The organism is Janthinobacterium psychrotolerans (genome assembly GCF_001677885.1).
GTDB lineage: Bacteria > Pseudomonadota > Gammaproteobacteria > Burkholderiales > Burkholderiaceae_D > Janthinobacterium > Janthinobacterium psychrotolerans.
The window spans coordinates 115,047-172,103 of record NZ_LOCQ01000059.1 but is presented as its reverse complement, the minus strand read 5'-3'; the positions used below and the strand labels follow the sequence as shown (position 1 = coordinate 172,103).

49 protein-coding genes and 3 tRNA genes (2 of these 52 running past the window's edge) are annotated in these 57,057 nt (G+C 62.9%); 27 read left to right on the top strand and 25 right to left on the bottom strand.

All coding sequences use genetic code 11. The annotated features are described in order from the left end of the window. Both ASR47_RS19255 and ASR47_RS19250 read right to left on the bottom strand, forming a co-directional pair. Positions 1-685 carry the 5' portion of a hypothetical protein gene (locus tag ASR47_RS19255; protein WP_065309401.1) on the bottom strand. The gene continues 47 nt to the left of window position 1, outside the view, so 685 of the gene's 732 nt are visible here — the first part of the coding sequence; the start codon lies at positions 683-685; its stop codon lies beyond the left edge, outside the window. Continuing rightward, positions 685-948: a hypothetical protein gene (locus ASR47_RS19250; RefSeq protein ID WP_065309400.1), complete on the bottom strand. Its 264-nt coding sequence runs from the start codon at positions 946-948 to the stop codon at positions 685-687. Before ASR47_RS19250 ends, ASR47_RS19255 begins: the two co-directional genes overlap by 1 nt. A 149-nt stretch (positions 949-1,097) precedes the next feature. Here ASR47_RS19250 and ASR47_RS19245 point away from each other — a divergent pair, with 149 nt between their 5' ends. Then, positions 1,098-1,526 (top strand): YidB family protein, encoded by a 429-nt coding sequence (locus ASR47_RS19245; protein ID WP_065309399.1) that lies wholly within the window; start codon positions 1,098-1,100, stop codon positions 1,524-1,526. 10 nt (positions 1,527-1,536) lie between these two features. Here ASR47_RS19245 and ASR47_RS19240 read toward each other — a convergent pair whose 3' ends face one another. Then, positions 1,537-2,625: a LacI family DNA-binding transcriptional regulator gene (locus ASR47_RS19240; RefSeq protein WP_082989060.1), complete on the bottom strand. Its 1,089-nt coding sequence runs from the start codon at positions 2,623-2,625 to the stop codon at positions 1,537-1,539. A 172-nt stretch (positions 2,626-2,797) separates the two neighbouring features. Beyond that, complete coding sequence (locus tag ASR47_RS19235; protein WP_065309398.1) at positions 2,798-4,816, bottom strand: Ig-like domain-containing protein; 2,019 nt, start codon at positions 4,814-4,816, stop codon at positions 2,798-2,800. A 179-nt stretch (positions 4,817-4,995) separates the two neighbouring features. Here ASR47_RS19235 and ASR47_RS19230 point away from each other — a divergent pair, with 179 nt between their 5' ends. The 3 genes from ASR47_RS19230 to ASR47_RS28215 all read left to right on the top strand — a co-directional run bounded on the left by ASR47_RS19230 (position 4,996) and on the right by ASR47_RS28215 (position 8,562). Continuing rightward, positions 4,996-6,246, top strand: coding sequence for an Hsp70 family protein (locus tag ASR47_RS19230; RefSeq protein ID WP_065309397.1), 1,251 nt, complete (start codon positions 4,996-4,998; stop codon positions 6,244-6,246). A gap of 116 nt (positions 6,247-6,362) precedes the next feature. After that, positions 6,363-6,992 carry a 3'-5' exonuclease gene (locus ASR47_RS19225; protein ID WP_171898994.1) on the top strand — a complete coding sequence of 210 codons (630 nt, stop codon included), beginning with the start codon at positions 6,363-6,365 and terminating at the stop codon, positions 6,990-6,992. 187 nt (positions 6,993-7,179) lie between these two features. Then, complete coding sequence (locus tag ASR47_RS28215; protein WP_065309396.1) at positions 7,180-8,562, top strand: tetratricopeptide repeat protein; 1,383 nt, start codon at positions 7,180-7,182, stop codon at positions 8,560-8,562. On the opposite strand, the gene ASR47_RS19215 is transcribed toward ASR47_RS28215, so the two are convergent. After that, complete coding sequence (locus tag ASR47_RS19215; RefSeq protein ID WP_245714411.1) at positions 8,559-10,412, bottom strand: GGDEF domain-containing protein; 1,854 nt, start codon at positions 10,410-10,412, stop codon at positions 8,559-8,561. The genes ASR47_RS28215 and ASR47_RS19215 overlap by 4 nt on opposite strands. A 261-nt stretch (positions 10,413-10,673) precedes the next feature. Between ASR47_RS19215 and ASR47_RS19210 the strand changes: the two genes are divergently transcribed. Further along, a complete protein-coding gene (locus ASR47_RS19210; RefSeq protein WP_065309395.1) occupies positions 10,674-12,860 on the top strand; it encodes a prolyl oligopeptidase family serine peptidase in 2,187 nt (728 codons plus the stop codon). A gap of 152 nt (positions 12,861-13,012) precedes the next feature. Here ASR47_RS19210 and ASR47_RS19205 read toward each other — a convergent pair whose 3' ends face one another. The 6 genes from ASR47_RS19205 to ASR47_RS19180 all read right to left on the bottom strand — a co-directional run bounded on the left by ASR47_RS19205 (position 13,013) and on the right by ASR47_RS19180 (position 18,760). Then, positions 13,013-13,882, bottom strand: a complete 870-nt coding sequence (locus ASR47_RS19205) for an STM4011 family radical SAM protein (RefSeq protein WP_217270593.1) — start codon at positions 13,880-13,882, stop codon at positions 13,013-13,015. Then, positions 13,876-15,255: an STM4012 family radical SAM protein gene (locus ASR47_RS19200; RefSeq protein ID WP_217270592.1), complete on the bottom strand. Its 1,380-nt coding sequence runs from the start codon at positions 15,253-15,255 to the stop codon at positions 13,876-13,878. The genes ASR47_RS19205 and ASR47_RS19200 overlap by 7 nt, the downstream gene beginning before the upstream one ends. Continuing rightward, positions 15,252-16,091, bottom strand: a complete 840-nt coding sequence (locus tag ASR47_RS19195) for an STM4013/SEN3800 family hydrolase (RefSeq protein WP_245714410.1) — start codon at positions 16,089-16,091, stop codon at positions 15,252-15,254. Before ASR47_RS19195 ends, ASR47_RS19200 begins: the two co-directional genes overlap by 4 nt. Next, positions 16,084-17,160 (bottom strand): STM4014 family protein, encoded by a 1,077-nt coding sequence (locus tag ASR47_RS19190; RefSeq protein ID WP_245714422.1) that lies wholly within the window; start codon positions 17,158-17,160, stop codon positions 16,084-16,086. Before ASR47_RS19190 ends, ASR47_RS19195 begins: the two co-directional genes overlap by 8 nt. Before the next feature lie 6 nt (positions 17,161-17,166). After that, positions 17,167-18,093: an STM4015 family protein gene (locus tag ASR47_RS19185; protein ID WP_065309392.1), complete on the bottom strand. Its 927-nt coding sequence runs from the start codon at positions 18,091-18,093 to the stop codon at positions 17,167-17,169. 91 nt (positions 18,094-18,184) lie between these two features. Then, on the bottom strand, positions 18,185-18,760 hold the full coding sequence (locus ASR47_RS19180; RefSeq protein ID WP_065309391.1) for a helix-turn-helix domain-containing protein: 576 nt from the start codon (positions 18,758-18,760) through the stop codon (positions 18,185-18,187). Positions 18,761-18,972: 212 nt separating this feature from the next. Here ASR47_RS19180 and kbl point away from each other — a divergent pair, with 212 nt between their 5' ends. From kbl to ASR47_RS19165, 3 genes are read left to right on the top strand one after another with little or no spacing between them, the layout of a single operon-like run. Then, positions 18,973-20,205, top strand: coding sequence for a glycine C-acetyltransferase (gene kbl / locus ASR47_RS19175; RefSeq protein ID WP_065309390.1), 1,233 nt, complete (start codon positions 18,973-18,975; stop codon positions 20,203-20,205). A gap of 20 nt (positions 20,206-20,225) precedes the next feature. Next, positions 20,226-21,191 (top strand): NAD-dependent epimerase/dehydratase family protein, encoded by a 966-nt coding sequence (locus ASR47_RS19170; protein ID WP_065309389.1) that lies wholly within the window; start codon positions 20,226-20,228, stop codon positions 21,189-21,191. Between the two features lie 58 nt (positions 21,192-21,249). Further along, complete coding sequence (locus tag ASR47_RS19165; protein WP_065309388.1) at positions 21,250-22,638, top strand: L-serine ammonia-lyase; 1,389 nt, start codon at positions 21,250-21,252, stop codon at positions 22,636-22,638. Positions 22,639-22,644: 6 nt separating this feature from the next. Here ASR47_RS19165 and ASR47_RS19160 read toward each other — a convergent pair whose 3' ends face one another. From ASR47_RS19160 to ASR47_RS19150, 3 genes are all read right to left on the bottom strand, one after another. Then, positions 22,645-23,385, bottom strand: coding sequence for an AAA family ATPase (locus ASR47_RS19160; RefSeq protein ID WP_065309387.1), 741 nt, complete (start codon positions 23,383-23,385; stop codon positions 22,645-22,647). Between the two features lie 94 nt (positions 23,386-23,479). Continuing rightward, on the bottom strand, positions 23,480-24,958 hold the full coding sequence (locus ASR47_RS19155; protein ID WP_065309386.1) for a hypothetical protein: 1,479 nt from the start codon (positions 24,956-24,958) through the stop codon (positions 23,480-23,482). Positions 24,959-25,016: 58 nt separating this feature from the next. Further along, on the bottom strand, positions 25,017-25,433 hold the full coding sequence (locus ASR47_RS19150; protein ID WP_065309385.1) for a hypothetical protein: 417 nt from the start codon (positions 25,431-25,433) through the stop codon (positions 25,017-25,019). A 218-nt stretch (positions 25,434-25,651) separates the two neighbouring features. Between ASR47_RS19150 and thrC the strand changes: the two genes are divergently transcribed. Genes thrC through moaD form a run of 3 tightly spaced genes read left to right on the top strand, consistent with a single transcriptional unit; the run spans position 25,652 to position 28,634 of the window. After that, the gene (gene thrC, locus ASR47_RS19145) at positions 25,652-27,142 is read left to right on the top strand and encodes a threonine synthase (protein WP_065309384.1); all 1,491 of its coding nucleotides are present in this window, start codon (positions 25,652-25,654) and stop codon (positions 27,140-27,142) included. Then, positions 27,142-28,365, top strand: a complete 1,224-nt coding sequence (locus tag ASR47_RS19140) for a molybdopterin molybdotransferase MoeA (protein ID WP_065309383.1) — start codon at positions 27,142-27,144, stop codon at positions 28,363-28,365. The genes thrC and ASR47_RS19140 overlap by 1 nt, the downstream gene beginning before the upstream one ends. An 11-nt stretch (positions 28,366-28,376) precedes the next feature. Next, a complete protein-coding gene (gene moaD, locus ASR47_RS19135) occupies positions 28,377-28,634 on the top strand; it encodes a molybdopterin converting factor subunit 1 (RefSeq protein ID WP_065309382.1) in 258 nt (85 codons plus the stop codon). Between the two features lie 42 nt (positions 28,635-28,676). Here moaD and ASR47_RS19130 read toward each other — a convergent pair whose 3' ends face one another. Beyond that, positions 28,677-28,895: a hypothetical protein gene (locus tag ASR47_RS19130; RefSeq protein WP_065309381.1), complete on the bottom strand. Its 219-nt coding sequence runs from the start codon at positions 28,893-28,895 to the stop codon at positions 28,677-28,679. Between the two features lie 131 nt (positions 28,896-29,026). Between ASR47_RS19130 and ASR47_RS19125 the strand changes: the two genes are divergently transcribed. Then, complete coding sequence (locus tag ASR47_RS19125) at positions 29,027-30,271, top strand: TIGR03862 family flavoprotein (protein ID WP_065309573.1); 1,245 nt, start codon at positions 29,027-29,029, stop codon at positions 30,269-30,271. Between the two features lie 4 nt (positions 30,272-30,275). Here ASR47_RS19125 and ASR47_RS19120 read toward each other — a convergent pair whose 3' ends face one another. The 6 genes from ASR47_RS19120 to hpnC all read right to left on the bottom strand — a co-directional run bounded on the left by ASR47_RS19120 (position 30,276) and on the right by hpnC (position 35,340). Further along, positions 30,276-31,082 (bottom strand): head GIN domain-containing protein, encoded by an 807-nt coding sequence (locus ASR47_RS19120; protein ID WP_065309380.1) that lies wholly within the window; start codon positions 31,080-31,082, stop codon positions 30,276-30,278. 11 nt (positions 31,083-31,093) lie between these two features. Then, the gene (locus tag ASR47_RS19115; RefSeq protein WP_065309379.1) at positions 31,094-31,882 is read right to left on the bottom strand and encodes a DUF1700 domain-containing protein; all 789 of its coding nucleotides are present in this window, start codon (positions 31,880-31,882) and stop codon (positions 31,094-31,096) included. A 42-nt stretch (positions 31,883-31,924) separates the two neighbouring features. Beyond that, positions 31,925-32,086: a hypothetical protein gene (locus ASR47_RS27525; RefSeq protein WP_171898993.1), complete on the bottom strand. Its 162-nt coding sequence runs from the start codon at positions 32,084-32,086 to the stop codon at positions 31,925-31,927. A gap of 144 nt (positions 32,087-32,230) precedes the next feature. Beyond that, entirely contained in the window at positions 32,231-33,595 is a 1,365-nt protein-coding gene (gene hpnE, locus ASR47_RS19110; RefSeq protein WP_065309378.1) for a hydroxysqualene dehydroxylase HpnE, read from the bottom strand. Further along, positions 33,588-34,421: a presqualene diphosphate synthase HpnD gene (gene hpnD, locus ASR47_RS19105; RefSeq protein ID WP_065309377.1), complete on the bottom strand. Its 834-nt coding sequence runs from the start codon at positions 34,419-34,421 to the stop codon at positions 33,588-33,590. Before hpnD ends, hpnE begins: the two co-directional genes overlap by 8 nt. Before the next feature lie 46 nt (positions 34,422-34,467). Next, positions 34,468-35,340 carry a squalene synthase HpnC gene (hpnC, locus tag ASR47_RS19100; RefSeq protein WP_065309376.1) on the bottom strand — a complete coding sequence of 291 codons (873 nt, stop codon included), beginning with the start codon at positions 35,338-35,340 and terminating at the stop codon, positions 34,468-34,470. A 295-nt stretch (positions 35,341-35,635) separates the two neighbouring features. On the opposite strand from hpnC, the gene ASR47_RS19095 reads away from it, so the two are divergent. The 11 genes from ASR47_RS19095 to ASR47_RS19045 all read left to right on the top strand — a co-directional run bounded on the left by ASR47_RS19095 (position 35,636) and on the right by ASR47_RS19045 (position 50,039). Then, entirely contained in the window at positions 35,636-36,796 is a 1,161-nt protein-coding gene (locus ASR47_RS19095; protein ID WP_065309375.1) for an efflux RND transporter periplasmic adaptor subunit, read from the top strand. Beyond that, a complete protein-coding gene (locus ASR47_RS19090) occupies positions 36,793-39,882 on the top strand; it encodes an efflux RND transporter permease subunit (RefSeq protein WP_065309374.1) in 3,090 nt (1,029 codons plus the stop codon). Before ASR47_RS19095 ends, ASR47_RS19090 begins: the two co-directional genes overlap by 4 nt. Before the next feature lie 161 nt (positions 39,883-40,043). Continuing rightward, positions 40,044-40,126: transfer RNA gene (locus ASR47_RS19085), tRNA-Leu, on the top strand. Positions 40,127-40,802: 676 nt separating this feature from the next. After that, positions 40,803-42,143 (top strand): trigger factor, encoded by a 1,341-nt coding sequence (gene tig, locus ASR47_RS19080; RefSeq protein ID WP_065309572.1) that lies wholly within the window; start codon positions 40,803-40,805, stop codon positions 42,141-42,143. An 85-nt stretch (positions 42,144-42,228) separates the two neighbouring features. After that, positions 42,229-42,846 carry an ATP-dependent Clp endopeptidase proteolytic subunit ClpP gene (gene clpP, locus ASR47_RS19075; protein ID WP_425402746.1) on the top strand — a complete coding sequence of 206 codons (618 nt, stop codon included), beginning with the start codon at positions 42,229-42,231 and terminating at the stop codon, positions 42,844-42,846. Between the two features lie 203 nt (positions 42,847-43,049). Then, positions 43,050-44,318: an ATP-dependent Clp protease ATP-binding subunit ClpX gene (gene clpX / locus ASR47_RS19070; RefSeq protein WP_065309372.1), complete on the top strand. Its 1,269-nt coding sequence runs from the start codon at positions 43,050-43,052 to the stop codon at positions 44,316-44,318. Between the two features lie 280 nt (positions 44,319-44,598). Continuing rightward, positions 44,599-47,010 (top strand): endopeptidase La, encoded by a 2,412-nt coding sequence (gene lon, locus ASR47_RS19065; protein WP_065309371.1) that lies wholly within the window; start codon positions 44,599-44,601, stop codon positions 47,008-47,010. A gap of 202 nt (positions 47,011-47,212) precedes the next feature. Next, positions 47,213-47,485: an HU family DNA-binding protein gene (locus ASR47_RS19060; protein WP_065309571.1), complete on the top strand. Its 273-nt coding sequence runs from the start codon at positions 47,213-47,215 to the stop codon at positions 47,483-47,485. 114 nt (positions 47,486-47,599) lie between these two features. Beyond that, positions 47,600-47,676, top strand: a tRNA-Asp gene (locus ASR47_RS19055). A 17-nt stretch (positions 47,677-47,693) separates the two neighbouring features. Continuing rightward, positions 47,694-47,770 (top strand) — tRNA-Asp (locus tag ASR47_RS19050). Between the two features lie 346 nt (positions 47,771-48,116). Continuing rightward, complete coding sequence (locus ASR47_RS19045; protein WP_171898992.1) at positions 48,117-50,039, top strand: SurA N-terminal domain-containing protein; 1,923 nt, start codon at positions 48,117-48,119, stop codon at positions 50,037-50,039. 158 nt (positions 50,040-50,197) lie between these two features. On the opposite strand, the gene ASR47_RS19040 is transcribed toward ASR47_RS19045, so the two are convergent. Next, positions 50,198-50,773 (bottom strand): arylesterase, encoded by a 576-nt coding sequence (locus tag ASR47_RS19040; protein ID WP_245714409.1) that lies wholly within the window; start codon positions 50,771-50,773, stop codon positions 50,198-50,200. 220 nt (positions 50,774-50,993) lie between these two features. Between ASR47_RS19040 and ASR47_RS19035 the strand changes: the two genes are divergently transcribed. Then, positions 50,994-51,641, top strand: a complete 648-nt coding sequence (locus ASR47_RS19035; protein ID WP_171899005.1) for an ABC transporter ATP-binding protein — start codon at positions 50,994-50,996, stop codon at positions 51,639-51,641. Positions 51,642-51,643: 2 nt separating this feature from the next. On the opposite strand, the gene ASR47_RS19030 is transcribed toward ASR47_RS19035, so the two are convergent. Then, positions 51,644-53,185, bottom strand: a complete 1,542-nt coding sequence (locus ASR47_RS19030) for a bifunctional ADP-dependent NAD(P)H-hydrate dehydratase/NAD(P)H-hydrate epimerase (RefSeq protein ID WP_065309369.1) — start codon at positions 53,183-53,185, stop codon at positions 51,644-51,646. Here ASR47_RS19030 and ASR47_RS27520 point away from each other — a divergent pair. After that, a complete protein-coding gene (locus ASR47_RS27520; protein ID WP_171898987.1) occupies positions 53,184-53,351 on the top strand; it encodes a hypothetical protein in 168 nt (55 codons plus the stop codon). The two genes, ASR47_RS19030 and ASR47_RS27520, sit on opposite strands and share 2 nt — an antisense overlap. Positions 53,352-53,669: 318 nt before the next feature. On the opposite strand, the gene ASR47_RS19020 is transcribed toward ASR47_RS27520, so the two are convergent. After that, positions 53,670-53,975, bottom strand: coding sequence for a hypothetical protein (locus ASR47_RS19020; protein ID WP_150127874.1), 306 nt, complete (start codon positions 53,973-53,975; stop codon positions 53,670-53,672). Between the two features lie 49 nt (positions 53,976-54,024). Continuing rightward, positions 54,025-54,939 carry an AraC family transcriptional regulator gene (locus ASR47_RS19015; RefSeq protein WP_065309366.1) on the bottom strand — a complete coding sequence of 305 codons (915 nt, stop codon included), beginning with the start codon at positions 54,937-54,939 and terminating at the stop codon, positions 54,025-54,027. Between the two features lie 177 nt (positions 54,940-55,116). Here ASR47_RS19015 and ASR47_RS19010 point away from each other — a divergent pair, with 177 nt between their 5' ends. Beyond that, positions 55,117-56,169, top strand: a complete 1,053-nt coding sequence (locus ASR47_RS19010) for an NAD(P)-dependent alcohol dehydrogenase (protein ID WP_065309365.1) — start codon at positions 55,117-55,119, stop codon at positions 56,167-56,169. 170 nt (positions 56,170-56,339) lie between these two features. Beyond that, a protein-coding gene (locus ASR47_RS19005; protein ID WP_082989041.1) for an HD-GYP domain-containing protein crosses the window boundary here: on the top strand, positions 56,340-57,057 show its 5' portion. 584 nt of this gene lie beyond the right edge of the window; only the first 718 of its 1,302 coding nucleotides appear in the window; it begins with the start codon at positions 56,340-56,342; the stop codon falls past the right edge of the window.

The window sequence follows — 57,057 nt, the reverse complement described above, 5'->3', positions numbered from 1 at the left end:
GCAGACGCTGCAAGGGATTCGAGACCATCGCTTGAACGCTGTGCGTGCCGTCGTGGCCGCAGTTGCCGCAGTAGTGGCGCCGGTGCGGCTCGGCCGCGAAGTCGCCCAGGTCCAGGTGCGGATGGCCGCAGCGGCTGCAGTCGCTGCAACCGAGTGGTGCACCATCGCGCAGCGCCTGCACATAGGCCAGCGCGGCCGGCGGCGTGATATTGATCTGCAAGACGGACGGGTGAAACAGGCCGGGCAGCGCGCGGCAATCGATGGCCAGCGCCATCGCCGTGCGTACCAGCAAGGCGCCGCCATCGTCGGACCTGGCCCGCAAGCGCAGCAGGCCGTCCTCGCCCATGCAGAGGCTGCTGGCGTGATGGCGGGCCGGGTCGAACACTTCCGGGTACAACAGATAGCCCATGCCGCTCTGGTGCAGCTTGCACTGCCGCCGGCCCGACGCTTCCAGTTGCGCCAGGTCGGCATTGACCCCCCAGTAGCACTGATGGGTGCGGCACCACTGGCGCGGCGCGCCATTGCGAAATTTGCCGGCCTCGACCAGTTCACATTCCACCGTGGCATTGATGCCCGCAGCGGCCTTGAAGTGGCCGGTAATGCCGGGCGTGGTGACGGCGATATGGCCAACCGTCGCTTGCAGCGGCCAGCTGATGCCGGGCAGGGTCAAGCGCGGCATCGCCATCAGCGGCCCTCCTGCGGCGGCAAGCAGCGATCCCGGGTTTCCTTGATGCGGGCCAGGCCGCCCGACAGGCTGGCCTTCATGCCGCGGCGCAGTTGGACCTCGCGCGCATGCCGGTTGGCGGACGGGCCCGAGGCGCAGCTGAAGATGGCCTGGTGCTGGCGGCCAAAGGCGCCGTTGATGCCATCGCCGGGATAGCCGAACACGCGTTCCACGCCCCATTCATGCAGGCGCTGCAAGAGAAAGTCGGCAACGGTCGCGGCCATGGCATATTCTCCAATCAAGTCATGCTGAAAGAGCCATCATAATATTTTCTCAAGTGGCATGGCGCACGTGCGCGAGGAACGGCGCCGCAGGACACAGTACAATCATGCAGGGCAGGGGCGTTCCCTGCCGGACGATACAGGAGAACATCATGGGACTGTTTGATCAACTGGCGGGACAGGCCATCGATATGCTGGGAAACAATAAAGAAGCGGCGGGCGCGGCGGCGGGCCAGTCAGGCTTGCTGGCCAGCGTGATGGAGCTGATCAACCAGCATGGCGGCTTGCAGGGCCTGCTGCAGAAATTCCAGGAAAGCGGCTTGCAGGACCAGGTGGCCAGCTGGATCGGCACGGGCGCGAATGCGTCGGTGTCGGGCGAGCAGGTACAGGGCGCGCTGGGCGCCGACACCATCACCCGGGTCGCCGCCAAACTGGGCCTGCCGGCCGATGCCGCTTCAGGCGGCCTGGCGGCGCTGCTGCCGCAGCTGATCGATCACCTGACACCGAACGGCCAAGTGCCTGAAGGCAACGACCTGATGGCGCAGGGGTTGAATTTATTGAAGGGCAAGTTTTTCGGCTGACCCGCAGGATTCAGGCCGCGCGCAAACCCTGGCGCTGGCCCGGGTAGCCGGGCTCGCTTGTCAGGCGCGCCGTGCTGCCCTCGATCAGGCAGGACATATAGCGCCGGCTTTCGGCCTTGCCCTGTCGCCGTTCCAGCATGGCAACGGCGTCAGCCGCCATTTTTTGTATCGGCTGGCGCAGGGTGGTGACGTCGTAGCTGAGCCAGCCCGAAGCCTCCAGCGCGTCGAAGCCCGCCACCGACATGCTCAGCGGCACTTGTATGCCCAACTGGTGGCGCGCCGTGTCCAGGCAGCCGATGGCCATGATGTCGTTGCCGCAGATAACCGCGTCCGGTACCCGCCCCAGGCGGTCGATAATCTTGCGCAAGCCCTGGCCACCGCTGGCATAGTCATAGTTGCCGCTGACCACCACCGGCGCCGGCAGGCCCAGTTCCAGCAGCCGTTCGACCATGCCGGACTTGCGTTCCTGCGCCGTGGCCGAGTCGCCGGGGCCGTCGATCATGGCGAACTGGCGGTGGCCGGCCTCGGCCAGGCGCGACACCAGCAGGCGCGCCGCGTCGGCCTGGTCGCACAGCACGGCGTGCACGTCATGGCCGCGCGGGCAGCGGTTGTAGAGCACCAGCGGCACTTTGCGGCGGGTAAATTCGGCCAGTTGCTCGTCGGACAGCCAGGCCGCGACGATGGCGCCATCGACCTGATATTGCCAGACATCGCACAGCACCTTGCCGACATCGGCCTCGCGCTCCAGCGTAAACAGCAGCAAGCGCTTGCCCTGGCGCGCGATCTGCTCGCTCAGGCCGGACAGCACTTGCGGATAATACAGATTGGCCAGGCTGGAGACGATCACGGCCACCAGGTTGGAGCGGCGCGTCGACAGGCTGCGCGCGGCCGCGTTCGGAATATAGTCGAGCGCGCTGGCCGCCCGCATCACCTTGCCCTGGGTGGCGGGCGACACGCTGGCGCCCGGCTTGAAGCTGCGCGACACGGCTGATTGCGACACGCCGGCCAGCAGCGCCACGTCGTAGGAGGTGACACGGCGCGCGGCGCCATCCCCGGCGCTGTTCAGGGTCCGGCTTTCAACGATCGTCTTTTTTCGCATGGTATTCTGGCTCGCCACCTGTCCCGGGGTCGTCTTGCGGTACTGGTCGCTTTTATTGCTCGTCGGCCAGGTCGGACGGTGAGCATAGCGTAAAAGATTGCTTAATGGCAAGACTGTTTCTTATGAATGTGGCAAATATGATGCTGCTGGCAAGGACGCCGTGCCGTGGCGTTCATTGCGCGCTATCGCAGCTGCCCGTGCCATAGGGGCTGGTTTGGCCCGGTGGCGGCACGCGGCGCACGCTGAAATCCGTGGACAGGGTCGGTAGCGTGATTTCCATGGTCGACGCCGCTTCCGTGCCGGCGACACTGCCGCGCACGCTCAACGCCAGTTGCAGCCATGCGCCATAATTGCGCGGATAGCTGATGGTGACGGTAGCCAGGCCCAGTGCATCGGTCTGGCCGCTGGCGCTGACCGTCAGCGCGATGCCGGGGTCCAGCACGCCATTGCCATTCAGGTCGTAGGCCAATTCAAAGATGCCGTTGCGCAGCACGTCTTCATTGGCGCAACTGTAGCGGGGCAAGGCCAGGCGCCAGGCGCCCGTGTCGGGAAAATCGGGCTTGTCCGCCTCCCACACAAAATAGCCCTTGCCGTAGCGGCTGGGCCAGCCGGCCGCCGTGATGGCCACGCCCGCGACGGCATTGCCGGCGCTGTCGGAAACAAAGACGGCAATGTCCTTCTGCAAGACGCTGGAGGAATATTCGCGCACGTTGTTGCCGGTGCCAAACTTGATCGACAAGGCTTTTTTTGCCACCGTCAGGCGCACTTGCGCGGTGGCGGCGGCCTGGCTGGCACCGTCGATGCTGGCCTGGATCAGCACGCCGTCGCGCCCGCTGTCGGCCGGACCGGCCACGTAGACGGCTTGCGCCAGACCGCCGGCATCGGTCAGCACGCGCCCCGTTTGCCGCAGGTAGCCGCCGCTGGCGTCGCTGAGGATGGTAAACAGCACCGGCGCATGCTTGACCAGATTGTTGGCGGCGCCATCGCGCACCACGGCGCTGATGGTGGCGATACTGTCGGTGGCACCAAAGGCGTTCGGACCCAGCACGGCCGGACCGGCTTGCACACTGAGCTTGCTGGCCGAGCTCAGTGGGGCAATGAATTCCAGCCGCGTCTGCGCCGTGGGGCCGCCGGCAACCGCCGCCGTGATGGTGGCCATGCCCGCGTAGGCCGAGCGCACATAGCTGGTCGGCAAGCTGCCATTGGTAAAGATCAGGCTGGACGGCAGGACCGCGGCGCAGGCGCTGTCCGCATGTAAAGTACCGCGCGAGGTGGACAGGCTGGCGCTGCCGGTGCGCGCCACGCCACCGGACTCGTAGCGCACATCGATGGGCTGGCAGGCCATCGCCGGCACTTCCTGCGGCAGTTCCGCGCCACTGGCGTCCAGGCCGACGGCGGGACTGAGGCGCAGTTCGCCGCCGGCCACCGTGTAGGCATGCGAGACCGAGGCGCCGAGCGCGCTGGCCGACACCGCATTGTTGCCCGGCGCGCCAGCGGCCAGGCGCAGCAGCAGCTGGCCTTGCGCATTGCTCACCGTCGCCGCGCCATCCCTGACTGTGAGGCCGGTGGCGCCATTGCCGCTGTAGCGGATGGCCGCGCCGCTGACGGGCTGGCGCGCCGAGTCGCGCACGGTCACTACCAGATCCGCCTGCTGTCCGGTGGCCAGCAAGGACGGGCCGGCCAGTTGTACCGTGGTGCCGGTCACCGCCACCGCGCCGCTGCCAGCCTGGCTGCCGACCCTGGCCGTGACCTTGATGCTGCGATTATGCTTGTCGCCACCGGTGCCGAGCACGGCGCGCGCCTGGCCGTTCCTGTCGGTCACCGCATCGACGCTGGCCAGCAGGCCGGAGTCGGCGGCAAAGCTGATCTTTGCGTTTGGCAAGGCCAGGTTGGCGGCGTCTTTCACCAGCGCGGTCACCCCTACTTCGCTGCCGGCCACGCCACTCGAAGGCAACTCGGTGCTGGAAAACAGCAGCCGCACGGAGCTGGCCAGGCTGGCCGGATCGGGCGGGGTGAGCGGCGTGGTCACTGGAGGGACGACCGGGGCGGGCAGGGTGCCGCCGCAGCCGCCGGTACTTTGCAGGGTGCAGCCGCCGGTGGGCTGTGGATCGGCGGAGCCACCCCCGCAGGCGTTCAGCAGGATCGCGATAAACAATGGCAAGGTATGGCGGCGCAGTCGGCTCGGGATCACGGCGGTCTCCAGGAACGGTATAGTTGCTTTGCATTAATTTCCTAAGAGTAGCTTTTAGCCATCGTCAGCCTTTGATGCAGAGCAAGCTTGTCGCGCAAGCCGGCAGCCGTGCTTATTTTTCTGGTGCAAGAGATCGCTTTCTGGTAGCATGACGCCCCTTTATTCAGGGAAGGGTCGACATGGCCAATGCTTGCGGCGTCGATTTCGGTACGTCAAATTCCACGGTAGGCTGGGCGCGTCCAGGGCAGAGCACCATGCTCAGCCTGGAAGATGGCAAGCCTACCCTGCCGTCGGTGGTGTTCTTCAATGCGGAAGACGAGGAGGTGAGCTTTGGCCGCGCCGCCCTGGCCGGCTACCTGGCCGGCTACGAAGGCCGTTTGATGCGCTCGCTCAAAAGCCTGCTCGGCACCAGCCTGATCGACGGCCAGACGGAAGTGGGCGGCCGCGCCATTCCATTCCGCTTGCTGTTGTCGCAATTTATTGGCGAAGTGAAAAAGCGCGCCGAGCAGTCGGCGGGCCGCGAATTCAGCTCGGCCGTGTTTGGCCGTCCCGTGTTCTTTATCGATGACAACGCCCAGGCCGACCAGTTGGCGCAGGACACCCTGGCCGAAGTGGCACGCTCGGTCGGTTTCAAGGACGTGGCTTTCCAGTTCGAACCGATCGCCGCGGCGTTTGACTACGAGTCGCAGATCGACCGCGAAGAACTGGTGCTGATCGCCGACATCGGCGGCGGCACCTCTGACTTTTCGCTGGTGCGCCTGTCGCCCGAGCGCGCCAGGAAGACCGAGCGCCGCGAAGATATCCTGGCCACCGGCGGGGTGCATATCGGCGGCACCGACTTCGATAAATACCTGAGCCTGTCGTCCGTCATGCCGCTGCTCGGCTATGGCAGCCGCCTGAACAACAACAGCGAAGTGCCATCCAGCTATTATTTCAACCTGGCCACCTGGCACACCATCAACCTGGCCTATACCAAGAAGATCTGGGTGCAGCTGGCCGATGTGTGCCGCGATGCGCGCGAGCAAGATAAGGTCAAACGCCTGCAAAAGCTGATCGACGAGCGCGCCGGCCACTGGCTGGCGATGAAGGTGGAAGAAGGCAAGATCGCGCTGTCCGACGCGCAGGAAGTGCGGCTCGAACTGGACCGTTTGTCGCCGGCGCAAAACCTGCTGCTCCAGCGCGCCCAGTTCGACGAGGCCATCGGCCACCTGTGCGGCAGCGTGGAGGAGACCGTGCTGCGTTTGCTGCGCGACGCCGGCGTGGCGCCGGAAGCGGTCGACACCGTGTTCTTTACGGGCGGCTCGAGCGGCGTGCGCCTGCTGCGCGAAAAAATCGCGGCCCTGGTGCCGTCGGCGCGCAAGGTGGAAGGCGATCTGTTCGGCAGCATTGGGGCCGGTCTGGCGCTCGACGCAGTGCGCAAATTCGGTTAAAAATGCCCATGGCAGCGTTGCCGCGTCTTGCCGTACTATCGTACTGTCTGCAACGCGGCGCCTTGCCCTGAGCATTTTATTGATGTACCCACCGCCGCCCCCGAGAAAGCCCGCCCATGCATGTGTTTGAGCAACCGATCGTCATGATCGACTTTGAAACCACCGGTTTGTCGCCCGAGATGGGCGACCGCATCACGGAGGTGGCGGCGCTGCGCATCGAAGGCGGGCGGATCACCGACCGTTATGTCAGCCTGATCAACTGCAATGCGCGCATTCCGTCGTTTATCACGGGATTGACGGGGATTACCCAGGCGATGGTCGACAAGGCGCCGCCGGTGGCCGAAGTGGTGCCGCAGTTGCTGGACTTTATCGGCAACGACGCCTTGTCGGCCCATAACGCCAGCTTCGATGAAAAATTCCTGCGCGCCGAAAGCGCCCGGCTGGACCTGGCGCCGGCGCACCGCGCGCTGGTGTGCTCGTTGAAACTGTCGCGCCGCGTGTTTCCCGGCTTGTCCAGCTACAAGCTCGGTTTGCTGTCCGGCCAGCTGGGCATCGCCTTCAAGAGCGCGGCCCACCGCGCCGAGTCCGATGCGGAAGTGGCCGCCCAGGTGCTGATCCATATCGGCCGCCATTTGCGCAGCAATTATGGCATCGACGGCGTCGACGCCGACCTGCTGGTGTCGCTGAACAAGCTGGCCGCCGCCAAGGTGCCGCAGTACCTGCAGAAACATCCGGGACGGCGTTGAGCCCGGGATGACCCTCGCCCGTTCTTAAGGCGAACTGGTCAAGTAGATGTAATTTTATTATTACCTTTGAGTTCGCTCAAGCCTGCCCGGTCCCCTGAATTTACAATGCACTCCATCAGCGATGTTGCCGTTGCGGACTGCCGTGCCTGGCCGTCTCGTGTCATCGCAAGGCGAGCGAGGGGACGACATGGACAAGCACCATACGGCAAGAGACAGTCACCAGGCCTATATCTGGTTTCGCACGGCGGCCGAACAAGGCAATGCTTACGCACAATTCAACCTGGGACTGATGTATAAAAAAGGCGAGGGCGTCAGGCACGACGACGCGCGCGCCTTTGTCTGGCTGCGTCTGGCCGCGCTGCAGGGGCTGGCGTTTGCGCAAAACCACCTGGGCGCCATGTATTACCACGGCCGCGGCGTGGCGCAGAGCGACGAGGAAGCGGCGCAGTGGTTTTTGCGCGCCGCTTCCCAGGGCGACGCCTCGGCGCAGCAGAACCTGGGCCAGATGTACCGCAAGGGGCGCGGCGTGCTGCAAAGCGACGAGCTGGCGCTGGCCTGGTTCTACCGCGCCTCCGAACAGGGCGTGGCCAGCGCCCAGTCGCTGCTGGGCGAAGCCTACGCCCGCGGCCTGGGGGCAAAAAAGAACGATGCGCTGGCGCTGGCCTGGTTTCGCAAGGCCGCGCTGCAGGGTGACCCGCAGGCCCAGCTGAACCTGGGCCTGGCCTACCAGCGCGGCCAGGGCGTGATGCAAAGCGATACCCAGGCCGTGGCCTGGTTCCGCCAGGCCGCCGCGCAAGGTCTGGCGGTGGCGCAGCGCCAGCTCGGCGTGGCCTACGGGCAAGGCGTCGGCGTGGCGCTGGACCAGTTGCGCGCCTACGCCTGGCTGCTGCGCGCCGCCGAGCAGGACGACGCCGACGCCCAGTTCAGCCTGGGCCTGATGCTGGCGCGCGGCCAGGGCGTGGACCAGGACGAGGCGCGCGCCGTGGCCTGGTACCGCCGCGCCGCGCGCCAGGGCCATTGCTCGGCGCAGTACAACCTGGGCGGCATGCTGGCCGGCGGGCGCGGCGTGGCGCGCAATGTGCGCGAGGCCGTCGAGTGGTATGGCAAGGCGGCCGAGCAGGGCGCGGCCAACGCGCAGTTCAACCTGGGCGTGCTGTACGCCAACGGCCAGGGCGTGCCGCACGATCCGGCGCGTGCCGTGCGCTGGTACCGCAAGGCGGCCGACCAGGGCGACGCCAGCGCGCAGAACAACCTGGGCGTGATGTACGCGAACGGCCATGGCGTGCCGCAGGACGACGACATGGCCGTGCACTGGTATGCGCGTGCGGCCGAGCAGGGCCATGCGCTGGCCCAGTACAACCTGGGCGGCATGTACAACAGCGGGCGCGGCGTGCCGAAGGACCCGGTGCGCTCCTATATGTGGGTGGCGCTGGCGGCCGAGAGCGGCGACAGCACGGCCGGCGGCGCCGTTGCCGGCTATGCGCGCAAGCTGTCGACCGACGACCTGGGCCGTGCCCACGCGCTGACCCTGCAATGGAAGCGTGCTCGCGCGCCTGCGCCTGACTGTTAAGCGCAGTCCGCGCAGTTTGCCACCGCCTGGCGCCGGTCCAGGAACAGGCTGTTGCCGTGGATTTTCTTCGCCTGCCGCTTCGCTTCGGCCGCCTGCGTGGCGATCTGGTGGTGGGTGTAATACTGGTGCGCCGACACCTTGATCACGCCCAGCGACAGGCTGATCAAGGAATAAAACACTTTTTTCCCTTGCCGGTCTTCGCTGATGTAGCCGCCGCGTTCGCAGTCGTCCACGCTGTAGAAGGCCAGGATGGCGGCCGCGAAGTCGTCCAGTATGGCCTGGCAGCGCGTTTCCCAGTCTTCGCTCTGGAACAGGATCATGAAATCGTCGCCGCCGATATGGCCGATAAAGTCGCGGTTCGGATCGCAATGGCCGCTGAGGATTTCACCGGTCAGCTGTATCACGTCGTCGCCCTTGCGGTAGCCATAGACGTCGTTGAACGGCTTGAAATGGTCGAGGTCGCAATAGCAGACCCAGAAACGGCTGCCACTGTGCAGCAGGCGGTCGATATGCTCGTTGATCGGCACATTGCCTGGCAACTGCGTGAGCGGATTGGCGTAGCGCGCCGCGTTGATCTGCATCTGCGTGATTTCGCGCATCAGGTCGTGGCCCGTGCCCATGCCCATGTAGCGGCCGTGCTCGGTGATAATGAAACCGTTGTACAGGTGATGCGCGTCCGATTGCGCCATGGTATAGCTCAGTTCCTGCAGGCTGGTTTCATGGTCGGCGATCAGAGGCTTGGCGTCCATGAACACGCTGCACGATTTCTTGCCGTACAGTTCGCGCTGGTAGGGACGGGCAAAGTGGTCGATCATGTCGAAGCGGCTGATCAGACCCAGCGGCACGCCATTGTCCACCACGGGAATGATCATGAGCTTGGGTTCCTTCATGAAAATCTCGTAGACCTCGTTGTTGTTTTTCGCTGGCGAGATCGACGACACGCGGTGCAGCAGCTTGCGGATGCTGGCGCCATTCTTTTCCAGGCTGCTGCGCTGCGGATACACGGCCACGCCATGGCGTCCCAGCGCCTGCACCACTTCGGCCGGCAGTGCGCGCGCCGGCATCGCGTTGGGCCGGCCCAGGTGATAGCCCTGGCCGAATGCCACGCCAAGATCGCGCAAGACCAGCAATTCCGTCTGCGCCTCGATGCCCTCGGCGATCACCAGGGTGCCCGACTTTTCCGCAATCTCCTGGATCGAGCGCACGAACTGCAGTTTCACCGGGTCGTTATTGATACCCTGGATAAAATGCATGTCGATCTTGACGTATTCGGGCCGCAATTCCGACCATAATCGCAGGCTGGAAAACCCTTCGCCCAGGTCGTCGATGGCGATCTGGAAGCCCATGTTACGGTAGTGCAGCACTGCTTCGCGCATCAGCTCGTAATCATAGGTGGGCTGGTTTTCCGTCAGCTCGATGATCACCCGTTCCGGGTTGATGCCGATCTGCGCGATGTATTCCAGAGTTTCGCCATGGCGCGCATTGCGCAGCAGCAGGCACTCCGGGCTGACATTGAGGAACAGCTTGCCCGGCAGATTCAGTTCCGCAAAGCGCTCCAGCACCACTTGCCGGCACAGATGCTCCACTTCCAGGGTCAGGCCGCAGGCGCGCGCCACCTTGAACAGATTCATCGGCGCATGCAGCGGGCTGTCCGACGGTCCCCGGATCAGGCCTTCGTAGCCGATGATGTCGCCGCTGGCCATCTGGATGATGGGCTGGAACAGGGCCGTGAGCTTGCGTCCGGCGAGAATGTCGTGCAATACATCGTCGGCGTCGACTGTCACCGGGAAAGGTGCCGGCGGTTTCAGATAGGCCACATTCGCAGGAAACGCTGGGTCCGGAATGGACATGGCGGAAGGCAGGGCGAATGTGTGCATGGCGGAAGGTGGTGCGTGGAGAGTGGCATGGCCACCGGACGGGCCATGATCATGTTGTCTATAGTAAATATGTTTTATGACGGCTTGATGAAATACCCAAATAAAAGATGGAGAATGGCCAGGATAACTGTGCATTAAAAGTGGCGATACGCGCTATGATTTACGTTGGCGAAAGTCAACATGGGCAGCCACGCAGCTTCCCTTCTTAGACATCCAACAATGAGACATCCATCCATGCAATTACGTAGTGCAACCCTCGTATTCAGTCTGCTGGCCGCCTTCGGTGGCAATGCCCTGGCGCAAACCGCTGCGCAGCAAGCCTGCCCGGCTGGCAACAGCCCTGCCGTGACCTATCCGGTGACCAAGAAAGTCGACCAGCAGGACAGCTATTTCGGCACGACCATCGCCGACCCCTACCGCTGGCTGGAAGACGCCAACAGCGCCGAGACGCATGACTGGGTGGTGGAGCAGAACAAGCTGACGCAATCGTTCCTGGGCACCATCCCGGAACGCGAGGCGATCAAGCAGCGTTTGACCAAACTGTGGAACTACGAGCGTTTCAGCACGCCGACCAAGCAGGGCGGCCGCTATTTCTACACGCGCAACGATGGCCTGCAAAACCAGGCGGTGCTGTACACGGTCAAGAAACTGACGGACGAGCCACGCCTGCTGCTCGACCCGAACACCCTGTCCGCCGACGGCACGGTGGCGCTGGCCGGCACCTCGATCAGCCCGAATGGCAAGTTCCTGGCCTATGCGACGGCCGCTTCCGGTTCCGACTGGAATGAGTGGAAAGTGCGCGACATCGACACCGGCAAGGACCTGAGCGATGAAATCAAATGGGCCAAGTTCTCGGGCGCATCGTGGACCAAGGATAATGCCGGCTTCTTCTACAGCCGCTACGACGCACCCAAGGAAGCGACCAAGCTGGCCGATATCAATTATTTCCAGAAGCTGTACTTCCACAAGCTGGGCACGCCGCAAAGCGCCGACGTGCTGGTGTTCGACCGTCCTGACCAGAAGGAATGGGCGTTTGGCGGCAGCAAGGTCAGCGATGACGGCAACTACCTGATTATCACCGCGACACAAGGCACGGAACGCAAGAACCGCATCTTCTACAAGGACTTGCGCCAGAAAAATGCCAAGGTCGTCGGCCTGCTGGAAGAGTTCGACGCTTCGTATTCGTTTATCGACAATGTCGGCCCCGTGTTCTACTTCGCCACCGACAACAAGGCGCCAAAGTCGCGCGTGATCGCCATCGATATCCGCCAGCCGTTGCCTGCCGACTGGAAGGAGATTGTGCCGCAAAGCGAGCAGACCCTGGTGTCGGCCAATATCCTCAACAACCAGCTGGTGCTCGATTACCTGAAGGATGCGCAGACGCAAATCACCATCACCGACCTGAACGGCAAGCTGGTGCGCCAAGTGGCGTTGCCGGGCATCGGTTCGGCCGGCGGCTTCAGTGGCAAGCGCCATGACACGGAAACGTTTTACTCCTACACCAGCTTCACCACGCCGGCGACCATCTACCGCTACGACATGAAGACCGGCAAGAGCACGGTGTACCGCCAGCCGAAAGTCGATTTTGACCCGAACGCGTTTGACGTGCGCCAGCAGTTCTTCACCAGCCGCGATGGCACCAAAGTGCCGATGTTTATCGTGTCGAAAAAAGGCATGAAGCTCGACGGCTCCAACCCGACCTATCTGTACGGCTACGGCGGCTTCAATGTCTCGCTGACGCCGTCGTTCTCGGTGGCCAACCTGGCCTGGGTGGAAATGGGCGGCGTCTACGTGATGGCCAACCTGCGCGGCGGCGGCGAATACGGCGAAGCCTGGCACCAGGCCGGTACCAAACTGAACAAGCAAAACGTGTTCGACGACTTTATCGGCGCGGCCGAATGGCTGGTGGCCAACAAGGTCACCTCGCCATCGAAGCTGGCGATCGGTGGCGGCAGCAACGGCGGCCTGCTGGTCGGCGCGGCCATGACGCAGCGTCCGGACCTGTTCGCCGCGGCGATCCCGCAAGTGGGCGTGCTCGACATGCTGCGCTTCCACAAATTCACCGTCGGCTGGGGCTGGGTGCCGGACTACGGCTCGTCGGACGACGCCGAGCAGTTCAAGGCGCTGGTCAAATACTCGCCGCTGCACAACCTGAAAGCGGGTGGCTGCTACCCGGCCACCATGATCACCACCGCCGACCATGACGACCGCGTGGTGCCGGCCCACAGCTTCAAGTTCGCCGCCGCCGCCCAGGCCGCGCAAGGCGGCGCCGCGCCGGTGCTGATCCGCATCGACAGCAAGGCCGGCCACGGCGCCGGCAAGCCGACGGCCAAGCAGATCGAGGAAGTGGCCGATCGCTGGGGCTTTCTGAGCCGGGCGTTGAAGATGACGGCGGAGCCGGCGAAAGTGGCGGCGCAATAGGCAGGGTAGGTCGGATTAGCGGGGCGCAGCCCCGCGTAATCCGACAACATTGTTGGCGTTGATTGACGTTGATTGACGTTGATTAACGCCGCAGGTGGCGTCGGCTTACGCGCTTGCGCGCTAAGCCGACCTACCGTCATACCGTCACACTGTCACACGGACGCAATCCTGGCCAATACCCCCTCCCCAAACTCCGTCTGAAACGGCAAGTCCTTGCGCTGCGCATAGCCGATATAGCAGTCGCACTTGAAGCGCGGGCAGCTGCGTTCCTGCAGCATGTCCGCCAGATCATCTTCGTACAGATTCCCCAGCCGCTCTGGCAAAAAATGGCAGCGCGTCAGTTCGCCGTCGCCGTCGACCGACAGCGCCGCCTCGCCCGCGAAGCAGCCCTTGCCGCGTGACGGGACAGGACGGCGGCTTTGCGCGAACCACGGGTCGATCTTGTCGAGCCAGAGCAGGTCATCGGCAGCGTAATAGCCGGGACCGCGCCGGTCGTAGGCGTTCAGCCACAGATAAACGTGGCCAGGCAGCGCCGCGCGCAGCGCTTCGATGGCGCCATAGTGTTCATGCAGCGCCACCACGCCGACCGAATAGCGCACGCCCATGGCGTCGAGGTGCGCGCAGCGCTCCAAAAAGCGCGCGATCGTCGTCTGGCCGGGATGGAAGGTGCACCATAAACCGATCTTTTCCAGGCCCGCCATGCCATCGAGCCATTTCAGGGGGCCGGCCAGGTTGGTCTGCAGCGCCACCTGCCGTACATGAGGCAGGGCGGCCAGCGCCTGCATGGCGCAGCGGTAATGACGGCGCACCAGCGCTTCGCCCCACGGCGTAAACAGCACGCCGATGGGGCGCGTCTGCCGCGCCACCCAGTTCGTGAAGCGCACGACTTCGCGCGCATCGCGCGCCAGCGCGGCGCGGCTGTCCTGCTTCTTGGCGAACGGGCAGTAGCCGCAGGCGTAGTTGCAGCTGGCCAGGGTGCCCCGGTACAGCAGCGACAGCATGGTTTGCGGCGCCGTCAGCACGCCTGGCCGCTTTCGGCCATCAGCGCGCGCACCGTGTTCGACGCCAGCCAGGGGCCGATGGTGTCGGCGTAGGCATAGCCCTGGTCATTGAGGCGCAGCAGCGGCCCGTCTTGCGTGACCAGTTCCAGCGCAAACAGCTCGGCCAGCTGCGGCAGGTCCGCCAGGCAGTCGCTGCCAAAACGGCCCGTGTAGGCGTCAAGATCGAGGCCCGGATCGGTTAGCAGCGACTGGATCACGTAGCGGCGCCGCTGGTCCTCGTCCCCCAGTTGATAGCCGTGTTCGGCCTGCGCGAAGCGCGCTTCGTCCAGCGCCAGGTAGTTGTCGATAATGCCGATCGTCTCGGTGCGCGCCACCGCGTACTCGCTCGAATAATGCAGGCGCGAGGTGTACGAGCGGGCGCCCGCGCCGAGGCCCACCATGCCGTCGTTCTGGCAGCAGTAGGACGGGCCGGCATCGGTGGGTGCATGCGGCGCGCGGAACATGCGCATCGAGACCTGCACATAGCCCTGTGCGCGCAGATGGTCGCGCGCGGCCGCGTACAACGTCAGGCGGCTGTCGCCGTCGCGCGCCAGCATGATGGGGTTCAGGGTATCGGCGCCCTGGCGGCGCGCGATCTTGCCCAGGCCTGTTTGCTCACGCACGTACAGCGGATACAGATAGATCTCCTCGGGCCGGAACGCCAGCGCGCTGTCGATCGAGGCCAGCAGGCTGGCCACCGTCTGGCCGGCGATGCCGTAGATCAGGTCCAGATTCAGGGTCGGAAAACCTGCCTCGCGTATCAGGGCGATGGCCTGGCGTACGGTGGCGTTCTGCTGCGGCCGCGCCAGCGCGCGCATCTCGCCGGCGGCAAAGCTCTGGATGCCCAGGCTGACCCGGTCGATGCCGTGCGCGCGGCAGACAGCCAGCCGTTCGGCCGTGATGGTTTCGGGCGAGGCTTCGATGCCGGCCGGCGTGGCCTGCAAATCGATGCCGAGAATATCGCGCGCGCCGCACAGCAGGGTGTCGAGCTGCGCCGCCGACAGATAGGTCGGCGTGCCGCCACCGAGCGCGAAGCGGGCAAAGCGCCGCTCGCCCAGCACGCCGTCCATGGCGCGCATCTGCACCAGCACCTGCTGCACATAGCGCTCGACCATTTCGGCGCTGGGCCGCGCCATGGCGAACAGATTGCAAAAGCCGCAGCGCATTTCGCAGAACGGGATATGGATGTAGGCAAACAGGGCGCAGCGGTCCTGCCGCGCCCAGATCGGCGCCAGCGGCGTGGCTTGGGCCAGCGTGCGGTAGGCAGCCTTGTGCGGGTAGGAATAGGAGTAGGCCTGGTAGGGCGTGTGGCGCATGCGCTGCGCCAGGGTGCCCGGCTGTTCGGATGGATTCACGGTGCGGCTCCCTGGGAATGCTGGTGTGAAGAGTCAATAAAAAAATGCGCATACGGCACGTTCCAGACGCTGTCGTGCGCCACGCGGTGGCCGCGATAACCGTCTTCGCCATAGGCGCTGCCGTGGTCCGAGCAGACGATGGCAAAGGTCGGCGCGCGCGCGGCGCAGGCGGCGAACAGCGGCGCCAGGGCGCCGTCGACATAGCGCAGCGCCGCCGCGTGGCTGTCGATGTTATCAACGCGGCAGCCGGGCAGGTAGGCGCGGTTCGGTGTGTGCAGAGCGGCCACGTTGATGAACAAAAAGGTGCGCTGCTCGTTTTCGGCCAGCAGGCGGGTCGCCAGCGCCACCTGTTGCTCGGTCGAATGGCGCCCGGCCACGCCCATGGCCGGTCTCCAGTGGCTTTCCTGGAACAGCGCCGGCAGCACGCGGCCCAAGGCGGTCTGTTTGTTAAAAAAGCCGACGCCGCCGATGCAGATGGTGCGGTAGCCGCGCACGGCCATGGCTGCGGGAATGCTCGCCTCGTCAAAAGCAAAGGTGCGCGGCGAGGTCGTCTCGCTGCCGGCAAAAGCGCTGGCGAACAGGCGTGGATGGCGGCCTGGCAACGCTGGCGTGGGCAAAAAGCCGGCAAAGAAGGCCTGGTGCGCCGCATAGGTAAAGGTGGCGGGCGAGTGACGGCGCTCCCAGCCGGTGGCCGGCAAGTAGCGCCCCAGCACCGGCAGTTCGCCCGCCTCGAACAGGGCCTGCGCCACATCGTGGCGCAAGGTGTCGAGGGTAATGAAGACGATATCGTGGCTGCCCACGACAAGGTTCATGTCGGGAATGGCGGCTTCAGGCATCGCGCATATGCCATCCATAGGTGTCCAGGCCGCGCCACAGCAAGCCAGGCAGCAGGTCGCCAAAGGCGTTCGCTTCGAGCACATGCGCCTGGCCCCGGCGCACCACCAGGTCGTAGCCGGCCACGCCGCTGGCGGGAAAGGCGCGCGCCGCCTGCAGCACGGTGGCGTCCAGCGCGGCCATGTCGGCCTCGTTCAATAGCGTCGCGGCGTCACCGCGCCGATTGTCGAGGTGCAGATTGGTCATCATCTGCCTGCCCAGGCGCGCCACCCGGTGCGCGGGCTGGCCGGCGATGGCCACCACGCGCAGGTCGTAATGGCTGTCGCCGCAGCGCGGCTTGGCCAGCCAGGCTTCCGCATACAGTTCCTGCGCCGCCAGCGCGTCGACCAGTGTGGCGATCTCGGCGGCGCTTTCATGGCGCACCATGCGCTTGACATTGAACAGCCGGGTTTCGCCATTTGTGTGGACGATGCTGGCCGACGTGGTCGCCTGCTGGCGCCCGCTCCTGTTCCTGCGGTAGGCCACCACGCCCGAGGCGGAGGAGCCATAGCGCGGTTTCAGGTAGACCCGGTCAAGATCGTGCTGCTGCAGCAGCGATTGCAAATGATCGTAGCTGTCGATACGTCCCAGCAGCGCGGGGATCGCCGCGCCGTGTCCGGCCAGGTGGCCCTGGCAGGCCAGCTTGTCGGTCATCAGGGTGATCTCTGAGGGGGCGTTGACGACGCGCGCCTGCGGCAGGGCGGCGAGCCGGATCGACAGGCGCCGCATGGCGGCGGAAAAGCCGGCAAACCAGGCGTCCATGGCCAGCAGTTCGCCATGTTCGGGCGCTCTCACCGGTGCGCGCTCGAGCAGGCGGCAGCCGTCGTGCAGCAGCTGCAGCTGCGCCAGCGCATCGTCGCCAGGCGGCTCGATCTTGAACAGGCATGGGGTTTTCAGGGCCGCGTCGAGCAAGGCCGGTTCGGCCAGCCAGTCGCGCCATTCGAGCACACGCGCTGGCGGCAGGTCACGCTGCGCACGCGCCGCCTGCAGCAGGCGCACGCGCTTGCTGCCTTTGGTGGCCAGCAATATCATCGGCACTTACTCGCCGACGGCCACGTAGCGATAGACTTCGCCGTCGTCCTCGTCGTCTTCCTGCGGATCGTCCAGCACCACCTCGAAGGGCAGCGCCCTGAGTTTTTCCTGGTTCGCCTCCGAGATGTAGTGGTGCGACAGGTCGATGCGCTTCAGATTGCCCAACTGCGTGCCTTGCAGCAGTGCTTCGGCGCCGATGTCGCCCAAGGTGCCCAGTGACAGATCCAGTGTTTCGACGGTCGCCAGCAGCGGCTCGTTGGCCAGCCAGGCAGCCAGCTCGTCGGCGATATGCGCATCGCGCAGGCCCAGGTAGCGCAGGGTCGGCGTGGCCAGCTGCGCCAGCACCTTCCGGTACAGCGCCACGTCGCCGGAAAAACCGTAGTCGTCGGTGCCCAGCCACAGTTCCAGGTGTTCCAGCTTCGGCATGCTCGATTGGCTCAGTGCCTGGGCGATTTTCTGGTCCAGGCCACCGGACTCGATGGTGAACTTGCGCAGGTTCTGGTGCGCGAACGCATCGAGGCTCAATTCATTGCCGCCACGGATGCGCAGCTCTTCGAGCTGCGGGAACGCGTCCAGCAGTGGCTTGTAGCTGCCTTGCACGATCCACGAAATCTCGCATTCCTCATACGTCATGTCGCCGATAAACAGGGCGCGCACGTTGGGCAGCTGCGGCGCGTGGCTGGCCAGCGCGGCGATCACTTCATCGGCACCTGCTTCGTACGGATCGCCCCACATGCCGATGATCAGCGCCTCGAGCGCATGCTTGTCGGCTTTTTCCAGGAAGCCGGCAATCAGGTCCGGCATCTTGCGTTTGTCGTCATAGTCGAGTGACAGGCGGTAGACGATATCCTGCCCAGGTTGCAGCGCGATATCAGGATCGTACTGGACGACCTTTTTCTTGTGGAAGAGGGTGGTACTTTCGGAAATCGTCATTGTGATGGCTCCATGAGGGACAGTGGAAATCTTGTCTGTTCCAAAATCTTAGCATGGACGTAACAGCATATTGCACACTGCTGACAAGCAACTATCGGTGGATCACCACCAATAATGCCTTGCCTTCGGTCTTGCCCAGGTTGCGGATGGTATGCGGCAAGTCGGCCGGATAGCGCGCCGTGCCGCCGTTCTTGACCTTTTTCTTCGCCGTCCCCACTTCCAGTTCCAGGTTGCCGTGCAGTACAGTCAGGTGCTCGGTGGTGCCCGGGTCGTGCGGCTGCGAGGCCAGCTCGCCGCCCGGCGCCAGGGTCACCTCATACCATTCGTATTTGCCGGCCAGTTCCATCGGCCCCAGGATGCGCAGCACATAGCCGGCATGGTCGCCGGGCAGGGTAGGGGTCTCGTGGGCGTCGGTGACGCGGATGGTTTCCACGGCTTTTTCCGCGCTGGACAGCAATTCGCCGATCTGCACGCCCAGCGCATTGGCCAGGCGCCAGGTAATGGCGATGGTGGGGTTGGCTTTTTCGCGTTCGATCTGCGACAGCATGGACTTCGAGACCCCCGCGATGCGCGACAAATCCTCCAGTGTCAGGCCGCGCGCCAGGCGCAGCCGTTGCAAGGTGGCGCCGACTTCGGGCGGAGAATTGGTCGAAACACTGGTTTTCATCGGCAGTTGGCTTGCAAAGTTCAATCGGCTTGGGTAATATCCACTATATTGAATTTCAGTTCGACATAGTGGATTTCGGAAGTGGCTCGGGAAAAGCGTTAAACTGTACACTGCACTCCGAACAGCGCCCCACGGTACAGCATGCGGCGCACACCGGTCAAGCGGCGGCTTTTCCGCTATGGCGACAACCCAACACGGACACAAGGATCATCATGAGCGAGCAAGCGAAGAACACCTTTTTCAGCGGTCTGCAACAGAACCTCGATCAACTGCGCCAGCAGGGCTTGTACAAGAACGAGCGCGTGATCGCCTCGCGCCAGGGGGCTGAAGTGGTGTGCGACGATGGCCGCACCCTGATCAATATGTGTGCCAATAACTACCTGGGCCTGTCGGGTGACCTGCAGACGCAGCAGGCGTCGATCGACGCCACTGAAAAATACGGCTACGGCCTGTCGTCGGTGCGCTTTATCTGCGGCACGCAAACCGTGCACAAGCAACTGGAGCAGGCGATCTCCGGCTTTCTCGGCACCGAAGACACGATTTTGTACGCGGCCGCGTTCGACGCCAACGGCGGCGTGTTCGAGCCGCTGTTCGACGAAAACGACGCCATCATCTCCGACGCGCTGAACCACGCCTCCATCATCGACGGCATCCGCCTGTGCAAGGCCGGCCGCTACCGCTACCTGCATAACGACATGGCCGACCTTGAAGTGCAGCTGCAGGCCGCCGTGGCCGCCGGCAAGCGCCACAAGGTGATCGTCACCGACGGCGTGTTCTCGATGGACGGCACGATCGCCCAGCTCGACAAGATCTGCGACCTGGCCGACCAGTACGATGCGCTGGTGATGATCGACGAATGCCACGCCTCGGGCTTTATGGGCGCCACTGGCCGCGGCACGCACGAACACCACAATGTGATGGGCCGCATCGACATCATCACCGGTACCCTGGGCAAGGCCCTGGGCGGCGCCATGGGCGGCTTTACCTCGGCGCGCAAGGAAGTGATCGACACCTTGCGCCAGAAGTCGCGCCCGTATCTGTTCTCGAACACGCTGGCGCCATCGATCGCCGGCGCCTCGCTGTCGGTATTGGAGCGCCTGGCCAGGTCGACCGAACTGCGCGACCGCCTGCACGAGAACACGGCGTTCTTCCGCAGCGAGATCGAGCGCATCGGCTTTACCATCAAGCCGGGCACCCATCCCGTCGTACCCGTGATGCTGTTCGACGCGCCGGTGGCGCAGCAATTCGCCGCCCGCCTGTATGAGCTGGGCGTGCTGGTGACGGGCTTTTTCTATCCGGTTGTGCCGATGGGCCAGGCGCGCGTGCGCGTGCAATTGTCGGCCGCGCATAGCCGCGAGCAGCTGGTCACCGTGCTGGCCGCCTTCGAGCAGGCCGGCAAGGAACTGGGCCTGATCAAGACCACCGACACCACGACCAATCAATAACAAGAAATCAGGAAACCAGCATGGAACGCATTTTAGTCATAGGCGCAAACGGCCAGATCGGCAGTGAACTGGTCGGCGCCCTGGCGCAGCGGCATGGCGCGGACAACGTCATCGCCGGCGATATCGGCGCCAACAACGTCTACGAAGCGAAGCGCTATGCGCAGCTGAACGTGCTCGACAAGGACGGCCTGGCAGCCATCATCGCCAATGAAGACATCACCCAGGTGTACCAGCTGGCGGCCATGCTGTCGGCCACCGGCGAAGCGGCGCCATTGAAGGCCTGGAGCCTGAACATGGATGGCCTGCTCAATATCCTGGAGCTGGCGCGCGAGCGCGGCGAGGCGGGCAAACCGCTGCGCATCTTCTGGCCCTCGTCGATCGCCGCCTTCGGTCCGAATACGCCGCCGGTCAACACGCCGCAGATGACGGTGATGGACCCGACTTCGATGTACGGCATCAGCAAACTGGCCGGCGAGCGCCTGTGCGAGTACTACCATGCCAAATACGGCGTCGACGTGCGCAGCATCCGCTACCCGGGCATCATCAGCTACAAGTCGCCTCCGGGCGGCGGCACCACCGATTACGCCATCGCGATTTTCCATGCGGCCCTGCGCGGCGAGCGTTATGACTGCTTCCTCAATGCGGCCACCACCTTGCCGATGATTTACATGCCCGACGCTATCCGCGCCACCATCGAACTGATGGACGCGCCGGCGGAATCGATCAAGATCCGCTCCTCGTACAATGTGGCCGGCGTGTCGTTCAACCCCGAGCAGCTGGCCGCTGCGATCAGCGCCAAGGTTGCCGACTTCAGGATCGGCTACAAGCCCGACAGCCGCCAGGCGATTGCCGACAGCTGGCCGCAAAGCCTGGACGACAGCACGGCCCATGCGGAATGGGGCTGGACCGCGCAGATCGGCATCGAGCAGATGGTGGCCGACATGCTGGCCAATGTCGATGTCGGACAGTCGGCCAAGGCGGCCTGAGTTTCACTGAGTTTTGCATAGCAGTACCACCATAAAAATACCAGCAAAGAGACCGGCCATGGATATGAGCGTATTTGACCTTTTCAAGATTGGCATCGGGCCGTCGAGTTCCCACACGGTGGGGCCGATGGTGGCGGCGCGGCGCTTTCTGGTCGAATATGGTTGTCTCGATGAGGTGGTGGGGGTGGAAGCGGCCCTGTATGGCTCGCTGGCGCTGACCGGTGTCGGCCACGCCACCGACAAGGCCGTCATCCTCGGCCTGATGGGCGAAACCCCGCAGGACGTGTCGCCCGATGCGGTCGACGCCAAGCTGGCGGCGATCGAAGCGGCGGGCGAGATCGCGCTGCTGGGGACCCACGCCGTGCCGTTTACGGCCGCCACCGGCCTGTTGTGGCACAAGAGCGAATCTCTGCCCGAGCATCCGAACGGCATGCGCTTTACCCTGAAACTGGCGGACGGCGCGCGCGTCGACAAGGTGTATTACTCGATCGGCGGCGGCTTTATCCGCGAGGCGGGCGAAGTGCCGGTGCCGGCGGCAGCGGGTGCGCAACCGGTGTTCCCGTTCGACACCATGGAGCAGCTGCTGGCCCATGGCGTGGCGAGCAGCCTGTCGATCCCCGAGATGCTGCGCGCGAACGAGTGCGTGCGGCGCAGCGACGATGAATTGAACCAGGGCCTGGACCGCATCTGGCACGTGATGCGCGACTGTATCGCGCATGGCCTGGAGACCACCGGCAAGCTGCCGGGCGGCCTCGATGTAAAGCGCCGCGCGGCCAAGCTGTGGCGCCAGGCGCAGGACGCGAAGGCGTCCGACAACCGCGCCAACGACCTGCCGCACGACGCCGTGCACCTGGTGAGCCTGTATGCGATGGCCGTCAACGAGGAAAACGCGGCCGGCGGCCGGGTGGTGACGGCGCCGACCAATGGTGCAGCCGGCATCATCCCTGCCGTGCTGCGCTACTACGCCGAGGATTGCCGTCCCAGCGATCCGGTTGGCGGCGTGCGCCGCTTCATGCTGACGGCAGCCGCCATCGGCATGCTGTGCAAACGCAATGCCTCGATCTCGGGCGCCGAAGTGGGCTGCCAGGGCGAAGTGGGCGTGGCTTGCGCGATGGCGGCCGCCGGCCTGGTGGCGGCCCTGGGCGGCAGCAACGAACAGATCGAAAACGCGGCCGAAATCGGCATCGAACACCACCTGGGCATGACCTGCGACCCGATCGGCGGCCTGGTGCAGATTCCGTGCATCGAGCGCAACGGCATGGGCGCCGTGAAAGCCATCACCGCCGCCTCGCTGGCACTGAACGGCGACGGCACGCATTTCGTCAGCCTCGACGAAGTGATCGAAACCATGCGCCAGACGGGCGCCGACATGCAGGACAAGTACAAGGAAACGTCGCTCGGCGGGCTGGCGGTGCATGTGATTACCGTCAATCACGCGGCTTGCTGACTCTCTTTACTCCTCTTCGAACAACTGTTCCAGCCTTCTCGGATAATTGTTCAGGAAGTCGCGCGTCACGGCAAAATGTTCTGTGTCCTCATACGCCACCTCGTGGATGCCGCCGCCCGTAAACATGTAGATTTTGGCATGCGGGTAGGCCAGCAGGATCGGCGAGTGGGTGGCGATGATCAACTGCGAGTCGTCTTCCACCAGTTGATGGATTACCGACAGCGCGGCCAGCTGGCGGCTCGGTGACAGCGCCGCCTCGGGTTCGTCCAGCAGGTACAGGCCTTTTCCGCGCAGCTTGTTGATCATGGTGGCCATGAAGGCTTCGCCGTGCGACTGGGCGTGCAGCGACTTGCCGCCGTAGCTGTCCAGGTATTCGGGCATCTCGTCCATGTAGCTGGCGACATTGAAAAAGCTTTCGGCCCTTAAAAAGTAGCTGTCGTTCGGTTTCTTGTAGCTTTTGCTCAGGCGCAGGTGCTCGTGCAGGCCCGAGACCTGATCCGACACACCCGTGATGCGCACGTTGCGCGTGCCGCCATCCTTGCCGAAACCCAGCGCCACGGCCAGCGCTTCGAGCATGGTCGACTTGCCGCTGCCGTTCTCGCCGACAAAAAACGTCACGTCGCGATGGAAATCCATCTGCACGAAGTCGCGGATGGCCGGGATGGTAAACGGGTAGCGTTCCAGGTCGACCACCGCGTCAGGGCGCAGCGCGGCGCTTTGCAGGTAGGGCTTTTTGCTGATGGTCATCGTGTCTCCCGGGGCCAGGCATTGAAGGGGCCATGCAATCGAGTGTGGCGCAAATGGCGCGGGCGCGCCAGCACGCGCCTGCGGTTTCTTGACTTCAGAGCTGGTTCATATGGTTGCCGAAGTAACTGTGAAACAACGCGGTCGGTTTCGCATGCTCGTCGAGCAGGCCGAAATGCTGTCCGACCTGCTTGCCGGTGGTCTTGATGATGCCTGCACTATTTGCTGTGCCAGCGTAGCCCCTGGCGATCAGCCAGGCATCGCGCTCCTTCGGCTTCAGATGAGCCACGCGGCCAAGCAACAGCGCGTTGACCAGGCAGATGCGCTCACGTTCCTCGCCCGCCCGATACGGCTGATCGCTGCCGGTTGCCTGTCGCAGTCCTTCGGGGCCACCTTTGACGATGCTGGCAAGACGCTCCTCGTTGCTGTCAAACAGATCGAATTCGCTGGCGCTGTAGGGAAAGCTGTAGGCAATGCCGGTGCTCTCGGCAACGTCATAGGTTCGGCTGTACCAACTGGCAAAGCCTTGCTTGTCGTCTTTTTCGCCAGCCTGCAACTGGCCTCGGAACAGTGCGTAGCGTGGCAGCGTTTCGGCAAATGCGCACCCTGTCGGTACCCAGCCTTTTTGCGACACGCCATCGTCTGGTACTTGCTCCTGTTCCACAGGCACGCTCGGCTCATGCGTATCGCCAAAGCAGCGCAAATCGTAACCCAGCATGAACAGGCAGGCCTCGAAAGCATGGCAGCGCGCGGCAATGTCGGCGCCGTCGGACTGGAACCAGTCGCAGCGTTCCAAGGTGGCGCGCAGGATCCAGCCCAGCTTGACTTGCCACTGGGCCCACGACTGGCGCGATACCGCGTTGCTGAAGAATTGCGGCGCACTTGGCAAAGCAGGGTCGAGGAGTTTGGGGTTGCGGATCTGCATGCCGCGCGCCGCACCCGAAGGAAAAGCCATCAAGCGGCTTTTTGCCACCTTGGGTTGCCCGTTTTTTCGATACTGCGCATACAGCATGGCGATTGCGGCACCCACGCGGCTGTCGTAGATCGGCGAGCCTGTGTCGTCGAGCAGCGCATGTATCTTGGTCAGGCCCGCGTCGAACCGTTCCACGCTGTTTGCATCGAGCGCCGTCAGCGAGGACTCCGAGGTGAGCGACATCAGCGGCGCGAGCCGCGTGAAATAGGCGACCAGGCGGCGCTGTGCATGGAGCCGGCGCAGGAAAACGATGGCGCCGCGCACGCCGCCCCATTCCAGTATGGCCAGGCAGGCTGCCAGCGCCTGGTCCTCGTCCTGCCGTGCGATTGCTGTTTTCAGCCACGCGCGCAAGGCGGCCAGCGATGCGCGCGTATCGGCCCAGTTGCCTGATTTGACGGTCTTGCCTTGCGCATCGGTCCAGCCGGTGTGCCATGCATAGTGGCGCAGCACCGCCTCCAGGCCGGTTGCCCGCACTGCCAGGCCGCCGGGCACATAGGCGCTGGGCGCCATTTTCAATTGAAATGACTGCGTCGGCAAGGTGCTCGCCAGCCAGTCGATAAAACCCGTTACGTCATCTTGCTTGAGGAAATCGTCGCGATTCATGTATTTTGCATTTCATGTAATTGGGGGAGGGGAGCGTAGCGTGAGCAGTGGCGCGGTTTCAAAAATCTTCGGCCCAGCGATCCCAGTAGCCTGGTTCGTCATGGGCGACATTTTTCATGGCGTGGGCCAGCGGTTGCACACAGAACCGCACACCGGCGTGGCGCATGCTGCCATCGGGTAGTTCAAGATAATCGCGCAACTGGCAGTATGCCGGCAGTGCCTCGTCATAGGCAATGTCAAAACAAAGCTGGCCGCGCCAGGAACTCATGGCAAGCGGGGAGCTGGCATTCGATCCGCACGGCAGCCAGTCGATGCCGTGGTCAGCGAGCCAGGCCAGGATGGTGTCGCGTTGCGGGTCGGCCTCGGGGTGGTACGAACGGTATTGTTCGTAGTCTTGCGGATGGAACTCCAGGTACAGCACGTCGCATTGACGCTGACGCGCGATGGCGTCGATATGGTGGATCAGGGTGGGCATGATGTTTGTGCGCAATCAGTTGGCTGGGGTAAGAGACACGCCGCATCATACAGTTGCTATACGACAAGATGTGTCGTTTGATAATGGTTCTTGCCTGAATGGCCGACGACTTGACCTGGCGGACGTCGCGCGGTTCCCCATGGACTGCCGCTCGCACTATAATATCGGCTCGTTTGCCATTCTTTTTCACGCTCTCAGCTCAACTGGACTCTACTCTCATGCACTATGTGTCTACCCGCGCTGACCAAGCGCCATCGCAATCGCAACAGCCGCAACAATTTTCCGACATCCTGCTGGGCGGCCTGGCCCCCGATGGCGGACTGTATCTCCCTGAACACTACCCGCAAGTCAGCGGTGCCGAGCTCGATGCCTGGCGCACATTGTCGTATGCCGACCTGGCATTCGAAATCCTGAAAAAGTTCGCCACCGATATCCCGGCGGCCGACCTGAAGGCGCTGACCGCGAAGACCTATACCAAGGCGGTTTACCGCAATGCCCGCGCCGGCGAAAACGCCGCCGACATCACGCCGCTGCGCGTGCTCGAAGAAAACCTCGTCAAGGGCGGGTCGACCACCCTGATCCTGCAAGCGCTGTCGAACGGCCCGACCCTGGCGTTCAAGGACATGGCGATGCAGTTGCTGGGCAATCTGTTCGAATACACCCTGGCCAAGACCGGCGCCGAACTCAATATCTTTGGCGCGACGTCCGGCGACACCGGCAGCGCGGCCGAATATGCGATGCGCGGCAAGAAGGGCATCCGCGTCTTCATGCTGTCGCCGCACAAGAAGATGAGCGCCTTCCAGACGGCGCAGATGTTCAGCCTGCAGGACCCGAACATCCACAATATCGCCGTCGAAGGCGTGTTCGACGATTGCCAGGACATGGTAAAAGCCGTCTCGAACGACCTGCCGTACAAGGCCAGGCAGAAGATCGGCACCGTCAATTCGATCAACTGGGCGCGCGTGGTGGCCCAGGTCGTGTACTACTTCCGCGGCTATCTGGCGGCCACCACCAGCAACGAGCAAAAAGTGTCGTTCACGGTGCCGTCGGGGAACTTCGGCAATATCTGCGCCGGCCACATCGCGCGCATGATGGGCTTGCCGATCTCGAAACTGGTGGCCGCCACCAACGAGAACGACGTGCTCGACGAATTCTTCCGCACCGGCGTCTACCGCGTGCGCAAGTCGTCCGAAACCTACCATACCAGCAGCCCGTCGATGGATATCTCGAAGGCGTCGAACTTCGAGCGCTTCGTCTACGACCTGGTCGGCCGCGACAGCGCGCGCGTCAAAGCCCTGTTCGCCAAGGTCGACACGCATGGCGGCTTCGACCTGTCGGGCAAACCGGGCAGCGACGGTGACGAATTCAAGCAAGTCGCCAAATACGGCTTCAAGTCGGGCAAGTCGACCCACAAGGACCGCCTGGACACCATCCGCGACGTGGCCGACGACTACGGCATCACCATCGACACCCATACCGCCGACGGCATCAAGGTGGCGCGCGAGCACCTGGAAGTCAACGTGCCGATGATCGTGCTGGAAACGGCGCTGGCGGCCAAGTTCAACGAAACCATCCTTGATGCCCTGGGCGTGGACGCGGAACGGCCAAAAGGCTTCGAGAACATCGAAGAGCTGCCGCAAAAGTTCGTGGTAATGGATACCGACGTGGCGAAAATGCAGGCGTATATCGCCGCGCATACGGGACTGTGATGGCGCAGGAGACTGAACGCAAGGCCATGCTGTCGGTGGCCGAGGCGCTGGCCTTCATGGCCGCCGCCGCCAGGCCGGTGAGCGACGTCGAACTGGTCGACACCATGCACGCCAACGGCCGCGTGCTGGCCGTGGCGCAAACCTCGACCCTGAACGTGCCCGAGCGCGACAATACGCAGATGGATGGCTATGCCGTGCGCGCGCTGGACTGCGCCAGCGGCGCGGCCAGCTTGCCGGTGTCGCAGCGCATCGCGGCCGGCCATGTGGGCCTGCCCTTGCAGCCGGGCACGGCGGCGCGCATCTTTACGGGCGCCCTGATACCGGCGGGCGCCGACTGCGTGGTGATGCAGGAGCAGTGCGTGCTCAACGAGGGCGTGGTCACCATCCACCATGCGCCGCAGGCGGGCGAATGGGTGCGCCGCCAGGGCGAGGACATCCGCGCCGGCAGCGTGATCCTGGAAGCGGGCCGGCGCCTGCGCAGCCAGGAGATGGGCCTGGCCGCGTCGGTGGGCCTGGCGCAATTGCCGGTGCTGCGCAAACTGCGCGTGGCGCTGTTTTCCACCGGCGACGAGCTGGCCATGCCGGGCCAGCCCTTGCCGCCCGGTGCGGTCTACAACTCGAACCGTTTTACCTTGCGTGGCTTGCTGGAGAATTTGGGCTGCGAGATCCATGACCTCGGCATCGTGCCCGACACCCTGGACGCCACGCGCGCCGTGCTGCGCCAGGCGGCGCAGGGCAGCGACCTGATCATCACCTCGGGCGGCGTGTCGGTCGGCGAGGAGGACCATATCAAGCCGGCGGTGGAGGCGGAAGGGCGGCTGAACCTGTGGCAGATCGCCGTCAAGCCGGGCAAGCCGCTGGCGTTTGGCGAAGTCGAACAGACCTTTTTTGTCGGCCTGCCCGGCAATCCGGTATCGAGCTTCGTCACCTTTTTGCTGTTCGTGCGGCCGTTTGTCCTGCGCCTGCAGGGCGTGACGGGCAACGTGGCGCCGCGCAGCTACCGACTGGCGGCCGCCTTCGAGCGATTGAAAGCCGACCGGCGCAACGAATTTTTGCGCGCGAAAATCAACGACGACGGCGCGCTGGAGCTGTTCGCCAACCAGAGTTCGGGCGTGCTGACCTCCACCGTGTGGGGCGACGGCCTGATCGACTGCCCGCCGGGCCTGTCGATCGCGCGCGGCGACCTGCTGCGCTTTATCCCGTTTAACGAATTGTTGTACTGAAGGAGCAGGGTTTGAAGATACAGTTGCGATTTTTTGCCAGCGTGCGCGAGCTGGTGGGCGTTGGCCAGGAAGTGCTGGAGTTGCCGCAAGCAGCCACCACCGTCGGCGAGCTGCGCGCCGTGTTGGTGGCGCGCGGCGGCAACTGGGCCGATGCACTGGCCGAAGGCAAGCTGCTGCGCATGGCGCACAACCAGCTGATGTGCCAGGCCGACACCGTGGTGGCGGACGGCGATGAAGTGGCGTTTTTTCCGCCCGTCACGGGAGGGTAATACCGTGGTGGTGTCGGGTTACGCTTTGCTAACCCGAGCTAGCTATTTGACCGCATCGCCGCAGCTGGCGCATTGCACCGCCTTGCGGTAGCGCCAGTATTTCGAGCCGATAAAGATGGCCGAGGCCACCAGCGACCAGGCCAGCGCGCTTAAAATGTCGGCCTGGCTGGTGGTGCCCTTGCTGTATTCGACCACGGTCAAGATGATGAACAAGATGCCGCTGGCCAGCAAATAACGGGAAATCCAGAATCCTGCGCCCATGCCACTCTCCTTTTTTATCGTCATCAAACGGGGTCTGTCGCCGCAGTATGCACTAATTTTCAGTCCCGTTGCCATCGGGCCAGGCTATCTCGACTAAAATGCCGGGGTTTTCATCGCCGGCGTTCCTGTTCATGTCCTCTCTTGCACCTACTGCTTTTCGTGTCGCCGTGATCGGTGGCGGCCCCGCCGGGCTGATGGCCGCGCAGGCCGCCGCCGCCGGTGGCGCGCAGGTCGAACTGTTCGACGCCATGCCCTCGGTCGGCCGCAAATTCCTGCTGGCCGGACGTGGCGGCATGAATATCACGCATGCGGAAGGCTACCAGAGCTTTGTCACGCGCTATGGCCGGCAGTCGCACCGGCTGCGCCCCGCGCTCGACCAGTTCGGCCCGCAGCAGGTGCGCGACTGGGTGCATGGCCTCGGTGTCGACACCTTTGTCGGCTCGTCGAACCGCGTCTTCCCGACCGACATGAAGGCCGCGCCCCTGCTGCGCGCCTGGCTGCACCGGCTGCGGGAAAGCGGGGTGCAGTTCCACATGCGCCACCGCTGGACCGGCTGGCAGGACGGTCAGCTGGCCTTCGATACGCCCGACGGCGCGCGCCTGCTGGTGTTTGACGCCGTGATCCTGGCGCTCGGCGGCGGCAGCTGGGCGCGTCTCGGTTCCGATGGCGCCTGGGTGCCGCTGCTGCGGGCGCAGGGCGTGGCGGTGGCGCCGTTGGCGCCGGCCAATTGCGGTTTCGACGTGGACTGGAGCGAACATTTCAGCAGCCGCCATGCGGGCGAGCCGCTGACCACCGTGGCCATCACGGCCATCGATATCGATGGTTTGAGGGTCAAGCGGCAAGGCCAGTTCGTGATCACGGCGGGCGGCGTCGAGGGCAGCCTGATCTACGCCTTGTCGGCGGCGCTACGGGATCAGATCGCGCGTGACGGCAGCACCACCATCTGGCTCGACCTGGCGCCCGACCACAGTCACGAGCGCGTGTTCGACGAGGTGACGCGCCCGCGCGGCGCGCGTTCGATGTCCAGCCATCTGCAAAGCCGGCTCGGCATCAAGGGCGTGAAATCAGGCCTGCTGCGCGAATGCGTCAGTGCTGCCGACTTTGCCGACTCTGAAACACTGGCGCGCGCCATCAAGCTGCTGCCGGTGACGCTCAAGCGCCCGCGGCCGATTGACGAAGCCATCAGCAGCGCCGGCGGCGTCGCCTTTGACGGCGTCGACGGCGCCATGCTGCGCGCCATGCCGGGCGTGTTCGTGGCCGGTGAAATGCTGGACTGGGAAGCGCCGACCGGCGGCTACTTGCTGACAGCCTGCCTGGCAGGCGGCAAGGCGGCGGGGGAGCAGGCGCTGGCGTGGCTGGAAGGCCGCCGCCAGTAACACGTCAATGCCAGGTAATCTCCCCCGATCCCGTGCGCTGGGCGTCGCGCTGGCGCGGCTTGCCGTGGACGTGGATGTCGCCGCTGCCGCGCAGGGTCAGACTGGCCTTCTCGCGCACGAAGACGGTGCTTTCGCCCGAGCCTTGCAGGACCACATTGGCGATATCCGAGGGCAGGTGTTCGGCGTCGATATCACCCGAGCCGCTCAGTTCGGCATTGAGCACCTTGCTGTTGCCGCTGGCGCTGATGCGGCCCGAACCGATCATTTCCAGGCTGACCTTGTCGCTGTTGCCGCCATTGATGTCGAGATTGCCGCTGCCGTTGACGCTCGCTTCGACCTGCTTGTAGCGGCCCGTGAAACTGATGTCGCCCGAGCCGGCCAGTTCCAGCGTGAACTTGTCGCCGCTGAAACCGGTGATGCGGCTGTTGCCCGTGCCGTGCACTTCGACGCCGGTCAGTGTTGGCAATACCAGTTCCACCTGCAAGGGCTGGCGGTGGTGGAACAGCATGCCTTTCGGGCCGATATGGATGGTGGAACCGTCGACGGTGGTGTCGACATTGGCCAGCAGGCGCTGTTCGCCGCTCACTTTCAGCGATGCCGTGGCGCCGCGGCGCAGGGTCAGGTCGATCGGGCCGTTCAGGTCCACATACGTGACGGCGGCGGAAATGGCGCGGGTGTCGGCGCGCACGGCGCGGCCCGCTGAACTGCTGGGGTTGCTGATCCCCTTGGCGCGCAGGGCGGTATAGGACAGGGCGATCAGGACCAGGGCCAGCAGGAACATGGACAGGCCGACTTTGAACAGGCGTTTCATGGCGTGCCTCCTTAATGGCCTTTGAGCAGGGAAATATTCATCGCGATATAGCGCCGCACGCCGATCAGCGTATAGCGGGTTACGACCAGGCTGAGCAGGAACAATACGATGCCGCCGAGCACCATGCCCATGCCGAACAGGGTTTGCGTGGTGCGCGCATCCTGATCCAGGTCGGTATAGATATGGATGCCGCTGCCGGCCAGCGCTTCGGCCCGCTCGATCACGCGCGAGGACGGCGACGGCGACGGCGGGCTGTCCTCGGCCGCCTTGACCGGGCCGGGCAGATGGTCGATCTCGATACCGGTGTCGCCGATGGTGATGCGGGTCTGGCGCTGGTCGTCGCCTGCGCCGCCATCGTCATCATGGACCAGCATGTAGCGCAGCGGACCGTCGAGCAGCAACTCGTTGGCGCCCGACAGGCCGCTGGCCGTGATCGCAATGCCGGCCAGGTAAAAGCTCAGGCCGACGGCATACAAGGTGGCCAGCAGCGCCGCATAGACGGCGGCCGGGATCACCATGAACAGATTGAAGATGGCCAGGCCCGCCAGCGAAACGAGCAGGCGCAGCAGGTTGACCGGTGTTTTCCTGTGTTCGAAGGCGCGGCGCTGCGTGTTGGCGCGCAGGGTGAGAGCGATTTTTTTCGGGTCGCCCAGGTCGTGCGCGATTTCTTCGGCACTGCGCCCGGCGGCCAGGCCTTCATTGTAGCTTTGTTCGTAATACGCCATGGTCTTGGCGACCAGGTCCGGCGGCAGGCCGGCCAGCGCGCGCCGCAGCGCGTCGAGATAGTCTTGTTGATGCATGATGTTTGCTCTGCCTTCCATTTTGCGCGCTACCGGCCTGGCCTAGCCCAGCGCAGGCAGCAGCATGCTCGCCTGGCTCAGCATCAACGGCGCGTGCTGCGCCGCATGGCCTTGCTGCGTGCCGGCCACGATCGCCATCGCCAGCGCCACGAAGCCCAGCAGCAGCACGGTTTTGCAAGCGGTTTTGAATGGCGTGGTGTTCATGGTGGTTCCTGTAGTCATATCGTTGTTGGCCTCAAGTGTTGCTGGCCGATGATGTGACTGTATCCAAACAGGCTCTGGGGCACCACCGCGGTGCGACAGGCTGCACAATTGAAGGGGTCAGCGACACAGGCAGACGATACGCGGTCACGCTTTCGTGCCGGCTGTCTTGATCTGGCACACGAGACTGGCCGCCTGCACGCCGCTGCGCACGGCCGCCTCGATGGTGGCCGGGTAGTCGCCGGCCGTGTAGTCGCCGGCCAGCACCAGGCCCGGCAAGCCGGTGGCGTTGCCTGGGCGCGGCAGATCCGGCGTGCAGGCAAAGGTGGCGCGCTTTTCGGTAATCACCTGCGTCCAGGCGGGCTGGGCCAGCTGCGGCATGTGCAATACCTGCGCCAGCTGCGCGGCCACCGCCAGCGCCAGCGCCTCGTGGCCTTGCGCGGCGGCCGCGCCTGATGCGCTGATCACCACCGCCAGCAAACCCGCCTGCCGCGCGTCGAGCTGGCCGCGGTCGAACACGAACTGGCCCCAGTGCGCCTGTGCCGGTGCATCGGCCAGGGCGTAGAAGGGCAGGCCCAGACGCACGGTGCCGTCGTACCGCAGGTAGCAGGTGCTGATGGCCTCATGGGTAAATGCCTGCAGCTGGGCGATCACCGCATCGACGGCCGGCTCGCCTGCGCTGGCCAGCAGGCTGGCGGCCTGGCTGCTGGAAGTGGCCAGCACCACGCGGTCATAGGCGTCTGTATCGTCCAGCTGCCAGCGGCCATCAGCTAGCGCATGCAAGACTTGCACCTTGGCGCCGAGCCTGACCTGGCCGCCATGGCGTTCAACGTAACGGGCGGCGGCCTCGGGAAACAGGGCGCTCAGATCGGTTTTGGGGATCAGCATGTCCGACGCGCTACGGCGGCGCGCGCCCAGGCTGTCGCGCAGCACGTTGACGAAGACCCTGGCCGAGGCCCGTTCGGGTGGCGTATTCAACGCCGCCAGGCATAGCGGACGCCACATCAGCGCTGTCAGGCGCTCGGTCTGGTCGAAGCGCTGCAGCAATTCGCTGACCGTGCAATCGTTGTACAACTGCCAGCCCATCCAGCGCATGGCGCTGGAAAAACGCAGCAGCGCCACCTTGTCGGCGCGCGCCAGGCCCTTGGTGCGCAGCAGGGCCCAGGCCAGGTGCAGCGGCGCCGGCCAGCGCGGCGCGACAAAATCCATGCCGCCGCTGCCTTCGGGATAGCGCATCTGCAGGGGCAGGTCGAGGATCAGCGCCTGCGGGTCCTGGCCGGAAAGTTTGATCAGGCGCAGGGTTTCCCGGTACGCGCCGAGCAGGATATGCTGGCCGTTGTCCAGCATGGTCCCGTCGAGCTCGACCTTGCGTGCCCGCCCCCCAAGCGTGCGTGCCGCTTCGTGGACGGTGACAGCGTGGCCGGCGCGCGCCAGTTCCATGGCGGCGGCGCAACCGGCCCAGCCGGCGCCGATAACGGCAACCGACAGCGGTGCTGGCACTGGCTTAGCCACGTATCCAGGTCTTCCAGGCCAGCCACAGTTTGCGGATCGGCGTCAAGGAAATGCGCTGCTTGAGCACATGGTAGCCGTCGCGCTCGACTTCATTGAGCAAGGTGCGGTAGATGGCGGCCATGATCAGGCCAGGGCGCTGGGCGCGGCGGTCGACCGCCGGCAACAGGGCGAATGCCTCGTCGTAGGTCTTTTGCGCGCGCGCCACCTGGAAACGCATCAGGTTTTCAAAGTTCTCGGTATGGCGCGCGTTGAGCAGGTCGGCCGCCGTGACGTTAAATTGCTGCAACTCGCTGATCGGCAGGTAGATGCGCCCCTTGCGCGCATCTTCGCCGACGTCGCGGATGATATTGGTCAGCTGGAAAGCATGGCCCAGTTTCTCGGCGTACAGCAACGTTTCCGGGCGGGTCGCGCCAAAAATGCTGGCCGACAAGATGCCGACCACGCTGGCGACATGCCAGCAATAGCGGCTCATGGCCTGGTAATCGAGGTAGCGTGTCTGGTTCAGGTCCATTTCCATGCCGTCGATAATCGCCTGCAGGTGTTTTTCTTCCAGCGTGTAGACGGCCAGGTGCGGCTCGAGCGCGCGCATCACGGGATGCGTGGGGTTGCCTTCGTACATGGACTTGACTTCCTTGCGCCACCAGACCAGCTTGGTACGTGCCACGTTTTCGTCCGTGCATTCGTCCACCGTATCGTCGACCTCGCGGCAGAACGCATACAGGGCCGTGATCGCCTTGCGGCGCTCGACCGGCAGGAACAGGAAACTGTAGTAAAAGCTGGAGCCGCTCTGGGCGGCCTTTTGTTGGCAATATTCGTCGGGAGACATAGTCAAAAGTGCAAGGGTTACAGATCGAAGCCGCTATTCTATCGTCTTAGTGGGTGGGCGACGGGGGAAATAGCGGGTTTTCTTGAGCGGCGGCGGCCACGCTTTTGCGCGACATGCGCAGGGCGCGCCACAAAATGATCAGCCAGTCGCGCCTCGACAGTTTGGGCCGGCGGCGGAAGACATCGTAATTGACGGCCTCGATCATTTCCAGGATGCGCAAGCCGCCTTGTACCACCAGCCGCAGTTCCCAGCCGATGCGTCCGCGCAGGCGCAGGGCCAGCGGCGCGCCCGACAGCATCAGCGCGCGCGTGCGCGCCACTTCGAAACGCATCAGCGCGCTCCATTTGCCATGCGCCTCGGGCCGCTCGAAGGCGGCCGGCGAGACGGCAAAGCGGTTCAGGTCTTCCATCGGCAGGTAAATGCGTTCCTTTTGCCGGTCGATCGCCACATCTTGCAAAAAATTAATTAATTGCAAAGCTGAACATATTGCGTTGGAATCGCGTACATTTGCTTCATCGGCCGCTTTATACAGGCTCAGCATCAGCAGGCCGACCGGATTGGCCGAACGGGCGCAATAGTCCAGTACGTCAACATGGGTGGCGTAGCGCGTGGTGCGCACATCCTGTTTGAAGGCGGACAGCAGGTCGTAAAACGGCTGCATCGGCAGTTCGAATTTGGCGATGGTGGCGGCCAGGCGCACGAACATCGGGTCGGTCTCCGGTTCGTGGGCGGCGATGCGGTCCAGCGCCGACTCGTACGACTGCAGGGCTGCCAGCCGTTCGGCCGGCGTGGCGTCGCCTTCATCGGCGAGGTCGTCGGCGCTGCGGGCGAAGGCGTAGATGGCCTCGACGGCGGGCACCAGGCGGCGCGGCATTAACACAGATGCTACGGGAAAATTTTCGTAATGGTCTACAGGCATGAAACACTTCTCTCATCATGCACGGCCGCACGGGGCCGGTGCAAAGGCGACACGGTAAATAGTTATCGACGCAACAAAATATGGATTAATGACGCAAAAGTCACTAAAAAAATTTCGCCACGATTATAATTACTAACCAGAAAGTCAGTAAGGGATAACGCTCCCTGAATGACTGAGCTGACATTGTCACAAATTTAAGGATATTGCGTGAGAAAAAGTTTGGCGCTACCCAGTCGGCAGGCAAAAAGTTTCCTCATATAAAAATCTAACAGCCCGCATAGTAAAGGAAAATACCTTGTTTGCCCTGAAAACCCTGCGCCGCCAGACCGGCGCCCCAGCTCTTCCCGCCCTGCGCCTGCTGGCCGCCGCAGCCCTGGCCATGACCCTGGCGGCCTGTTCCAAGCCGGCCCCCAAGGCCGAGGACGTGCGCCCGGTGCGCGCCATCGTGCTGGCCAGCAGCAATGTCGATGTAAATGCCGAGTTCTCCGGCGAAGTGGTGGCGCGGGTGACCTCGCAGCTGGGTTTTCGCGTCGGCGGCAAGATCGTCGAGCGCAATGTCGAGGTCGGCACTGTCGTCAAGCGTGGCCAGGTGCTGATGCGCCTCGATCCGCAAGACCTGCAATTGTCGCAGGCCCAGGGCAAGGCCAGCCTGAACAGCGCGCAAACCAATCGCGACCTGGCGCGTGCCGAACTGAAACGTTACCAGGAACTGCGCGACAAGAATTTCGTCAGCCAGGCCGTGCTCGATAGCAAGGATGCCGCGTACAAGGCGGCCCAGGCCCAGGTGGAAGCGGCGCAGGCCGCCTATCGTGGCCAGGCCAATCAGTCCGGCTATGCCAGCCTGCTGGCCGACGGCGATGGCGTGATCACGCGCATCGATGCCGAAGTAGGGCAGGTGGTCTCGCCCGGCACGCCGGTGGCCGTGCTGGCCAGGAACGGCGACCGCGAAGTGGTGATCGGCATTCCTGAAGACAAGGTTGACACCATGCGCCGTGTCAAGAACGTGGTGGTGCGTCTGTGGGCCGACCCGAAACAGGCGCTGCCGGGCAAGATCCGTGAAGTCTCGCCGGTGGCCGACCCGGCCACCCGCACCTACCTGGCCAAGGTCACCATTCCGAACGCACCGGAAGCCTTGCTGGGCATGACGGCGGTGGTGCAGTTCGCGTCCACCACGGCCACGCCGCAGATCAGGGTGCCGCTGACGGCGCTGTTCAATGAAAAATCGCAAAGCTCGGTGTGGGTGGTGGAAAACGGCGCCGTGAAGCTGGTCAATGTCACCGTGGGCGGCGTGGCCGGCAACGATCTGTTGCTGAGCTCGGGCGTAAAAGAAGGCCAGACCGTGGTCACGGCCGGCGTCAATCTGCTCAAGCCTGGCCAGAAAGTATCGATCCTGGGCGCCGAGATGGCCGCACCGGCCAAGGCTGATCCTGTCATCACCGCCGGGGCCGCCAAATGAGGGGCGGCTTCAATCTGTCACGCTGGGCGCTCGAACATGTTCCGCTGACGCGCTACCTGATGGCGGTGCTGCTGATCGGCGGCATGCTCAGCTATGCCAATCTGGGCCAGGATGAAGATCCGCCGTTTACCTTCCGCGCCATGGTGCTGCAAGCCTATTGGCCGGGCGCCACCGCCCTGCAGATGGCCGAGCAGGTAACCGACAAGCTGGAGCGCAAGCTGCAGGAAACGCCGTATATCGACGAGATCACCAGCTATTCCAAGCCGGGCGAGACCTTGATCCTGCTGGAATTGCGCGAATCGACGCCACCCAAGGAAACGGCGGCCGCCTGGTACCAGGTGCGCAAGAAAATCGGCGATATCAAGAACACCTTGCCGGCCGGTGTGGTCGGGCCGTTTTTCAACGACGAGTTCGGCGACACTTATGGCTCCATCTTCGCGCTGTCCGGCGACGGCTTTACCTATGCTGAAATGAAAGACTATGCCGATGACGTGCGCCAGCAGTTGCTGGGCGTGTCGCAGGTCGCCAAGGTGGAACTGTTCGGCGTGCAGGATGAAAAGATTAATATCGTCTTTTCGCACAAGAAATTTGCCCAGCTGGGCATCCCGTTCGAAGCGATCGTCAATCAGTTGTCGGAGCAGAACAGCATCAACGCCACTGGCGTGCTGGTCACGCCGACCGACAACCTGCAGCTAAGGGTCACGGGCGCCATGCTCAAGGTCAAGGACCTGGAGAACCTGGAGCTGCGCGCCAACGGCACCACCTTCCGCCTTGGCGACTTTGCCACCGTGAAACGCGAATTCATCGATCCACCCAAGGACAAGATGCGTTTCAACGGCAAGGAAGTGATCGGCCTGGGCGTGTCGATGGAAAAGGGCGGCAATATCATCGAGATGGGCAAGGCCTTGCAGGCCACCGTCTCGCGCATGGAAAAAGCGCTGCCGGTGGGCATACAGTTGCAGCGCGTGTCGAACCAGCCGGCGTCGGTGTCGGCCTCGGTCGGTGAGTTTGTCCACACCCTGATCGAAGCGATTTTGATCGTGCTGGCGGTCAGCTTTGTCGCGCTGGGCCTGCATACAAAACCGCTGCGCATCGACGTGCGCCCGGGCCTGGTGGTGGCGCTGACCATCCCGCTGGTGCTGGCGGTCACGTTCTTGTTCATGCGCATGCTCGACATCGACCTGCACAAGATTTCGCTGGGCGCCCTGATCATTGCCCTGGGCCTCCTGGTCGACGACGCCATCATTGCCGTGGAGATGATGGTGCGCAAGATGGAGGAGGGCATGTCGCGCTTTGACGCCGCCACCTTTGCCTACACCTCGACCGCCATGCCGATGCTGACGGGTACCTTGATCACCGTGGCGGGCTTCCTGCCGATTGGCCTGGCCAAGTCGACTGCCGGCGAATACACCTTTTCCCTGTTTTCGGTCAATGCGCTGGCGCTGATCATTTCCTGGGTGGTGGCCGTGGTGTTTACGCCGTATATCGGCTACCTGCTGCTGAAGGTCAAACCGCATGCGAATAACGACCACGAGCTGTTTGATACCCCGAACTTTCGCCGTTTCCGCCGCGCCGTCACCTGGTGCGTGGAGTGGCGCAAGACGACGATCGCCGCCACCCTGGCCATCTTTGCACTGGGCATCTATGGCTTCAATTTTATCGAGAAGCAATTTTTCCCCGATTCCAGCCGTCCGGAACTGATGGTGGAGATGTGGTCGCCCGAAGGCACGACGTTTGCGGCCAATGAAAAGCAGGTGAAAAAATTCGAGGCCTTTGTCAGCAAGCTCGACGGCGTGGACAGCGTGACCAGCTATGTCGGCACGGGCAGCCCGCGTTTCTACCTGCCGCTGGACCAGATTTTCCCGCAGACCAACGTCTCGCAAATCGTCGTGCTGCCGAAAAGCCTGGCCGACCGTGAATTGCTGCGCAAGAAGATTGTCGATGTTTTCAAGCGGGACTTCCCGGAAGTGCGGGGCAGGGTAAAACTGTTGCCGAACGGCCCGCCGGTGCCGTATCCGGTGCAGTTCCGCGTCACGGGCACCGATGTGGCCACGGTGCGCGGCATCGCCGACCAGGTCAAGGATTTGCTGCGCGCCAATCCGAACACGGTGGGTGTCAACGATAACTGGAACGAGTCGGTCAAGGTGATGCGCCTGGACCTGGACCAGGACAAGATGCGCGCGCTGGGCATTACCTCGAAGACAGTGATGCAGGCGGCCAATACCATCTTGTCGGGCACCGTGATCGGCCAGTTCCGAGAGGACAACAAGCTGATCGATATACAGGTGCGCCAGCCATTGGAAGAACGCAACACGATTTCCGTGCTGAATGACACGAATATCCCGGCCGCCAACGGCAAGTCGGTGACGATTTCGCAGATTGCCCGCACCCATTTCGTGTGGGAGCCGGGCGTGGTCTGGCGCGACAAGCGTGAATGGGCGATTACCGTGCAGTCCGACGTGGTCGACAATATCCAGGGCGCCACCGTCTCGACCCAGCTGGCGCCGCAACTGGACGCCTTGCGGGCAAAATTGCCGCCTGGTTACCGCATCACGCTCAAGGGCGTGGCGGCCAACAGTGGCAAGGCGGAAGCGTCGATCGCGGCCAATCTGCCGCTGGCGATCTTCCTGATCTTTACCTTGCTGATGCTGCAGCTGCACAGCTTCTCGCGCGCGCTGCTGGTGTTCCTGACGGGGCCACTGGGCGTGGCGGGCGCCGCGTTCGCCCTGCTGGCCTTGCACCGGCCGCTCGGTTTCGTGGCCAACCTGGGCGTGATCGCGCTGTTCGGCATGATTATCCGTAATTCGGTGATCCTGGTCGACCAGATCGAGCAGGACATCCGTGACGGCTCGGCGCCCTGGGACGCGATTATCGATTCGGCCGTCCGCCGCTGCCGGCCCATCGTGCTGACGGCCGCCGCCGCCGCGCTGGCCATGATTCCCTTGTCGCGCTCGGTGTTCTGGGGGCCGATGGCGGTCGCCATCATGGGCGGCCTGATCCTGGCCACCGCCCTGACCCTGCTGTTCCTGCCGGCCCTGTACGCGGCCTGGTTCCGCGTCAAGAAGCCGGTGGCGCTGGACAAGTAGCGCCGCAGGGCGCCGTGCCGTAAAAAAGGCGGCATTCCTCTGGGAAATCCAGTAGAATGCCGCCTTTGCTTTGGCCGCCTCTGATGGCGCGCAAGAGCGAGGTAGCCAGAATGCTCCCGAGTTGTTAGAATCAGGAGCGCCTGGCTTGGCGGTGCAAGTATGCGGATGTGGTGGAATTGGTAGACACGCTGGTCTTAGAAGCCAGTGCTTCGGCTTGGGAGTTCGAGTCTCCCCATCCGCACCATTCCGGGTTGCTCAACCCGGAAGTGCACAGTGGTCATTTCAAGGCATGCGCCGCGCGCCATCCTTTATTCGTTCGTTCCCCATCTGCCCGTGCATGCCTATCGTGTTGCTGCAAGGTGCTGTCGCACTGTTTTGCATGAAAAATGGCCAAATTGAGGCAAATCAATCGTTTTTCGCATGAAAACTTCGCTCCCGCCCCATTTCTTTGTTTGGGACGCGGCGGCAGATGGCATATACTAATAGACGAAGCGGGCTGGAAGGCCCGTTTTCAGGCGAAATGAAGCAGACTGACAGCTGAAGTAAAGACAGGGAACGGCCGGCTTGTGGCGAGTGATCGCCAGCGCCGCGCATCCTCTGTGGCCGCGCCGCAAAGCCAGCCACTTTTCCAAAGTCCTTTGTTATAATGCCACGCTTTACCGAATGAAGCCCGGCCCTGCGATTGAACCCGAAGCAGTGCCGGACAGTCGGAGCCCTGCCGCAGTGTCGAAGACAGCGGATTGTCTGGTGCCTGGTGAATATCACCGGGCAGACCGGGTCCACTACCCTGTGTTGCCGCTGTGGCAGATGAATATGCGAGCGAGTGAAGCTGGACCCATGTCTTGCCGCCAGTAATGGCGCAAGGGGTCGGGTCTTCTTTTCTCGCACCAACAGTGTTTATTTTTTGGACGATTTTTTACATGGCAACTGCAGTCGAAACCTTGGGCAAACTCGAACGTCGTATCACCATCTCCTTCCCGCTGACGGACGTCCGCACGGAAGTCGAGAAGCGCCTGAAAGTGCAAGCCCGTACGGCCAAGGCACCGGGCTTCCGTCCGGGTAAAGTGCCGTTGAAAATGGTCGCAGCACAATACGGTTATCAAATCGAATCCGAAGTGCTGAATGACAAAGTCGGCCGCGCGTTCAACGACGCCGCCAACGAAAACAATCTGCGCGTGGCCGGTTTCCCGAACATCGTGCCGAAAGAAGAAGCAGCCGAAGGCCAGCTGGCATTCGACGCCACGTTCGAAGTGTATCCGGAAGTGACCATCGGTGACCTGGCTGCCGTTGAAATCGAAACCGTGCAAGCCGAAGTGTCGGAAGCCGAAATCGACAAGACCATCGACATCCTGCGCAAGCAGCGCGTGCACTTTCACACCAAGGGCGAAGCTGGCGAACACGGTGACGGCGGCGAGCCAGTTGCCGCTGACGGCGACCGCGTGACCGTTGATTTCGTCGGTTCGATCGACGGCGTCGAGTTCCCGGGCGGCAAAGCTGATGGCTACGCTTTCGTGCTGGGCGAAGGCCGCATGCTGCCAGAATTCGAAGCCGCGACCCTGGGCCTGAAAGTGGGCGAGTCCAAGACGTTCCCGTTGTCCTTCCCTGAGGACTACCATGGCAAGGACGTGGCCGGCAAAACGGCATCGTTCACCATCACCCTGCAAAAGCTGGAATGGGCGCACCTGCCGGAAGTCGATGCCGAATTCGCCAAGTCGCTGGGCGTTGCCGATGGCGACCTGGCCAAAATGCGCGAAGACATCAAAGTCAACCTGCAGCGCGAAGTCGCTGGCCGCGTGAAAGCACGCAACAAGGAAGCCGTCATGGACGCGCTGGTCAAGGTTGCCGAGCTGGACGTGCCAAAAACGCTGATCACCCAGGATTCGGACCGCCTGGCTGAAATGACCCGCCAGGACATGGCGCAGCGCGGCATGAACGTCAAGGACGTGCCTTTCCCACCTGAACTGTTCGCGGAAAAAGCCGAGCGTCGCGTACGCCTGGGCCTGATCCTGTCGCAACTGGTCGGCGACAACAAGCTGCAAGCGACACCTGAGCAAGTCAAAGCGCAAATCGAAGATTTCGCCCAAAGCTACGAAGACCCGCGCGAAGTGCTGAAGTACTACTACAGCGACCGTCGTCGCCTGGGCGAGATCGAAGCCCTTGTATTGGAAGAAAACGTCGTCACTTACGTGTTGGGCCTGTCGAAAGTGACCTCGAAAGCAGTCGCTTTCGATGAACTGATGGGAAGCAACGCACAAGCGTAAACCAGTTGGCATCCGGATGCCGCCCTCGGTCGCAAGGCCTGGGCGGTGCCCTCTAACTGCTTCACAAGGAAATGAAATGACAGGTATGTACCGTAATCCAGCGCTGGACACTGAAATGCTCGGCCTGGTGCCGATGGTGGTGGAACAGAGCGGCCGCGGCGAGCGCTCGTATGATATTTACTCGCGCCTGCTCAAGGAACGCTTGATTTTCATGGTCGGCCCGGTCAATGACCAGATGGCCAACCTGGTGGTGGCCCAGCTGCTGTTCCTGGAAAGCGAAAATCCTGAAAAGGAAATTTCGCTCTACATCAACTCGCCAGGTGGTTCGGTTTCGGCCGGCATGGCCATCTACGACACGATGCAGTTCATCAAGCCGGACGTGTCGACCCTGTGTACCGGCATGGCCGCGTCCATGGGCGCCTTCCTGCTGGCCGCCGGCGCCAAGGGCAAGCGTTTTTCGCTGCCGAACTCGCGCATCATGATTCACCAGCCGTCCGGTGGTTCGCAAGGCATGGCGTCCGATATCGAGATCCAGGCAAAAGAAATCCTGTACCTGCGGACACGTCTGAACGGCATCATGGCCGAGCGCACCGGCCAGTCGATCGAACAGATCGCACGGGATACCGACCGCGACCGTTTCATGTCCGCCGACGAGGCTGTCGAGTATGGCCTGATCGACAAAGTGTTGACCAGCCGCGCTTGATGTGCCCCTACCGGTATTGCTAAGTACGTCAGTAAACGCCCGGGCGCTCAAACGTTCGGGCGTTTCGCTTTTATTTCGGGTAGCATGGCGCTTGTGCATGCTTATCCGACTTGCGCCATGGGTGCCAGCCTCACGGCTTCGGCACCGCTGTTCCGGCCAGCGATTTTGCAATATTGTTAATGCAGTTCCAACCAAAATGCCTTATGTCAGACAAAAAATCCTCTAGCGGCGAAAAATTATTGTATTGCTCGTTCTGCGGCAAAAGCCAGCACGAGGTGAAGAAACTCATCGCCGGCCCGTCCGTCTTCATTTGCGACGAGTGCATCGACTTGTGCAACGACATCATCCGTGATGAAACGTCGAGCATCGAGACGGTGACCGGCGCCAAGTCCGACCTGCCGACTCCGCAAGAAATCGCCGCCATGCTCGATCAGTACGTGATCGGCCAGCAGACTGCCAAGCGCATCCTGTCGGTGGCGGTGTACAACCATTACAAGCGCCTCAAGCACCTCGGCAAGAAAGACGACATTGAACTGGCCAAGAGCAACATCTTGCTGGTCGGTCCTACCGGCTCGGGCAAGACGCTGCTGGCCCAGACCCTGGCGCGCATGCTCAACGTGCCGTTCGTGATCGCCGACGCGACCACCCTGACCGAAGCCGGTTATGTCGGTGAAGACGTGGAAAACATCATCCAGAAGCTGCTGCAAAGTTGCAACTATGATGTCGAAAAAGCCCAGCGCGGCATCGTCTACATCGATGAGATCGACAAGATTTCGCGCAAGTCCGACAACCCGTCCATCACGCGTGACGTGTCGGGCGAGGGTGTGCAGCAAGCGCTGTTGAAATTGATCGAAGGCACGATGGCGTCGGTGCCGCCACAAGGCGGACGCAAGCATCCCAACCAGGATTTCGTGCAGATCGACACGACCAACATCATGTTCATCTGCGGCGGCGCGTTTGACGGCTTGTCGAAAGTCATCTCGAACCGTTCCGACAAGAGCGGCATCGGTTTCTCGGCCAGCGTGAAGAGCAAGTCGCAGCGCTCGGCCAGCGAACTGCTGCTCGAAGCCGAACCGGAAGACCTGGTCAAATTCGGCCTGATCCCGGAACTGGTGGGTCGCCTGCCCGTCATCGCCACCCTGGCGGAACTGACGGAAGAGGCGCTGATCCAGATCCTGGTCGAACCGAAGAATGCGCTGATCAAGCAATACTCGAAGCTGCTCGACATGGAAGGCGCGGAACTGGAGATTCGTCCGGCCGCCCTGCATGCGATCGCCAAGAAGGCGCTGGCGCGCAAGACCGGTGCGCGTGGCCTGCGCTCGATCCTCGAGCATGCGCTGCTGGACGTGATGTACGAACTGCCGAGCCAGCAAAACGTGGTGAAAGTCGTCATCGACGAAAACACCATTACCAGTGGCGCCAAACCTTTGTTGATTTACCAAGAGACTGCCAAGGCCTCCGGAGAAAATTGATTACTGCCGAGACAAATGCATAAAAAGGGTTTTGATTCCTTAATGCATGGCAGTACAATTTAAATCAATAATATTGCAGGCTTCAATCGGAAAGCCACTCGCGGCAGACCTGCTGCGCGTGGCTTTTTTACTATGAATGCCGTAATCATTAGAGTCATGCGGGTGTGTTTTTGCGAAATAAACAAAAGAAAGTTTGTTTCACAGAATTATTTATTCTCGCCGGTCTTGTGTTTTGGCAGCGAGCGCCAACATCGTAAACACGCTTTCTATAAGGTACGCCATGACAACTTCCAAATTAACTGAGCAAACTCAACTGCCGTTATTGCCGTTGCGGGATGTCGTCGTTTTCCCGCATATGGTGATACCGCTGTTCGTTGGCCGTCCCAAGTCGATCAAGGCGCTGGAAGCTGCGATGGAGCAGGGCAAGAGCATCATGCTTGCCGCTCAAAAAGCAGCTGCGAAGGACGAACCATCCCCTTCGGACATCTATGAAATTGGCTGTGTCGCCAATATCCTGCAAATGCTCAAGCTGCCCGATGGCACCGTCAAGGTGCTGGTCGAAGGCGCTCAGCGTGCCCGCATCAATCACATCAGCGATGCCCCGACGCACTTCATCGCCGACCTGACGCCGCTCGAATCCGAGCCGGGCGACGAGTCGGAAGTCGAAGCGATGCGCCGCGCGATCGTGCAGCAATTCGACCAGTACGTCAAACTGAACAAGAAGATCCCGCCGGAGATCCTGGCCTCCTTGTCGGGCATCGACGATGCCGGCCGCCTGGCCGACACGGTCGCCGCGCACTTGCCGCTCAAGCTTGAACAAAAACAAGTCATCCTGGAAATTTTTAGCGTGGCCAAGCGCCTCGAACACCTGCTGGGCCAGCTCGAAGGCGAGCTCGACATCCTGCAAGTGGAAAAACGCATCCGTGGCCGCGTCAAGCGCCAGATGGAAAAATCGCAGCGCGAGTACTATCTGAACGAACAGGTCAAGGCGATCCAGAAGGAACTGGGCGAGGGCGAAGATGGCGCCGACCTCGACGAACTCGAGAAGAAAGTGGCTGCGGCCAAGATGCCGAAGGAAGCGCTCGACAAAGCCACCAACGAGCTGAAAAAACTCAAGCTGATGTCGCCGATGTCGGCCGAAGCCACCGTCGTGCGCAACTATATCGACACCCTGGTCAACTTGCCGTGGAAGAAAAAATCCAAGGTCAACAATGACCTGTCGAATGCCGAGAAGGTGCTCGAGGGCGATCACTATGGCCTGGACAAGGTCAAGGAACGCATCCTGGAATACCTCGCGGTGCAACAGCGCGTCGACAAGCTCAAAGCGCCTATCCTGTGCTTCGTCGGTCCTCCTGGTGTCGGCAAGACGTCGCTGGGCCAGTCGATCGCCCGCGCCACCAACCGCAAGTTCGTGCGCATGGCCCTGGGCGGCGTGCGCGACGAAGCCGAGATCCGCGGCCACCGCCGTACCTACATCGGTTCGATGCCGGGCAAGGTGCTGCAATCGCTGTCGAAAGTCGGCGTGCGCAATCCGCTGTTCCTGCTCGACGAGATCGACAAGATGGGTGCCGACTTCCGTGGCGATCCGTCGTCGGCCCTGCTCGAGGTGCTGGACCCGGAACAGAACCACACGTTCTCCGACCATTACATCGAAGTCGATTTCGACCTGTCGGACGTGATGTTCGTGGCGACGTCGAACTCGTACAATATTCCGCCAGCCTTGCTCGACCGCATGGAGGTGATCCGCCTGTCCGGTTACACGGAAGACGAGAAAACCAGCATTGCCCAGCGCTACCTGCTGCCGAAACAGATCAAGAACAATGGCCTGAAGGAAGAAGAGATCTCGGTGGCCGAATCGGCGCTGCGTGACATCATCCGCTACTACACGCGCGAAGCCGGCGTGCGTTCGCTGGAACGCGAAGTGTCGAAGATCTGCCGCAAGGTGGTCAAGATGCTGCTGCTGAAAAAGTCGGACAAGAAGGTGATCGTCAACTCGAAGAACCTGGACAAGTTCCTTGGTGTGCGCCGTTATGACTTTGGCGTGGCCGAGAAGGAAAACCAGGTAGGCCAGGTCGTCGGCCTGGCATGGACCGAAGTGGGCGGCGATCTCTTGACCATCGAAGCGGTGTCGATGCCGGGCAAGGGCGGCGTGATCCGCACCGGCACCTTGGGCGACGTGATGAAGGAATCGATCGAAGCGGCCCGTACCGTCGTGCGCAGCCGTTCCGCACGCCTCGGCATCAAACCGGATGTGTTCGAGAAGAGCGACATCCATATCCACGTGCCGGAAGGCGCGACGCCGAAGGACGGTCCGTCCGCCGGCGCCGCCATGACGGTGGCGATGGTGTCGGTATTTACGGGCATCCCGGTGCGCGCCGATGTGGCGATGACGGGCGAAATCACCTTGCGCGGCGAAGTGCTGCCGATCGGCGGCCTGAAAGAGAAGCTGCTGGCGGCCCATCGCGGCGGCATCAAGACGGTGCTGATTCCCGAGCAGAACGTGAAGGACCTTGCCGAGATTCCGGACAATGTCAAGAACAAGCTCGAGATCGTGCCGGTGCGCTGGATCGACAAAGTGCTGGAAATCGCGCTGGAACGCCTGCCTGAACCGCTGGTGGAAGTGCCGGCCGTGGAGCCTGTCGCCGCCGCGGCGGCCAAGCCGGACGCCGCGGGCGAGGTGGTAAAACACTAACGTTTTACCGCGGTTTTACCCAAACAAGCGCTTTTAGGGCGCTTGTTTCATATGCAAACGTGAATTGCGGCCCCAAAGCGCTTGACACATATACAGTACGGCTTGTTTAATACGGCTGCACATTTTTTTCGCCGGACCCGCAGCGCCAAAAGCGCCGCAACAGGACGGTAAACGTTTTATACCTTTGTAATTGGGGATGCTAGTGAACAAGACTGAATTGATCGACCACATTGCTGAAACAGCTGACATTTCCAAGGCCGCCGCTGCGCGCGCACTCGACGCTGTTATCGGCGGCGTGACGGAAACCCTGAAAAACAACGACAGCGTGACACTCGTTGGTTTCGGCACTTTCTCGGTGAGCGAGCGTGCGGAACGCACCGGCCGCAATCCACGTACCAAGGAAGCGATCACCATCGAAGCGGCAAAAGTTCCAAAATTTAAAGCTGGTAAAGCTTTGAAGGATGCTGTAAACTAACGGACTTCGGTGAGGTGACAATCACCGGAAACATCTGGCGGCGCTTTCGGGTGCCGCAATTTTCGGCACGGGAAACTGGCCGCTAACAGATGCAAGCAGCAATGTGTATTTTTCGGAGTGGTAGTTCAGTTGGTTAGAATGCCGGCCTGTCACGTCGGAGGTCGCGGGTTCGAGTCCCGTCCGCTCCGCCAAAAAAATACGCTCTTTAGGAGTGGTAGTTCAGTTGGTTAGAATACCGGCCTGTCACGTCGGGGGTCGCGGGTTCGAGTCCCGTCCGCTCCGCCAGAATATGAAAACCCGCGCTGCATGAATATGCAGCGCGGGTTTTTTGTTTTATATGCCCGATTATGTTGTTGATCGCCGCTGGCATTCGCAGCCGGTGTTTTGATTATCAAACATGTCTGGTTTTAAATCATGCTTAAGCTTCGGCAGGTTTAATTCGCGGGCTGCGAACGCCGCCGGCGGGCGCGGCGCGCGCCCTGATTTACCCTTGCTATAGCGCTATGGGCATTGTAGAATCAGGAAGTAAAGGGGAAGTGGGCTTGTGTCCCGTCCATTCCGCCGAAGAAATCAAGGCGAACGCATGTTCGCCTTTTTTTATAGTGTTCCACTCATCCCGAATTGGCTGACCATGTTTGAATTTATTCGTACCCATCGACGCTTGATGCAGTTCCTGCTCATGCTGATCATCGTTCCGTCATTTGCACTGGTCGGTATCAGTGGCTACCAAAGCTTCGGCGACAGCGCGAACACCATCGCCAAGGTCGGCGACCAGGTCGTCACGCAGCAGCAATATGAAGAAGCCCAACGCCAGCAGATCGAACGCTACCGCCAGATGATGGGCGAGCAGTTCGACCAGAAAATGTTCGACACGCCGGAAGCGCGCCAGAGCATCCTCGACAACCTGATCGCCGAGCGCGCCATCGCCGCCGAAGTCGGCCGCAGCAAGCTGGTCATCAGCGACGCCGTGCTGCAGAAGGAAGTCCTGGAAATTCCTGGCCTGACCCTGCCGGACGGTAAATTCGACCTGGAACGCTACAAGGCCATGCTGGCCGCCCAAGGCATGACGCCACAGATGTACGATGCCCGCCGCCGCAGCGACCTGGCCCTGCAGCAACTGGCCGGCGCCGTGCAGAACAGCGCCTTCGCGCCGAACTCGGTCGCCAAGCGCCTGTCGGACATCACTTCGCAAGAGCGTGAAGTGCAGGAGCTGCTGCTGCCGGTGGCCCAGTTCGTGCCCGAAGTCAAAGTGACCGACGCCATGGTCAAGGATTTCTACGACAAGAACGGCAAGTTCTTCGAGATTCCCGAGCAGGCGAAAATCGAATACGTGGTGCTCGACGGCGCCGCCGTGGGCGACCAGGTCGACGTCAGCGACGCCGACGTGCAAAGCTACTACGACAAGAACCAGAAAGCCTACACCAGCGGCGAAGCGCGCAGCGCCAGCCATATCCTGGTGACGGTCAAGAAAGATGCCTCCGCCGCCGACAAGGCCGCCGCCAAGGCCAAGGCCGAAGCGATCCTGGCCGAAGTGCGCAAGGCGCCGGCAACCTTTGCCGCCGTGGCCAAGGCCAAGTCGGAAGATCCGGCCTCTGCCGAACTGGGCGGCGATCTGGGCCCGGTTGTCAAGGATGCCTTGCCAAAACCGCTGGAAGAAGCCGCCTACAAGCTCAAGCAGGGCGAAATCAGCGACGTCATCACCTCGGACTACGGCTACCATGTATTGACGGTCACCAGCATCAAGCCACAGCATGTCAAAACCCTGGACGAAGTGAAGGGCCAGATCACGGCCGACCTGCGCAAGCAGTTCGCGGCGAAAAAATACTCGGAAATGGCCGAACAGTTCACCAACACCGTGTATGAGCAGTCGGACAGCCTGAAGCCAGTGGCCGACAAGCTGAAACTGAAAGTGGAAACCGTCGCCAGCCTGTCGCGCACGCCGTCGCCGGCACTGGGCGCCGCGCCGTACAACAACGCCAAGTTCCTGACCGCCATCTTCTCGAACGACTCGCTGAAAGACAAGCGCAACACGGAAGCCGTGTCGGTTGGCGCCAATACCCTGATCGCCGGGCGCGTGGTGGAATTCAAGCCTGCGACCAAGCGTCCACTGGCCGAAGTCGACGCCATGATACGCCAGCGTGTAACCCTGGAAGAAGCGGCCAAGCTGGCCAGGAAAGCTGGCGAAACCAGGCTGGCCGCACTGAAGACTTCGGGTGACGCCACCGGTTTCGGCGCCGCCCAATGGGTATCGCGCAGCAAGCTCGACGGAATCAACCGCGCCGCCATCGCACAAGTGATGAAGGCCGACACCAGCAAGCTGCCAGCCTATGTGGGCGTGGAGCTGCCGGCCCTGGGTTATGGCATCTACCGCGTGGGCAAAGTGCAGCAGCCAGCCGAAGTGGACGCCGCCCGCCGCCAGCAGGAGAAAGACCAGATCAGCGGCATCCTGGCGCAGCAGGAAATGTTCGATTACGTCGAGTACCTGAAACACAAGGCCAAGGTGAAGATCGTCAAACCGGTCACCGCCGCCGCCCCGGTCGCCGAAGCACCGTAAGCTTCCGCTACCACAAAAAAATAGCCGCTTTCGAGCGGCTATTTTTCTATCTGAGCAAAGTTCGTAGGTCGGATTAGGCCCATCGGGCCGTAATCCGACAACATTGTTGGCCGCGACCGTGGTGGTGTCGGATTACGCCGCTGCGCCGCTAATCCGACCTACTTTGCGCCCAACAACGGCGACAACTGCGGCCAGATATTTTTCAGAATCGTCGGATGCGCCTCGGCATTCGGATGCAGGCGGTCGGCCTGGAACCATTGTGGCTTGTCCATGATGCCTTCGAACATGAAGGGCACCAGCGGCGCCTTCCATTCTTTCGACAGCTTGCCGTACACGCCATAGAACTTGTCGGCGTAATCGCGGCCATAATTGGGCGGCATGCGCATGCCTACCAGCACCACTTGCGCCCCGGTTTTCCTGGCCGCGTCGCCCATGGCGCGCAGGTTTGCTTCGGCGGCCGTCACCGGCAGGCCGCGCAGGCCGTCGTTGGCGCCCAGTTCGATCAGCACCACATCGGGCTGGTGCCTGGCCAGCAGGGCCGGCAGGCGCGCGCGGCCACCGCTGGTGGTCTCGCCGCTGATGCTGGCGTTGACGATGCGCGTGTCGTTCTTCTGTGCCTTCAGTCGCTGTTCCAGCAACGCCACCCAGCCCGTGCCGCGCGCCAGGCCGTACTCGGCAGAGAGACTGTCACCGAGCACCAGCAGCGTTTTTGGTGCAGAATAGGCGTTCGTCATGCTTGACGCCAGCAGCAGGGCTGCCGCAGGAAGCAAGGACAGCGAGCGCCGCCGCGACTGGCTCGTATTTCCGGTACTTATTTGTTCACGAAATTTTTTAAGATAGATCAGCATGCCCGAATTCCCTAAAGCGACTTCCACCAATTTCATTCCCCATGCTGCCTCAGGCCAGCGGCCGGCGGCATCCACAGCGAACCAGAGCGGCCAGCAAGCCATCGAAGTGGTGGGGCTGGCCAAGCGCGTACCCGATGCCGATGGTGAGCTCACCATCCTGCATCAACTTGATTTTACCGTGCAAACGGCCGAGACGCTGGCCATCGTCGGCGCTTCCGGTTCCGGCAAGTCTACCTTGCTCGGCTTGCTGGCTGGCCTCGATACGCCCAGCGCGGGCAAGGTGATCCTCGACGGCACCGATATCTTTGCCCTCGACGAAGACGGCCGCGCCGGCTTTCGCAAGGAAAAACTCGGCTTCGTGTTCCAGTCGTTCCAGCTGCTGGCGCACCTGACGGCGCTGGAAAACGTGATGCTGCCGCTGGAACTGCGCGGTGACCCCGATGCAAAGGAAAAAGCCCAGGCCATGCTGGGCCGGGTCAACCTTGGCAGCCGCCTGAAGCACTACCCGAAATACCTGTCGGGTGGCGAACAGCAGCGCGTGGCGCTGGCGCGCGCTTTTGTCACCGAGCCGCCGCTGCTGTTTGCCGACGAGCCAACCGGCAGCCTGGACGCGGCCACCGGGGAAGCGGTGATACAGCTGATGTTCGAACTGAACCGCGAACGCGGCTCGACCCTGGTGCTGGTCACGCACGATACCTCGATCGCGGCGCGCTGCGGGCGCACCATCACCATCGCGGCGGGACGGCTGGTTTAAAATCAGGCCGACAAGGCATTGATCAGCTTGCGTAGCGCCGGTATCAACTCGCCGGCGGTGAGGCCGATCGGCCCGGCGCCCGAGGCCACCAGCGCGTCGGCCGCCGCGCCATGCAGCCACACGGCGCCGAGCGCCGCTTCCCACTCCGGCCAGCCTTGGGCCAGCAGGCTGCCACACAGGCCCGCCAGCACGTCGCCGGTGCCGGCGGTGGACAATGCCGGGCTGCCGGTGTTATTGATCACCACGCCGCCATCCTGGGCCGCGATCACCGTGCCCGAACCTTTCAATACCACGATCACGCCCAGTTGCGCGGCCAGCTGGCGCGCGCAGGCGAGGCGGTCGGCCTGCACTTCGGCCACCGTCATGTCGAGCAGGCGCGCCGCCTCCAGCGGATGCGGCGTGAGGATGGTGGCGCCGGCGCCGCTGCGCGTGGCCAGCGCCGACTGCAGTTCCGGTTCGGCCGCCATCAGGTTCAGCGCGTCGGCGTCCAGCAGCAGCGCGCTGTCGCTGTCGATCGCCCGCTGCAGCAACTCCACGCTGTCGGTGTCGCCACCCAGGCCGGGGCCGGCCACCAGCGCGCCGAACTGCAGCCCCGTAAAATCGATGTCGCGCGCGCGCCGGCACATCAGCTCGGGCTGGCCGCTGTCATAAGCGAGCGGCGCGTCGGGAAAGCCGATGGTGACGCGGCCCGCGCCCGCATGCAGGGCCGCGCGCGCCGCCAGGACCGGTGCGCCCGACATGCCGGTGGCGCCACCGAGCACCGCCACGCTGCCATAGCTGCCCTTGTGGGTATTTTGCCGGCGCGGCTGCAAATGGCGCGCGAACAGGTGCACGCCGTTCAATTGTGCGCCGGCCTGCGGCAGCAAGGCTGGCGCTATGGCCAGCGCCGCCACTTCCACTTCGCCCGCGTGATCGCGACCGTCGGCCGTGTGCAGGCCCGGCTTGTCGCCGATAAACGTGATCGTGTGCGTGGCGCGGATGGCCACGCCTTCGACCGTCCCGGTATCGGCATGCAGGCCGCTGGGCACATCGAGGGCCAGCACCGGACAGCTTTGCTGGTTGACCAGCTGCGCCATCTCGCCGCACACGCCAGTCAAAGGGCGCGTGGCGCCGATGCCGAACAGGCCGTCGATGATCAGATGCCATGGCGCGGCATTGATGGCGGAGCTGGCCATGGTGGTCGCGCCATCGATAAAGCGCGCCGCGCTGTTGCGCGCGCGCGAGGCCGCCTGTTCGCGTTCGGGCGAGGTCGATGCGGCTTCCGGCGCCAGCCACACCAGCACTTCGATGCCGCTGCCGGCCAGGTGGGCCGCCGCTTCCAGCGCGTCGCCGCCGTTGTTGCCGGGGCCGGCCAGCACCAGCACGCGCATATGGGCCGCGTCACCGTCCGACAGATGGTGCAGGATTTTCAGGGCGGCGCTGGCGGCGGCCTGGCCGGCGCGCGCCATCAGGACGCCTTGCGGCAAAGACTGCGTGGCGGCTGTTTCGATGGCGCGGATTTCGGCGATGCTGTAGAGCGGGGTGGCGGTGGCAAGCGGGGTCATGGAGCGTTTCCTTGGTGTCGATGCCATCAACATAAGGCCGATCGGCGTGCAATGCAAGGCGATCCTGTCGAACAACCGTATCTATCCTCCGTTTGGCATGTCCGGCGGCGCACTTGGCGCGCGGGGACGCAATTCAGCATTATTCTTGACGATCAGTTTTTATTAATTTCTTGTATTTTTTTTCGCGCACGAAAAGTCATCACGACAGAAAATATCAATGCATAGAGAATGTTAGCTCTGAAGAAAGCCGTATCCTTGTCTAACGACCCGGTCAACGCCCCCCCTATTCGCGCAAGAAACTCCATCACTCGAAGAAATGCCTCTATGCGTTGGCTATCCGGTCCGGTCGCCAGAAATGCTGCGGACAAATTCAACATGAAATAAATAAATCCGAACAATAGGAAACTTCCGCAAAAAGTCACCAGTAGCGACAATCGATCCAACCAGTTCATAGCATTCACCAATCAAAGTTTTATTGGAGGATTTAACCCTTGCGCGCAGCTTCCCCCACCGCCTTCTTCAAAGCAGCGAGCAGATACTCCAGCACCGTACGCCGACCGTGATGGATCTCCGCGACCACCTGCATCCCTGCCGCCAGCGGCCGCATGGCGCCGTCCGGTGCACGCAATTGCTGCGGTAAGCGGATGCGCGCCCGGTACATCGTCGCAGCGTTCGCACTGCTCTGCCCATCGTTGGCCCGCACACTCACGCCCGGCTGCACGGAGCTGCGGATGTTGCTGCCGTTGCCGGTGGCGCCCAGGCTCAGGCGCACGACTTCACCGGTCAGCATGCCGTGGCGTTGAAACGGATAGGTGGCCCGCTTGACCTGCACTTTCTGGCTAAGCTCGCTGCGCGCCCGTCAGCTGCGAGCGCAACTGCCCCACGTCGCGCATCGGCGCGCGGCCGAACTGGCGGCTGTATTCGCGGCTGAACTGCGATTCGCTGGCGTAGCCGACGCGGTAGCCAGCCGTGCCGGCGTCGATTTTTTCGACCAGCAGCAGGCGGCGCGCTTCCTGCAGGCGCAGGGTTTTCTGGTACTGCATCGGCGTCATGGCGGTGATCGCCTTGAAATGGTGATGCAGCGACGATACGCTCATGTTGGCCACACCGGCCAGCTGTTCGATGCGCAGCGGTGCGCAGTAATTGTGCTGTATCCATTTGATGGCCTGCCCGACCTGGTGCGACTGGCTGCTGGCCAAAGCCATGTGGCGCAGCCGCGCGCCCACCGGCCCATTTAACAGGCGGTAGGTCAGTTCGCGCTGGACCAAGGGCGCCAGCGCGGCGATATCGGCCGGCTGGTCGAGCAGGCGCACCAGGCGCAGCATGGCGTCGAGCAGGTCGCTTGGCACGTCGCTGACGGAAATGCCGCGCGTGACCGGAATCTGGCGCGACAACGCCGCGTCGTCGCGGGCCGTCAGCGCGGCCACGTCGGCGATATCGATGCCCAGCACCACGCACAGATGCGGCGACTGCTCGCTCGCCTCCACCACGCGCGCCTGCACCGGCAGGTCGACCGAGGTCAGCAGATACTGCATGCGGCGATAGTGAAACACCTCGCTGCCCAGTGTCACTTCCTTCGCCCCCTGCGCAATGATGGCCACGCTGGGGCGCGCCGCATGGCACAGCGAGTCGGTCGGCGCATCGCGGCGGTGGAAGGACAGGCTGTCGATGGCCGTGCCGTAGTCGCCGCTGCCGGCGGCATGGCGGCCGATCAGGGCGGCGAGTTCATCTTGTGGGGTAGGGAAGGTGGGCATGGTGGCGCCAGTGTAGCAGGGGGAGCGGCGGGAAGGAACGCGATCCTGGCCACATTCGGACTATCGTGCAAAGTTCTTGCAGGATCGCGGTAACGCGCAGGCGCCGGCTGGTGCACACTGGGGCTTGTCGCATGCAAGCCATGCGAGATCCCCGCAACCCGACTACAGGAGTGTTCAATGACCACCACCGCCAAAGGCTACGCCGCCCTCAGCCCGACCAGCAAACTGCAACCGTTCAGCTTTGAGCGCCGTGCCCCGCGCGAAGACGACGTCGCCATCTCGATCAAATACTGCGGCGTTTGCCATTCCGATATCCACCAGGCGCGCGACGAATGGGGCAACGCCGCCTTTCCGATGGTGCCCGGCCATGAAATCGCCGGCGTCGTCACCGCCGTTGGCGCCAACGTCACCAAATTCAAGGCCGGCGACCATGTCGGCGTCGGCTGCTTCGTCGATTCCTGTACCACCTGCAAGACGCGCAATGTCGACCTGGAGCAGTACATGCCCGGCCTGGTGCAGACCTATAACAGTGTCGAAGCGGACGGCAGGACGTCCACCCAGGGCGGCTACTCGGACAGCATCGTCGTCAAGGAAGGCTATGTGCTGTCGATACCCGACAACCTGCCGCTCGACGCCGCCGCGCCCCTGCTGTGCGCAGGCATCACCCTGTATTCGCCGCTGAACCACTGGAAAGCGGGGCCAGGCAAGCAGGTGGCCATCGTCGGCCTGGGCGGCCTGGGCCACATGGGCGTCAAAATTGCCCACGCCATGGGCGCCGACGTGACGGTGCTGAGCCAGACCCTGTCGAAGCGCGAAGACGGCCTGCGCCTGGGCGCCTCGCATTATTACGCCACCAATGACGCCAGCACCTTCGAGAAACTGGCCGGCACGTTTGACCTGATCATCTGCACGGTGGGCGCGGCCATCGACTGGAACCAGTACATCAACCTGCTCAAGGTCGACGGCAGCATGGTCATCGTCGGCATTCCGGACGGCGCCGTGCCACCGGTCAGCGCCTTCGGCCTGGTCGGCGCGCGCCGCAGCCTGGCCGGCTCGATGATCGGCTCGATCAAGGAAACCCAGGAGATGCTGGACTTCTGCGGCAAGCACGATATCGTCTCCGACATCGAAGTGATCCGCATCCAGGATATCAACGAGGCGTTCGAGCGCGTGGTGAAAAGCGATGTGCGCTACCGCTTCGTGATCGATATGGCCAGCCTGGCGCAATAAGGCCGCGCTGGTGGCGTCGGCGTACCGCGCGGCGGCGGTACGCCTGCGTATTTTCAACAATGCCAAATATTATAAAACGCCTTAAAAATGTTAAAAACAGTTTTATTTGTTGTTTTTAATTGCCGTTCATGACACAATTGCTTCTATGAACTATCTTTACAGGACGTCAGATGGCGCAGGCAATCAAACCGGTCCCGCAGGCCGACGGCAGCGCGGCTACCTTGAGAAAAATATCCATTCAGCAATTACGGGTTGGCATGTACGTGCACAAACTGTGCTGCTCCTGGCTGACCACGCCGTTCTGGCACAGCGCCTTTGCCATCGAGTCCCGGCAGACGATAGCCCAGATCCAGGCCAGCGGCACGACGCAATTGTGGATCGATCTGGCCAAGGGCGTGGATGTGGATGTGGATGTCGGGATGGCGGCGCCGGCGTCCGCGGCCGTGCCCGACGCCATCGACGACTGTCCTGCCGCCATCTTTCGCTTCGCGCCGGTCACGCCCGCGCCGATGGCTGATGAAATGCGTCGCGCGGCACTGCTGCTCGACCGATCGAGACAGGCCGTGCTGTCGATGTTCCAGGATGCGCGCATGGGCCGCGCCATCGACATGCAGGCGGCCATGCCGCTTGTGGACGAGATCGCCGGCTCGGTGATGCGCAACGCCAGCGCCCTGATCGGCCTGGCCAGGCTGAAGACCGCCGACAACTATACCTATATGCATTCGGTCGCCGTGTGCGCGCTGATGATCGCGCTGGCGCGCCAGCTGGGCCTGGACGACGCCGTCACGCGCGAAGTGGGACTGGCCGGGCTGTTGCACGATGTGGGCAAGATGACCGTGCCGCCGGCCATCCTCAACAAGCCTGGCAGACTCACTGCGGAAGAATTTG

Excerpts from the sequence above, each read along its gene's own strand:
- ASR47_RS19250 (WP_065309400.1), bottom strand. The coding sequence starts at position 948 with ATGGCCGCGACCGTTGCCGACTTTCTCTTGCAGCGCCTGCATGAATGG.
- ASR47_RS19245 (WP_065309399.1), top strand. The coding sequence starts at position 1,098 with ATGGGACTGTTTGATCAACTGGCGGGACAGGCCATCGATATGCTGGGA.
- ASR47_RS19240 (WP_082989060.1), bottom strand. The coding sequence starts at position 2,625 with ATGCGAAAAAAGACGATCGTTGAAAGCCGGACCCTGAACAGCGCCGGG.
- ASR47_RS19230 (WP_065309397.1), top strand. The coding sequence starts at position 4,996 with ATGGCCAATGCTTGCGGCGTCGATTTCGGTACGTCAAATTCCACGGTA.
- ASR47_RS19225 (WP_171898994.1), top strand. The coding sequence starts at position 6,363 with ATGCATGTGTTTGAGCAACCGATCGTCATGATCGACTTTGAAACCACC.
- ASR47_RS28215 (WP_065309396.1), top strand. The coding sequence starts at position 7,180 with ATGGACAAGCACCATACGGCAAGAGACAGTCACCAGGCCTATATCTGG.
- ASR47_RS19215 (WP_245714411.1), bottom strand. The coding sequence starts at position 10,412 with ATGTCCATTCCGGACCCAGCGTTTCCTGCGAATGTGGCCTATCTGAAA.
- ASR47_RS19210 (WP_065309395.1), top strand. The coding sequence starts at position 10,674 with ATGCAATTACGTAGTGCAACCCTCGTATTCAGTCTGCTGGCCGCCTTC.
- ASR47_RS19195 (WP_245714410.1), bottom strand. The coding sequence starts at position 16,091 with ATGCCTGAAGCCGCCATTCCCGACATGAACCTTGTCGTGGGCAGCCAC.
- ASR47_RS19190 (WP_245714422.1), bottom strand. The coding sequence starts at position 17,160 with ATGATATTGCTGGCCACCAAAGGCAGCAAGCGCGTGCGCCTGCTGCAG.
- ASR47_RS19185 (WP_065309392.1), bottom strand. The coding sequence starts at position 18,093 with ATGACGATTTCCGAAAGTACCACCCTCTTCCACAAGAAAAAGGTCGTC.
- ASR47_RS19180 (WP_065309391.1), bottom strand. The coding sequence starts at position 18,760 with ATGAAAACCAGTGTTTCGACCAATTCTCCGCCCGAAGTCGGCGCCACC.
- kbl (WP_065309390.1), top strand. The coding sequence starts at position 18,973 with ATGAGCGAGCAAGCGAAGAACACCTTTTTCAGCGGTCTGCAACAGAAC.
- ASR47_RS19170 (WP_065309389.1), top strand. The coding sequence starts at position 20,226 with ATGGAACGCATTTTAGTCATAGGCGCAAACGGCCAGATCGGCAGTGAA.
- ASR47_RS19165 (WP_065309388.1), top strand. The coding sequence starts at position 21,250 with ATGGATATGAGCGTATTTGACCTTTTCAAGATTGGCATCGGGCCGTCG.
- ASR47_RS19160 (WP_065309387.1), bottom strand. The coding sequence starts at position 23,385 with ATGACCATCAGCAAAAAGCCCTACCTGCAAAGCGCCGCGCTGCGCCCT.
- ASR47_RS19155 (WP_065309386.1), bottom strand. The coding sequence starts at position 24,958 with ATGAATCGCGACGATTTCCTCAAGCAAGATGACGTAACGGGTTTTATC.
- ASR47_RS19150 (WP_065309385.1), bottom strand. The coding sequence starts at position 25,433 with ATGCCCACCCTGATCCACCATATCGACGCCATCGCGCGTCAGCGTCAA.
- thrC (WP_065309384.1), top strand. The coding sequence starts at position 25,652 with ATGCACTATGTGTCTACCCGCGCTGACCAAGCGCCATCGCAATCGCAA.
- ASR47_RS19140 (WP_065309383.1), top strand. The coding sequence starts at position 27,142 with ATGGCGCAGGAGACTGAACGCAAGGCCATGCTGTCGGTGGCCGAGGCG.
- ASR47_RS19130 (WP_065309381.1), bottom strand. The coding sequence starts at position 28,895 with ATGGGCGCAGGATTCTGGATTTCCCGTTATTTGCTGGCCAGCGGCATC.
- ASR47_RS19125 (WP_065309573.1), top strand. The coding sequence starts at position 29,027 with ATGTCCTCTCTTGCACCTACTGCTTTTCGTGTCGCCGTGATCGGTGGC.
- ASR47_RS19120 (WP_065309380.1), bottom strand. The coding sequence starts at position 31,082 with ATGAAACGCCTGTTCAAAGTCGGCCTGTCCATGTTCCTGCTGGCCCTG.
- ASR47_RS19115 (WP_065309379.1), bottom strand. The coding sequence starts at position 31,882 with ATGCATCAACAAGACTATCTCGACGCGCTGCGGCGCGCGCTGGCCGGC.
- ASR47_RS27525 (WP_171898993.1), bottom strand. The coding sequence starts at position 32,086 with ATGAACACCACGCCATTCAAAACCGCTTGCAAAACCGTGCTGCTGCTG.
- hpnD (WP_065309377.1), bottom strand. The coding sequence starts at position 34,421 with ATGTCTCCCGACGAATATTGCCAACAAAAGGCCGCCCAGAGCGGCTCC.
- hpnC (WP_065309376.1), bottom strand. The coding sequence starts at position 35,340 with ATGCCTGTAGACCATTACGAAAATTTTCCCGTAGCATCTGTGTTAATG.
- ASR47_RS19090 (WP_065309374.1), top strand. The coding sequence starts at position 36,793 with ATGAGGGGCGGCTTCAATCTGTCACGCTGGGCGCTCGAACATGTTCCG.
- tig (WP_065309572.1), top strand. The coding sequence starts at position 40,803 with ATGGCAACTGCAGTCGAAACCTTGGGCAAACTCGAACGTCGTATCACC.
- clpP (WP_425402746.1), top strand. The coding sequence starts at position 42,229 with ATGTACCGTAATCCAGCGCTGGACACTGAAATGCTCGGCCTGGTGCCG.
- clpX (WP_065309372.1), top strand. The coding sequence starts at position 43,050 with ATGTCAGACAAAAAATCCTCTAGCGGCGAAAAATTATTGTATTGCTCG.
- lon (WP_065309371.1), top strand. The coding sequence starts at position 44,599 with ATGACAACTTCCAAATTAACTGAGCAAACTCAACTGCCGTTATTGCCG.
- ASR47_RS19045 (WP_171898992.1), top strand. The coding sequence starts at position 48,117 with ATGTTTGAATTTATTCGTACCCATCGACGCTTGATGCAGTTCCTGCTC.
- ASR47_RS19040 (WP_245714409.1), bottom strand. The coding sequence starts at position 50,773 with ATGACGAACGCCTATTCTGCACCAAAAACGCTGCTGGTGCTCGGTGAC.
- ASR47_RS27520 (WP_171898987.1), top strand. The coding sequence starts at position 53,184 with ATGGAGCGTTTCCTTGGTGTCGATGCCATCAACATAAGGCCGATCGGC.
- ASR47_RS19030 (WP_065309369.1), bottom strand. The coding sequence starts at position 53,185 with ATGACCCCGCTTGCCACCGCCACCCCGCTCTACAGCATCGCCGAAATC.
- ASR47_RS19020 (WP_150127874.1), bottom strand. The coding sequence starts at position 53,975 with ATGCTGACCGGTGAAGTCGTGCGCCTGAGCCTGGGCGCCACCGGCAAC.
- ASR47_RS19015 (WP_065309366.1), bottom strand. The coding sequence starts at position 54,939 with ATGCCCACCTTCCCTACCCCACAAGATGAACTCGCCGCCCTGATCGGC.
- ASR47_RS19010 (WP_065309365.1), top strand. The coding sequence starts at position 55,117 with ATGACCACCACCGCCAAAGGCTACGCCGCCCTCAGCCCGACCAGCAAA.